Annotated in this window: 55 protein-coding genes (1 of these 55 running past the window's edge); 21 read left to right on the top strand and 34 right to left on the bottom strand. The window is 38.5% G+C overall.

All coding sequences use genetic code 11. From position 1 onward, the window contains the following. Window positions 1-201: 201 nt before the first annotated feature. From EHQ24_RS15225 to EHQ24_RS15215, 3 genes are all read right to left on the bottom strand, one after another. Window positions 202-1,215, bottom strand: coding sequence for a DUF5018 domain-containing protein (locus tag EHQ24_RS15225; protein ID WP_135602401.1), 1,014 nt, complete (start codon window positions 1,213-1,215; stop codon window positions 202-204). Window positions 1,216-1,455: 240 nt separating this feature from the next. Next, a complete protein-coding gene (locus EHQ24_RS15220) occupies window positions 1,456-1,896 on the bottom strand; it encodes a MarR family winged helix-turn-helix transcriptional regulator (protein WP_135602400.1) in 441 nt (146 codons plus the stop codon). Continuing rightward, the gene (locus tag EHQ24_RS15215; protein WP_135602399.1) at window positions 1,883-2,368 is read right to left on the bottom strand and encodes a glutathione peroxidase; all 486 of its coding nucleotides are present in this window, start codon (window positions 2,366-2,368) and stop codon (window positions 1,883-1,885) included. Before EHQ24_RS15215 ends, EHQ24_RS15220 begins: the two co-directional genes overlap by 14 nt. Before the next feature lie 329 nt (window positions 2,369-2,697). Between EHQ24_RS15215 and EHQ24_RS15210 the strand changes: the two genes are divergently transcribed. Next, window positions 2,698-3,987: an ammonium transporter gene (locus EHQ24_RS15210; RefSeq protein ID WP_135602398.1), complete on the top strand. Its 1,290-nt coding sequence runs from the start codon at window positions 2,698-2,700 to the stop codon at window positions 3,985-3,987. A gap of 5 nt (window positions 3,988-3,992) precedes the next feature. Next, complete coding sequence (locus EHQ24_RS15205; protein ID WP_100734139.1) at window positions 3,993-4,340, top strand: P-II family nitrogen regulator; 348 nt, start codon at window positions 3,993-3,995, stop codon at window positions 4,338-4,340. A gap of 46 nt (window positions 4,341-4,386) precedes the next feature. On the opposite strand, the gene EHQ24_RS15200 is transcribed toward EHQ24_RS15205, so the two are convergent. The 3 genes from EHQ24_RS15200 to lepB all read right to left on the bottom strand — a co-directional run bounded on the left by EHQ24_RS15200 (window position 4,387) and on the right by lepB (window position 7,619). After that, the gene (locus EHQ24_RS15200) at window positions 4,387-6,081 is read right to left on the bottom strand and encodes a thiamine pyrophosphate-binding protein (RefSeq protein WP_135602397.1); all 1,695 of its coding nucleotides are present in this window, start codon (window positions 6,079-6,081) and stop codon (window positions 4,387-4,389) included. 271 nt (window positions 6,082-6,352) lie between these two features. Beyond that, window positions 6,353-6,580, bottom strand: coding sequence for an AtpZ/AtpI family protein (locus EHQ24_RS15195; RefSeq protein WP_135602495.1), 228 nt, complete (start codon window positions 6,578-6,580; stop codon window positions 6,353-6,355). A gap of 1 nt (window position 6,581) precedes the next feature. Further along, on the bottom strand, window positions 6,582-7,619 hold the full coding sequence (gene lepB / locus EHQ24_RS15190; protein WP_208725790.1) for a signal peptidase I: 1,038 nt from the start codon (window positions 7,617-7,619) through the stop codon (window positions 6,582-6,584). Window positions 7,620-7,731: 112 nt separating this feature from the next. Between lepB and EHQ24_RS15185 the strand changes: the two genes are divergently transcribed. Both EHQ24_RS15185 and EHQ24_RS15180 read left to right on the top strand, forming a co-directional pair. After that, window positions 7,732-8,523 (top strand): aldolase, encoded by a 792-nt coding sequence (locus EHQ24_RS15185; protein WP_135602395.1) that lies wholly within the window; start codon window positions 7,732-7,734, stop codon window positions 8,521-8,523. Next, window positions 8,524-10,338 carry a DUF2079 domain-containing protein gene (locus EHQ24_RS15180; RefSeq protein ID WP_135602394.1) on the top strand — a complete coding sequence of 605 codons (1,815 nt, stop codon included), beginning with the start codon at window positions 8,524-8,526 and terminating at the stop codon, window positions 10,336-10,338. Window positions 10,339-10,684: 346 nt separating this feature from the next. Here EHQ24_RS15180 and EHQ24_RS15175 read toward each other — a convergent pair whose 3' ends face one another. The 5 genes from EHQ24_RS15175 to EHQ24_RS15155 form a co-directional block, all read right to left on the bottom strand. Further along, window positions 10,685-11,134, bottom strand: coding sequence for a TFIIB-type zinc ribbon-containing protein (locus EHQ24_RS15175; protein WP_167483083.1), 450 nt, complete (start codon window positions 11,132-11,134; stop codon window positions 10,685-10,687). Window positions 11,135-11,334: 200 nt separating this feature from the next. After that, a complete protein-coding gene (locus EHQ24_RS15170; RefSeq protein WP_135602392.1) occupies window positions 11,335-11,853 on the bottom strand; it encodes a hypothetical protein in 519 nt (172 codons plus the stop codon). An 87-nt stretch (window positions 11,854-11,940) separates the two neighbouring features. Then, complete coding sequence (locus tag EHQ24_RS15165; protein WP_135602391.1) at window positions 11,941-12,963, bottom strand: MBL fold metallo-hydrolase; 1,023 nt, start codon at window positions 12,961-12,963, stop codon at window positions 11,941-11,943. Window positions 12,964-12,972: 9 nt separating this feature from the next. Then, window positions 12,973-14,151 (bottom strand): MaoC family dehydratase, encoded by a 1,179-nt coding sequence (locus EHQ24_RS15160; protein ID WP_135602390.1) that lies wholly within the window; start codon window positions 14,149-14,151, stop codon window positions 12,973-12,975. A gap of 71 nt (window positions 14,152-14,222) precedes the next feature. Then, window positions 14,223-14,405 (bottom strand): hypothetical protein, encoded by a 183-nt coding sequence (locus EHQ24_RS15155; RefSeq protein ID WP_135587207.1) that lies wholly within the window; start codon window positions 14,403-14,405, stop codon window positions 14,223-14,225. 84 nt (window positions 14,406-14,489) lie between these two features. Here EHQ24_RS15155 and EHQ24_RS15150 point away from each other — a divergent pair, with 84 nt between their 5' ends. The 3 genes from EHQ24_RS15150 to EHQ24_RS15140 all read left to right on the top strand — a co-directional run bounded on the left by EHQ24_RS15150 (window position 14,490) and on the right by EHQ24_RS15140 (window position 19,249). Next, a complete protein-coding gene (locus EHQ24_RS15150) occupies window positions 14,490-16,094 on the top strand; it encodes an NADP-dependent glyceraldehyde-3-phosphate dehydrogenase (protein ID WP_135602389.1) in 1,605 nt (534 codons plus the stop codon). A 73-nt stretch (window positions 16,095-16,167) separates the two neighbouring features. Next, complete coding sequence (locus tag EHQ24_RS15145) at window positions 16,168-17,478, top strand: DUF1554 domain-containing protein (protein ID WP_135602388.1); 1,311 nt, start codon at window positions 16,168-16,170, stop codon at window positions 17,476-17,478. Window positions 17,479-17,977: 499 nt separating this feature from the next. Continuing rightward, window positions 17,978-19,249: an esterase/lipase family protein gene (locus tag EHQ24_RS15140; RefSeq protein WP_135602387.1), complete on the top strand. Its 1,272-nt coding sequence runs from the start codon at window positions 17,978-17,980 to the stop codon at window positions 19,247-19,249. 8 nt (window positions 19,250-19,257) lie between these two features. Here the strand turns inward: EHQ24_RS15140 and EHQ24_RS15135 are convergent, their stop codons facing one another. After that, window positions 19,258-20,199: a histone deacetylase family protein gene (locus tag EHQ24_RS15135; protein ID WP_135602386.1), complete on the bottom strand. Its 942-nt coding sequence runs from the start codon at window positions 20,197-20,199 to the stop codon at window positions 19,258-19,260. A gap of 39 nt (window positions 20,200-20,238) precedes the next feature. After that, the gene (locus EHQ24_RS15130; RefSeq protein ID WP_135602385.1) at window positions 20,239-20,802 is read right to left on the bottom strand and encodes a hypothetical protein; all 564 of its coding nucleotides are present in this window, start codon (window positions 20,800-20,802) and stop codon (window positions 20,239-20,241) included. Window positions 20,803-20,888: 86 nt separating this feature from the next. Between EHQ24_RS15130 and EHQ24_RS15125 the strand changes: the two genes are divergently transcribed. Beyond that, window positions 20,889-21,848 carry a putative glycoside hydrolase gene (locus EHQ24_RS15125; RefSeq protein ID WP_135602494.1) on the top strand — a complete coding sequence of 320 codons (960 nt, stop codon included), beginning with the start codon at window positions 20,889-20,891 and terminating at the stop codon, window positions 21,846-21,848. Between the two features lie 45 nt (window positions 21,849-21,893). Here the strand turns inward: EHQ24_RS15125 and EHQ24_RS15120 are convergent, their stop codons facing one another. After that, entirely contained in the window at window positions 21,894-22,913 is a 1,020-nt protein-coding gene (locus EHQ24_RS15120; RefSeq protein ID WP_135602384.1) for a lipase secretion chaperone, read from the bottom strand. 94 nt (window positions 22,914-23,007) lie between these two features. Continuing rightward, window positions 23,008-23,919, bottom strand: coding sequence for an esterase/lipase family protein (locus EHQ24_RS15115; RefSeq protein WP_135602383.1), 912 nt, complete (start codon window positions 23,917-23,919; stop codon window positions 23,008-23,010). 230 nt (window positions 23,920-24,149) lie between these two features. Here EHQ24_RS15115 and EHQ24_RS15110 point away from each other — a divergent pair, with 230 nt between their 5' ends. Then, window positions 24,150-25,010: a heparin lyase I family protein gene (locus EHQ24_RS15110; protein WP_244310445.1), complete on the top strand. Its 861-nt coding sequence runs from the start codon at window positions 24,150-24,152 to the stop codon at window positions 25,008-25,010. Window positions 25,011-25,032: 22 nt separating this feature from the next. Here EHQ24_RS15110 and radA read toward each other — a convergent pair whose 3' ends face one another. Beyond that, window positions 25,033-26,400 carry a DNA repair protein RadA gene (gene radA / locus EHQ24_RS15105; protein ID WP_135602381.1) on the bottom strand — a complete coding sequence of 456 codons (1,368 nt, stop codon included), beginning with the start codon at window positions 26,398-26,400 and terminating at the stop codon, window positions 25,033-25,035. After that, on the bottom strand, window positions 26,400-27,038 hold the full coding sequence (locus EHQ24_RS15100; RefSeq protein ID WP_135602380.1) for a ribonuclease D: 639 nt from the start codon (window positions 27,036-27,038) through the stop codon (window positions 26,400-26,402). The genes radA and EHQ24_RS15100 overlap by 1 nt, the downstream gene beginning before the upstream one ends. 54 nt (window positions 27,039-27,092) lie before the next feature. On the opposite strand from EHQ24_RS15100, the gene EHQ24_RS15095 reads away from it, so the two are divergent. From EHQ24_RS15095 to EHQ24_RS15080, 4 genes are all read left to right on the top strand, one after another. Continuing rightward, window positions 27,093-28,979 (top strand): glycoside hydrolase family 36 protein, encoded by a 1,887-nt coding sequence (locus EHQ24_RS15095; protein WP_135602379.1) that lies wholly within the window; start codon window positions 27,093-27,095, stop codon window positions 28,977-28,979. 70 nt (window positions 28,980-29,049) lie between these two features. Beyond that, window positions 29,050-29,514, top strand: a complete 465-nt coding sequence (locus EHQ24_RS15090) for a putative lipoprotein (protein ID WP_244310444.1) — start codon at window positions 29,050-29,052, stop codon at window positions 29,512-29,514. Window positions 29,515-29,735: 221 nt separating this feature from the next. Then, the gene (locus EHQ24_RS15085) at window positions 29,736-31,355 is read left to right on the top strand and encodes a hypothetical protein (RefSeq protein WP_244310443.1); all 1,620 of its coding nucleotides are present in this window, start codon (window positions 29,736-29,738) and stop codon (window positions 31,353-31,355) included. Next, window positions 31,352-32,974, top strand: coding sequence for a dolichyl-phosphate-mannose--protein mannosyltransferase (locus EHQ24_RS15080; RefSeq protein ID WP_135602377.1), 1,623 nt, complete (start codon window positions 31,352-31,354; stop codon window positions 32,972-32,974). The genes EHQ24_RS15085 and EHQ24_RS15080 overlap by 4 nt, the downstream gene beginning before the upstream one ends. Here the strand turns inward: EHQ24_RS15080 and EHQ24_RS15075 are convergent. Genes EHQ24_RS15075 through EHQ24_RS15065 form a run of 3 tightly spaced genes read right to left on the bottom strand, consistent with a single transcriptional unit; the run spans window position 32,931 to window position 35,788 of the window. After that, window positions 32,931-34,046 (bottom strand): SpoIIE family protein phosphatase, encoded by a 1,116-nt coding sequence (locus tag EHQ24_RS15075; protein WP_135602376.1) that lies wholly within the window; start codon window positions 34,044-34,046, stop codon window positions 32,931-32,933. The genes EHQ24_RS15080 and EHQ24_RS15075 overlap by 44 nt on opposite strands. A 27-nt stretch (window positions 34,047-34,073) precedes the next feature. Continuing rightward, entirely contained in the window at window positions 34,074-34,889 is an 816-nt protein-coding gene (locus tag EHQ24_RS15070; protein WP_135602375.1) for a hypothetical protein, read from the bottom strand. Next, window positions 34,889-35,788, bottom strand: a complete 900-nt coding sequence (locus tag EHQ24_RS15065; protein ID WP_135602374.1) for a histone deacetylase family protein — start codon at window positions 35,786-35,788, stop codon at window positions 34,889-34,891. The genes EHQ24_RS15070 and EHQ24_RS15065 overlap by 1 nt, the downstream gene beginning before the upstream one ends. Window positions 35,789-35,879: 91 nt before the next feature. Between EHQ24_RS15065 and pyk the strand changes: the two genes are divergently transcribed. Beyond that, the gene (gene pyk, locus EHQ24_RS15060; RefSeq protein ID WP_135602373.1) at window positions 35,880-37,316 is read left to right on the top strand and encodes a pyruvate kinase; all 1,437 of its coding nucleotides are present in this window, start codon (window positions 35,880-35,882) and stop codon (window positions 37,314-37,316) included. Here the strand turns inward: pyk and EHQ24_RS15055 are convergent. The 7 genes from EHQ24_RS15055 to EHQ24_RS15025 form a co-directional block, all read right to left on the bottom strand. After that, window positions 37,309-38,559, bottom strand: coding sequence for a BaiN/RdsA family NAD(P)/FAD-dependent oxidoreductase (locus EHQ24_RS15055; protein WP_135602372.1), 1,251 nt, complete (start codon window positions 38,557-38,559; stop codon window positions 37,309-37,311). The two genes, pyk and EHQ24_RS15055, sit on opposite strands and share 8 nt — an antisense overlap. Before the next feature lie 3 nt (window positions 38,560-38,562). After that, window positions 38,563-38,985 carry a VOC family protein gene (locus EHQ24_RS15050; protein ID WP_135602371.1) on the bottom strand — a complete coding sequence of 141 codons (423 nt, stop codon included), beginning with the start codon at window positions 38,983-38,985 and terminating at the stop codon, window positions 38,563-38,565. Window positions 38,986-38,993: 8 nt separating this feature from the next. After that, on the bottom strand, window positions 38,994-40,178 hold the full coding sequence (locus tag EHQ24_RS15045) for a sterol desaturase family protein (protein ID WP_135602370.1): 1,185 nt from the start codon (window positions 40,176-40,178) through the stop codon (window positions 38,994-38,996). A 66-nt stretch (window positions 40,179-40,244) separates the two neighbouring features. Then, entirely contained in the window at window positions 40,245-40,856 is a 612-nt protein-coding gene (locus EHQ24_RS15040) for an ABC-type transport auxiliary lipoprotein, LBF_0736 family (RefSeq protein ID WP_135602369.1), read from the bottom strand. Window positions 40,857-40,861: 5 nt separating this feature from the next. After that, window positions 40,862-41,809: an MlaD family protein gene (locus tag EHQ24_RS15035; RefSeq protein WP_135602368.1), complete on the bottom strand. Its 948-nt coding sequence runs from the start codon at window positions 41,807-41,809 to the stop codon at window positions 40,862-40,864. Next, complete coding sequence (locus EHQ24_RS15030) at window positions 41,806-42,573, bottom strand: ABC transporter ATP-binding protein (RefSeq protein ID WP_135602367.1); 768 nt, start codon at window positions 42,571-42,573, stop codon at window positions 41,806-41,808. Before EHQ24_RS15030 ends, EHQ24_RS15035 begins: the two co-directional genes overlap by 4 nt. After that, on the bottom strand, window positions 42,570-43,694 hold the full coding sequence (locus tag EHQ24_RS15025) for an ABC transporter permease (RefSeq protein WP_135602366.1): 1,125 nt from the start codon (window positions 43,692-43,694) through the stop codon (window positions 42,570-42,572). The genes EHQ24_RS15030 and EHQ24_RS15025 overlap by 4 nt, the downstream gene beginning before the upstream one ends. Window positions 43,695-43,781: 87 nt before the next feature. Between EHQ24_RS15025 and EHQ24_RS15020 the strand changes: the two genes are divergently transcribed. The 5 genes from EHQ24_RS15020 (at window position 43,782) to fliE (ending at window position 47,633) form a co-directional block, all read left to right on the top strand. Continuing rightward, complete coding sequence (locus EHQ24_RS15020; RefSeq protein ID WP_135602365.1) at window positions 43,782-44,870, top strand: helix-turn-helix domain-containing protein; 1,089 nt, start codon at window positions 43,782-43,784, stop codon at window positions 44,868-44,870. A 114-nt stretch (window positions 44,871-44,984) separates the two neighbouring features. Then, entirely contained in the window at window positions 44,985-45,848 is an 864-nt protein-coding gene (locus tag EHQ24_RS15015) for a sterol desaturase family protein (RefSeq protein ID WP_135602364.1), read from the top strand. A 414-nt stretch (window positions 45,849-46,262) separates the two neighbouring features. Beyond that, the gene (gene flgB, locus EHQ24_RS15010) at window positions 46,263-46,694 is read left to right on the top strand and encodes a flagellar basal body rod protein FlgB (RefSeq protein WP_135586647.1); all 432 of its coding nucleotides are present in this window, start codon (window positions 46,263-46,265) and stop codon (window positions 46,692-46,694) included. Window positions 46,695-46,704: 10 nt separating this feature from the next. Next, a complete protein-coding gene (gene flgC, locus EHQ24_RS15005; RefSeq protein WP_002975027.1) occupies window positions 46,705-47,166 on the top strand; it encodes a flagellar basal body rod protein FlgC in 462 nt (153 codons plus the stop codon). A 101-nt stretch (window positions 47,167-47,267) separates the two neighbouring features. Further along, on the top strand, window positions 47,268-47,633 hold the full coding sequence (gene fliE / locus EHQ24_RS15000; protein ID WP_135586645.1) for a flagellar hook-basal body complex protein FliE: 366 nt from the start codon (window positions 47,268-47,270) through the stop codon (window positions 47,631-47,633). A 71-nt stretch (window positions 47,634-47,704) separates the two neighbouring features. Here the strand turns inward: fliE and EHQ24_RS14995 are convergent, their stop codons facing one another. The 5 genes from EHQ24_RS14995 to EHQ24_RS14975 are packed head-to-tail and all read right to left on the bottom strand — an operon-like array spanning window position 47,705 to window position 53,266. Further along, window positions 47,705-48,178: a hypothetical protein gene (locus EHQ24_RS14995; protein WP_135602363.1), complete on the bottom strand. Its 474-nt coding sequence runs from the start codon at window positions 48,176-48,178 to the stop codon at window positions 47,705-47,707. Between the two features lie 28 nt (window positions 48,179-48,206). Continuing rightward, the gene (locus tag EHQ24_RS14990; protein WP_135602362.1) at window positions 48,207-49,139 is read right to left on the bottom strand and encodes an MBL fold metallo-hydrolase; all 933 of its coding nucleotides are present in this window, start codon (window positions 49,137-49,139) and stop codon (window positions 48,207-48,209) included. 60 nt (window positions 49,140-49,199) lie between these two features. Beyond that, window positions 49,200-50,804, bottom strand: coding sequence for a glycerol-3-phosphate dehydrogenase/oxidase (locus EHQ24_RS14985; RefSeq protein ID WP_135602361.1), 1,605 nt, complete (start codon window positions 50,802-50,804; stop codon window positions 49,200-49,202). Next, the gene (locus EHQ24_RS14980) at window positions 50,801-51,652 is read right to left on the bottom strand and encodes an aminoglycoside phosphotransferase family protein (protein WP_135602360.1); all 852 of its coding nucleotides are present in this window, start codon (window positions 51,650-51,652) and stop codon (window positions 50,801-50,803) included. The genes EHQ24_RS14985 and EHQ24_RS14980 overlap by 4 nt, the downstream gene beginning before the upstream one ends. A 15-nt stretch (window positions 51,653-51,667) precedes the next feature. Next, a complete protein-coding gene (locus tag EHQ24_RS14975) occupies window positions 51,668-53,266 on the bottom strand; it encodes a xylulokinase (protein WP_135602359.1) in 1,599 nt (532 codons plus the stop codon). Between the two features lie 243 nt (window positions 53,267-53,509). On the opposite strand from EHQ24_RS14975, the gene EHQ24_RS14970 reads away from it, so the two are divergent. Beyond that, window positions 53,510-54,715 (top strand): MFS transporter, encoded by a 1,206-nt coding sequence (locus EHQ24_RS14970; RefSeq protein WP_135602358.1) that lies wholly within the window; start codon window positions 53,510-53,512, stop codon window positions 54,713-54,715. Here EHQ24_RS14970 and EHQ24_RS14965 read toward each other — a convergent pair. Together EHQ24_RS14965 and EHQ24_RS14960 are read right to left on the bottom strand one after the other, a co-directional pair. After that, entirely contained in the window at window positions 54,712-55,347 is a 636-nt protein-coding gene (locus EHQ24_RS14965; RefSeq protein WP_135602357.1) for a hypothetical protein, read from the bottom strand. The genes EHQ24_RS14970 and EHQ24_RS14965 overlap by 4 nt on opposite strands. Window positions 55,348-55,394: 47 nt before the next feature. Further along, window positions 55,395-56,048 (bottom strand): TetR/AcrR family transcriptional regulator, encoded by a 654-nt coding sequence (locus EHQ24_RS14960; protein WP_100743356.1) that lies wholly within the window; start codon window positions 56,046-56,048, stop codon window positions 55,395-55,397. Between the two features lie 165 nt (window positions 56,049-56,213). Between EHQ24_RS14960 and EHQ24_RS14955 the strand changes: the two genes are divergently transcribed. Continuing rightward, window positions 56,214-56,319: the beginning of an aspartate aminotransferase family protein gene (locus EHQ24_RS14955; RefSeq protein ID WP_135602356.1), read on the top strand. It continues 1,364 nt past the right edge of the window; 106 of the gene's 1,470 nt are visible here — the first part of the coding sequence; its start codon is at window positions 56,214-56,216; the stop codon falls past the right edge of the window.

Below are 56,319 nucleotides of genomic sequence, written 5' to 3'. Positions count from 1 at the left end.
GATTGGGGGTGCGTGGGGGGGGGTAGAATGGTATACATCCCCGCCCGTATCGAACTGGGTGGGGTTAACCACCCGCCACCCAATGACTTCCATATATCACATGTTTGTTGATTTGTGAAGGAAGAATTGCAAGTTTGCAAATTTTATAGAATAAAGTTCATCTTTTCACCAATCCTAAAAGGGAAATCGAACTTACGATTATTATGGAGAAAGTTTATATTTGGTATTCAGATAAAAGAAAACTTTTTCCACATCTGTTTCAGAAAGATTAGTATTGAAATAGAGAAGTTCTGCAATGTCAGCATCAAGATTTCCATTCCCTAATAAAACACGATCCATATTCGATCCGCCAGCATAAGAATAGGTACCATCCAAAGCTGACTGCCCGGCAAATTTACCATACCTATATTCGCGAACATTAGAAGTCAAAGTCTGTACGGTACCAATGGAAATAAATTGGAGCATTGGCAAGGGAATTGATGACGGTGAAACACAGGTAGTAGCATTTCGACAAACTGCATATTCACCTAACACATTTGAAATGCCTATTTCTCTACCTAACGTATAACATAACCGAATAAGAGTGATTGCTGATCCAATAGAAACCAAACGCTTTACGAAGAAAAAACTTCCGCTATCAGAAACATATAGCCCAACCCCACCACTTGGCAATTCCATTTGTGATGTTAGTGCACTTCTGAATGCTACTGCAGGGTAACCGTTCACCTGATTCTTTCGATAGATAGGCCAAATATTTATAGTCGGTTGCGATATATGATTCCCATATCCACTGACATCCGACCAGCTCGTAACCGGATCTCCATCATTTAACGTTAGCTGGTCTGCTTTGAACCAAAGCCGAAGGGAACCAGAACCCAAAACGCGAGGAGCTACCATTTGTACAGTGTATTCATTTGTGCTACCATCCGTTCCAGTCACAACGTATTTCAATGGAGAATTATAGTCATTGGAACTCACTCCACTCGTTTGTGGAACGTCATTCACTGAAACAGAAACACCATTAGTCTTAAAATTAGCAACATAAGAAGAGATTGTAACGATTGATTCGGAAGTGATTACAATTTGGTTTCCATTGATGATCCCAGTTAATCCCAAACTAGGAATCGAATATTCTAAGATTTCTTTGCCGGCTGGGAAGATGTATACTTTTCCGCAAGTGGTACTGTTATCCGAAGTTGCCCATTTGAACAGCAATGTGTCTATAAATTTTTGCCCATTCGGATCGCAGGGATTTCCGGAAAAAGGGTTTTTACAGGAAAATATAAGCAGCAAGATAAAAAAGCAAAGTGAAGAAAACATTCTCTGCATGTGTGATGAACCTTCGCTTTTTCAGGTAAGAATAGAAATGAACCTAAACGATGTTAGATCCTTTTCAGGTGTGCATCTAACGTCAAGAAGAAAGCAAAAAATTATTGATAGAAATTTCGTTTTATCTCAGCTTTGAGCAAGTTCGTCTAAAATTGCTTTTAGTTGGATTGCTTGGTTCTCTTCAATCCCAGACAAACAAAAAATTTGTTCTGGTATGGCTTTTGCCTTTTCGCGTAATTGTTTTCCATTCTTTGTGAGAGACACAACAACGACTCGTTCATCTTCCTGACTTCTCATTCGCTCTACAAATCCACTCTGTTCCAATCTCTTTAATAAAGGTGTCAAAGTTCCTGAATCTAACTGCAAACGATCCCCAAGTCTACTCACTGAGGCTTCTTCCTCTTCCCAAAGCACCAACATTACTAAGTATTGTGGATAAGTCAGTCCCATAGCGGCAAGTAACGGACGATAGATCTTCATCATCCGGTGCATCGACGAATATAAGGAAAAACAAATTTGGTTCTTCAAAAGAAGAACCTCATCTGTAGGATTCTTAACCTTGGACAAGTTTTTCAATGTCCTTTTCGATCGCTTCTGGTTTTGTAATGGGTGCATAACGTTTCACAACGTTTCCATTTTTATCGATTAAAAATTTTGTGAAATTCCACTTGATGTCAAGGGAACCGAAAATCCCTGGAGCTTGTTTTTTTAAATGTTTGTAAAGTGGATCAGTATTTGGTCCGTTCACTTCTAGTTTAGAAAAGATAGGAAAAGTTGTTAAGAATGTTCTTTCGCAAAATAATTTAATCTCTGCATCTGTTCCCGGTTCTTGTTCACCAAACTGATTGCACGGGAAAGCCAATACTTCCAAACCCTTTCCTTTCCAACGGTCATAAGTTTCCTGGAGCCCTTTGTATTGTGGAGTAAAACCACATTCACTGGCTGTGTTGACAATGAGTAACACTTTGTCTTTAAACTGCTCCAACGGAACTTCCTCGGAACCTCGTTTTACTTTAATTTTGTAAAATTCTTCTGACATATTTGGTCTCCCTATTTGCATTTTAGATTGTGCACAATCTAATTTTGTTCAATCTTTTTATTTAGATTTCAGCTAGTTTTTGAGGTTTTTCAGCCGCGAGGTCGTGAATCTAACTATCCCCGCCCTGATTTGGGTCGGGAACTAGACCCGCCTCCCAATACCATCGCCTTACCACAACCTCACGAATCTGACCACCAGCTTCCTGATTCCCCAATATTTTTTACAAAAAAGTTCCTAGTTTCGCAGAATTGACTCGCTTTCAAAAGAGAAACCAATCGTAATGATACGAATTTTATTTCACATCTCAAAAAAGATATTTGGAGCAAACAATGAATATACAATTGGTCTTACGGCCTTTGTTGGTATGTGCACTTTTCCTCTTGCCAGGATTTTTGGCTGCTGAAGGAGAACTACCATCCCCCCCTACCATCGATAAGTCAGATACGGCTTGGATGTTAGTTTCTTCTGCATTTGTGTTTTTTATGATCCCAGGACTCGCCTTGTTCTACGGTGGTATCGTTCGTTCCAAAAATGTTTTATCAACTATGATGCATAGCTTTGTTGCTATCATCGTGATGACATTACAATGGACTATTTTTGGATATAGTTTTGCTTTTTCTGGCGAGAATCCTTATATCGGAAATTTCGATTTAGCATTCCTGAATGGCATAAATCTCGATTCCGTAAAGGGTACGATCCCAACTTACGTACACTTTCTCTTCCAAGGAATGTTTGCCATCATCACACCAGCGCTGATCTCTGGGGCAATCGCAGAAAGAATCAAACTCTCCGCCTATGTTGTTTTCATACTCGTATGGTCAACGTTAGTTTATGACCCAGTTGCACATTGGGTTTGGGCCGATTCAGGTTGGTTGTTAAAAATGAATGCTCTTGATTTTGCAGGAGGAACAGTAGTCCATTTGATTTCAGGGATTGCGGGTCTTGCTGCTGCCATTGTCATTGGTAAACGTAAAGGTGATGCAGGATTATTAACCCATCCAAATAACATGACTTATACATTACTTGGCTCTGGTCTTTTGTGGTTTGGATGGTTCGGTTTCAATGCAGGGTCTGGTCTCGCAGTCAACGGACTTGCAGCAAGAGCCTTTTTAGTGACGCTCATTGCGCCAGCCGCAGCTGGAGCTAGTTGGTTACTCATTGAATGGTTACATACAAAAAAAGCGACAGCACTTGGCGCAGCTTCTGGAATTGTAGCGGGCCTTGTCGTCATTACACCTGCTTCCGGTTATGTGGGAGTTCAAGGAGCAATGATTATGGGATTTTTAGTATCCCCCATTTGTTATATGGCAATTTTGCTTAAGGGTAAACTTGGGTATGACGATACTCTTGATGCCTTTGGAATCCATGGTGCAGGCGGGGCCTTTGGTGCAGTCCTTACAGGAATCTTTGCTTTAGAACTCGCAGAAGGAATGACCTTAGGAAATCAAATAACGGCTCAAATACTGAGTGTTGTTGCTACTGCTGTTTATTCTTTTGTAGTTTCCTATATACTTGCACTCGTAATCGAAAAAACAATTGGATTTAGAATTGAAGAAGATAAAGAAATCACTGGACTCGACCAAGAGATCCATGGTGAAAAAGGATATGATATCAGGTAATCAATATGAAATTAGTCATTGCAATCATCCAACCACATAAGTTAGAAGAAGTAAAAAATGAACTTACTAAAAATGAAATCTATCGTTTAACAGTCAGTGACGTACAGGGTTATGGCCAACAAAAGGGAAAAACCGAAGTATTCCGTGGACATGAATACCAAGTAAACCTCCTTAGAAAGGTAAGATTAGAAATCGCAGTCAACGATGAATTTGTAAAACCCACCGTAGATGCCATTTTAAAGGCCGCTAAAACTGGCCCTGAAGGTAAAATCGGCGATGGAAAAATTTTCGTGATGCCACTAGAAGAAGTGATTCGTATTCGTAGCGGAGAACGAGGTAGTAAAGCCATCTAACAAAATTTTGGTGATCCGAGGGAGTTTTTCCCTCGGAGTTTCGTCCTTAGGTTACAATCTTTTCGAGGATATACTCTTGGTTGGATTTCCCACCAGGAACAAATGGATACACTCCCCAACCAGATGGAACTCTCACCTCAATCAAAGCCGGCCCTTTTGTTTCCAAAACTTTTTCTAAATCATTAACTCCTAAATTCCAATCCCATTCAAAGTATCCAATTCCAAAAGATTGGCATAACAAAGAAAAGTCGGGATGAAAATGAAATTTCGATCCAGAATACAGACTTCCGTAAAACAAATCTTGTTGTTGTTTGACGAGTCCCAAATGTTCATTATTGATTAAGATAATTTTTACATTTAGGTTCTGTTCCTTTAGAGTAGACAACTCTTGTAAGTTCATCATAATCGATCCGTCACCAGTAAAACAAAACACTTGAGCATCTTTATGACTTAAAGCCACACCAATGGCAGTGGGAAGACCAAATCCCATCGTACCTTGTCCACCGGAAGTGATCCAGGACATTGGACTAAGAAAAGGAAAATATTGGGCTACCCACATCTGGTGTTGGCCTACATCTGTAAGTACAAAATGTTCGCCTCCTGGCAAAACCGAAGCAAAATCCAAAAGAATCGATTTCATTGGATGATCTTCCCGTATTTGTTTCCAAGTTTCGATCTGTAACAAAGAATCTTTATTCTCAATTGAAAATTCTTCTTCTAATAGAAAGTGAAGAACTTCTGTAATGTCTTTTTGTAAACTCAAAGTCACTGCTTTATTTTTGCCAATTTCCCGAGCATCGATATCAATATGTATGACTTTCGCCTGGTTACAAAACTTTTGAATGTCACCTGTTGCGCGGTCATCAAAACGAACACCGATTGCAATGAGCAAATCACAACCACCAAGCGCTTCATTGGCAACTACAGTTCCATGCATACCCATCATTCCTAAATTCATCGGATCTTCTTTTTCGAAAATCCCAAGACCCATAAGAGTGGTTACAGCAGGGATTTGGAAACGGGATACAAACTCTCGTAACCTTAAGTATTCTTTTTTGGCCCCTCCACCTATGTAAAGTAAGGGAAACTTAGACTCATCGAGTAAAATTTTAAATTCCTTTAAAAAGATATGAATACTTTCAAAGGATTTATCGTTTTCTATTGGTAAAAGATCAATGTTTGAATTTGATTTTATATAAGAATCTAAACCAAAGGTTTCCTTAGGTAAGGAAATTGTTTTTGTTTGGATGTCTTTTGGTAGATCAATCCAAACTGGGCCCATTTTTCTTTCTCCGCATAACTGATATGCATCCTCTAAGGTTTCTATAATTTGGTTTGGCTCTTGGATCAAATAAACTCTTTTAACAATAGAAGATACAATCTTTGCTGTTGGTAATTCCTGAAACGCATCAGTTCCCATTAATGCTAATGGAACTTGACCAGAGAATACAAGTAAAGGAACCGAATCCCTTTGTGCATCGGCAACAGCTGTCATCAGATTGGCAACCCCTGGCCCAGAGGAAACAAATACGGCACTCACCTCTCCCGTGCTCCTTGCTCTCCCTTGTGCGATAAATCCGGCTCCTTGTTCATGCCTTGCTAATACATGTTCGATGGATGACTGCGCCAAACTTTCGTATAACGGCAATATGGTTCCACCTGGAACTCCTGGAATCCAAGTAATTCCCTTTGATTCTAAAAAACGAATGATATATTGACTTACGGTGATATGTTCCGACATAAAGATCCTCTCTCTTGTTGGTTTCCCCGTCGACTTTTGCTTTCTGTCGACCGAGGAAACAATTGAGAATTTATGACAGAAAGCTACGTATGTATGAGGAGACTACAACGACGACTAGGACGAGAGTAGAGAGGACATAGGAAGACAATCCAAGAACGGGCATGGAATCCATGATTTCGCTTTTTGAAGTTGTCTGTTTACCCATGACACTTAAAAGTTTTTTGCAAAGAAGGATGGCGTCAAGAATTTAATTGGAGCCAGTTTCCGAATTTTATTCGTTTTCTTTGGCTCGTTTGATGAGGGAATAAAAAGCTAAGATAAAACCAAAAAAGAATCCTATCAGAAGCCAGAGTGGTTCTGTTTTTAAATATTCGTCTAAGTAATATCCGCCCACCACAAAAAGCGCGATAGAAGATACAAATTCAAAACCGGCGCCAGCCATTGCCATAGAGGACTTCTCCGGTTTTTTATTGGATGGTTTTTCAGATTCACCTACCATTTTACTGGAGAATCCGCCCAATACGCTCCCACCTAACACTCAGTCTCCACAAACGATAACGAAGAGTTCTTTCAATCCATCCCAATCTGGACTCATCGTCTCTATAACGAGAATTATGTGAGGAAAAAACTTCTGTATAGTGACAACGTCTGTCAAGTGCATCACCTTCAAAACGTTCTGCGATCTCTGGTCCTTTTTCAGCAAGTTCCTGACCATCTTTGTATTCACAAGTGGAGTCTTTCCAATCGATAGAAAAATATATGATGAGTGCCTTACCTAAGATGTCTTCTCTTTTCACAAATCCCCATGCGCGAGAATCGTGAGAGTCATCTCTGTTGTCTCCCATAACCATATATTGGCCCTCGGGGATTTGACAACCGTGCAAAAAATCACAATATTCAAAAATATGAGCACGTCGATCGTCCTCAAAACCTTCGAGAATTAGATGTTCAAAACCTGGTTTCACTTCTTGAAAGAGAGCCCTTTGTGTGGCTTCTAAATTGTCCAAATCAGAAAGTTCTTTACCAATAGGAACTTCTTTCGGTTGGTAAGATTGAAATTCTTCCGAACCTTTTTCTTTATACTCGATGAGTGCAAAGTGTACTCTTCCCCTATCTTTGGTATCGATGTATTTACGAGTGATTCGAATTGTATCACCTGGTAATCCTACTACACGTTTGACAAAACGTTTTGCAAAAATTCCAGTCCTTGATTCTTCCTGGGCAAGTGCTGTTGCCGGCGGAATAAAAGTAACAATATCACCACGTTTTGGATCATCAATTCGAAAGAGTTCCTTTTCTGTAAAAGGCATTCGAAAAGAATAACGCATTTTATTCACAAACAAAAAGTCCCCAATTTTGAGTGTGGGGATCATCGAACCAGAAGGAATATTATTAGCATCTAATATAGATGATTTGAAAGCAAATACAAGAACGACAATGATCCCGAAGGAAATTCCAGAAGCGGCTGCTCCCTCTTTGGGTGGTTCTTTGGAATCTTGTTTAGATTTGGATTGGAAGATGGAGGAGAATATTCCCATAGGTTCGAAGCTAGGGAATTGGAATTTTCTGTCAAGAAAGGGGGAAAAAAAGCGCAAAAGACTTGTACTATTTTCGGGAATCGACGATACCATACATGGAGATCTTCTACTTATGGAAACATCAATCCACGTTTTACGAAAAACCTTACTGGAGATGAAAGAAAACTACTCTTTTGTCTGCATCAAAACAGGTACGGAAACCGAGGACATGGGAGAAGAAGAAATCTCCCTCCTAAAAACGATCACTGCAGGAATTTTGCCCCTCTATGTCAAAATCGGTGGGCCAGAAGCCAGAAACGATATCCGCATCTGCCAAAGGATCGGTGTTTCCGGGATTTCCGCACCAATGGTGGAATCAGAATACGCCTTAAAAAACTTCATCCAAACCATGAAGAACCTTCTGACACCTACTGAATACGAATCCTACAACAAATCAATCAATATGGAAACCATCACTGGATACAGAAATTTGATGGATATCTTTGATTCTGTTCCCTTCCAAGCATTAGAGCAAGTAACAGCCGCTAGATCCGACTTAAGTGCTTCTATGGATAAAAAACCGGATGACAAAGAAGTCACAAGAGTTTCTAAAAAAATCATCTCGGAAGCAAAAAGCAGGGGGAAAAAAACTTCTGTCGGTGGAACCATCACCAAAACAAATTTTGAATTAATCGCAAACGAAATCCAACCTGACTTTATCAATTCACGCCATGTGATGGTGGATACAAAAAAGGCTATGTCCATTGGTGCTACAGATGTGGCTGAATGTATGTTGTTATTTGAAATGGATTTATTTGAATTTTTCTCTAAAACATTTCCAGACAAAGGTTATTATTACCGCAACCGAGTGGAAATCAATCGGGAACGGATTGGCGAAAGAAAGGTCTTGTACTTTATTCGTTAAGTGGTTTATTTATTTTTTTTACTTAGCCTAGTTTCTCCTTTTCTCTTTATTTCTCCTAAAAACTTTCATGCCCCCTTTCAAAAGGGGGTATTTCTTTTTTTATTATTCTTATCCATATTCAGTTTCTGGATGGAAAAAAAATCCAAACCAAAACTAGACTCCTTGGCAACTAACTTTGGTTTGTTAAATGACAAACAAATCATTATTCTCCCCTATTTGCTTTTTATCAGCTGTATTTTCTTTTTAATGGCAAGTAGCAATCATGCCTTCCATTTAACAAAGTCTCTGGCAGATGTTTATTTATTTCAAGATGCGGATTATATTGGCATTTCGGATATCCTCCTCTCTATTTATCACGGTGACGGATTTACTAGTAGTTACTATTCAGAATCAGGAGAAGGAAGTTACCTTCATCATCACTTTGCACCGGGAATGGCAGTTCTATCTCCGTTAGTTAGTTTGATTCCAAATAGATGGGGGCTCGCTGCAGGAGTATTTTTTGTTTACCAATTGGGAACCGTTCTTTGGCTGCTATGGGCTTATCAAATTACAAAAAAGAACTCAAAAGAATTTGGAATTAAATTTTTAGTTTTCTGGATACTTGTTACAAATCAATTGTATCTCTATCGCATTGGATCCAGCTTTCATTTCGAAGTTCTGGTTTTGATTTTTGGACTTTTCTTTTTTTATGTTTGGGAAAAACGTGAGAAGGAACAAAATCTCCGTTCGCGAAGCATTTGGATTTATTATAGTATTTTATCATTTGCCACAATTCTTTACCTTTCCATCAAGGAAGATATTGGGATTTACCTAGTTCTGTTCTTTCTGCCAACCGGATTAAAACTTTTATACAATCATTGGAATCAATACAAAGAGAACCGACATTCGACTGAACTTACCAGTGTTCCTTCTCAAGAAAGAACTGTCATCCCGTCACTAACACTTGTTTTTTTTATTTCATTAGTTTGGATGGGTTTTGTATTTTACATATATCCAATGTTTGGAGATAATTCGGAATCCATAACTTGGACAAATGTTCTCACACAGGAATACCATTCCGCATTCAAACAAGTAACCGGTTACAGAAAATCATTCCAAATTTTTCTAGAGCTAATCATGAGCGGGGGACTCGGAATCTTTCAGATGGTTCCCGAAGTCTCGGGAATCGGACTAATATACGCTACACATATATTTTCCTCAAGGCCATGGCACCATGAAGTTTATACGTATTACAGTTATTCTCTAATGCCTTTTATCCTCTATACTGGAATTTTATGGATCCAATCCGAGAAAAAAATATCCCTATCTTTTGCCTTTTTGATTCTCACTTGTCTTTTTTGGAAGAACTCACTCGATCAAAATTTTCCATTGGATACAAACATCAAAAGTCCATGGAATCAACCCAACTTAGAAGAAATTCGAGAAGATTTAAAAAAAACAAATACATTAATTCTTTCGAATCCATTAAAGGATATATCTGAAAATACAAATCTGAATTCGAATATAATGTCAAATTCAGATAATGATAAAAATCAAAAAATCGAAAAAGGTGTTTTTATATTTTCTCAATACAACCTTTCTTTTCAGATTACAGACCAGGTGAAAACTTATCCTCTGGAACAAATCAAAAATGCATCTTCGATTTGCAAAAAAACATACTTTTGTTATGTTGTACTTTCCCCAGAGTTCACAGATGAAATTTTGTGGCCGAAATCTCGAATTTTGGAATATAAAAAAGAATTAGAAAACCAAAACGGAAGTTTGGTTTGGAAAGGGAGACAAATTGAAATTTGGAAATTAAAAGCAATGAACTAGGGCGTAAGTGCAAAAAGCAGGTAACGTCAGTTATATTGAGACACTTCACTTACATTGAAAATTCAAAGGTCAATTCAAATAATTTCCAACATAGAGATTCCTGCTACTTTTTCATTTTCAAGAATGTCAATATAAGCTCCCCATCGCATATAAAAAATACTTATATCTTTATTTTTCATATATTTTATCTGGGCGTTTTCTGGAGATAAGAAAGAAATGCAAGAATCTTTACTGAGGTATTGAACGTTTGTGAATGGATCAAAAATTGGTTCGGAACTATGACACGTATTAGTCAAAAGTAGAATGAGAAATATTTTTATTATTTTTTTCATCTCCGCTGGTATAGTTACTCTTTTTTGAAAATTGTTTTAAAAAAAGTTACTATATCAAAAGCATTAAACACACTTGTATGCATCACGCTATCGTAGTGATGGATTTTTGAAAATTTAATAGCCTCTTCGTTAATTTTATTTATAGTTTTAGCTTCTTTTAATTTTGCATCCAACTTCGTTATATTTAAGATATAGTTTATTTCAGAATTAGAAATTCTATTTTTGCTATTGGTTATCAAATTTCGGGTTTCTAATGAGTTGAGTTTTAAATCTTCAATTTCATTGTAATCAAGCCAAAGAATCTTGCAATTAGAACAAATGTCAATTTCGACAGAATTGTAATTTTTAGAAAACCTGTGTAATCGCATTTTATCTTTACATTTAGGGCATTCTAGTTTTGATTTTGAAACTTTCGAAGTATTTTTTTCACTCTGCCAAGTAGAACCGTTAAATAGCAGTTCCAATGTATTTTCAGAATAGTAATGTCCAAAACAATTATTGCAGATTATCAATTTCCCATAATTTGTTTTTATGGGGTTTAGCTCTACATTACATTTTTGACATTTTTCCATAGGATTTAACAAATTACGCATACTGAACAAACACAGACAAGGCTCCCTGACCTAAAGTCATGATAACGAAAGTTAAACGAAATACTATCGTTTTAGGAATTAAGTCTATCGCATATATTTTTTGAAAGATTTAAGAAAGTAGTTTTATGTGTCTCTATTTTATAATCGCTGGCAATTATTTCAAACATATCATCATGAAAAAAGAAGAAATAGTGGTTATAATTTTCCCATCTTTTTTCGCTAAATTCCGGATGAATTTTGTGGATTTTTTTTAACTCCTGTATCCAGCTAGAGTTTTCGATAATATGCGCAGAATAGGAATCTAAACCTGCTTTGGATAATGGTGAGCCTGAAGCCACTTCATCATTGAACATTCCGAATTTGTATGCAAGTGTTCCGATGAATTCAACTAATGCTAGATTGTAAAGCGTATCAGAAGAGTTATCAATAATATTTACGTAAGTTCCATCCCAAGCAGGGTCTGGTTCGTTTATGTAGTAGATTAAGAAAGTTTTATTACCATTGGAATATACTTGCGGGATAGGAGCGCCGAAATCCCATTCGGGCTTCCAATCAATAACTCTAGCGAATTCTGTTAGTTTAGGTATCATTTTCTTTTCTTGTCTTTTCTGGCGTATGGCTAAAATAAAATATTTCCATTTAAATCAGAAAAAATTATAAGATATCGTTCGGTATACCTAACTTACGATATGAAAAACTTCGTATCCATTTTCTCTTTTTTCGATACGAATTTGTCCCTCTAAAACTAATTTCTGAATGATGCTGTACACTAGCCCTAAAGCAGTCGGTAAGTGACCACCATTATGGACTTTTTTTCCAATGGCAGCTTCCATAAGCACCTTTAGATCCGATTCCCCTTCTCTAAGCCTTCGAAGCACACCTTTTTCAAGGATACTCAAAGTTTTTTTCACAAGAGTGATGGTTTTTTTTGGATCTTCAATTTCGCTACCATGGGCAGGTAACATTCGTTTGATGGGTTCTTCCAAAAGTTTGGCTAGGGTAAAATAATAATCACCCAAACTGCCATCCATTTCAGAATAAATGGCGGTAAGATTGGCAATGATCAAATCTCCCGAAAAATAAATTCCCGTCGAAGGATCTACAGGTGTGATATGATACAAATTGTGACCGGGTGTGTGTAAAAAACGAAATAATCTGCCACCTAACTCTAAACTATCATTATGATCAATTTTTACATCAATTCGTAAAACAGGATCCCCTTTTTTGGTTTCCCCAAATTTACTAAAAAATTGACGCCAACCTTTGCGTGATTCTTCCAAAATCCGATCGAGTTCTTCTTTATCACCAAATGCTTTGTGAAATAGATCTTCTGTTGCCTCTTCAAAAAGCACCATCGACTCTAAATAATTCCCAACCCCATCGGCCATCGAACGATATCCGTAGTAGGTCACATTTTTTGCATAGGATTTAAGAACTAAAGAAGAAGAGATATGATCTAGATGATTGTGCGTATAAATGATATGTCGAATGTCATTTAAAGAAAATCCCTTGGTTTTCAAGGAAGCCTGTAACATGGGAATGGATTCAATATAACCAGAATCGATTAAAGTTAAACCATCGTTTCCTTGGTAAAGATAGATATTGTTAGGAGCGTAGAAAGGTTGGGGTAGGATAATTTTAAAGACACCATCCCCGATGTCTTCCATCTCAGGAATTCGTTTGGGGATGGTAACTTTCATAGGTTCACCTTATGGTTGTTTTTTGATGATCAATCTTCTTTCAATTTCGAAGATTTTCTCTGGGATTTTTTCTTTTCCCAATTTCTTTTTATCGTTTTCTTTGAGGAAAAGATCAGCACCAAATTTATCTAAAGCATCATTTGCTTTGATGTTTTTGAGTCCGATGAATTGGATTTGAACTTCACCCGCTGGGATTCCGTATTCTGTTCCTTTATCTTCCGTAGTCAAAATTCTAGAAATACAAGTGACTGTATCACCAGAAAAAGCTGGTTGTGTGTGGTATCCTTCTGTGAATCCAAGTTCCCAAATTGCGTTTTCAGAAATATCACGGGAGGCCATACCAGCTAACCAACCAAATACGAGTCCACCATAAACCACTGGTTCTCCACCCATAGGGCCAGAGATTCCTGCAGAATATAATTTATCGTAATGAAGTGGATGTGTATTTCCTACTCGGAAAGTCCATTGGTAATGTTCATCAGTGATGGTTCTTCCATTTTGATGCACATAAATTTGACCTGGTTTGAAGTTTTCAAAGTAAGTATGTCCCCAAGTTACATCTTTCATCTCTGTTGGGAATTTGAGAGTTGGAAGTTTGAGGGCGGGAGTTTTTGACTCAGGAAAGAATGCGGAAGAATCGCCTGGTTTTGGATTGCCTTTTGGCTTTCCATTGGATTGGTAGATCATGATTTTACGTTCGTATTGCAAAACCACTTCATTCTTTTGATTGAGACAAAGTGTTCTTACGTGAACGATTCCTGGTTTCTCAGGGCCTTTGTCATCCACTGCTAAAATTTTAGTTCGGGAAGAAAGAGTGTCTCCAGGATAAACAGGTAATAAAAATTGTGCGTTGTAATATCCGAGGTTTGCAAGCGCCTTCTCACTGTTATTCTGAACACCAATGGAAAGTGCTAAGTTGAACACCATCAGTGGATGAACGAGTAAGTCAGCAAATCCGTGAGCTTTTGCATACTCTGCAGAAAGATAAAGTGGATTTGCATCCATAAACACAGTGGCAAATTCTTGGGCAAAACTTCTGTCCACAGTGAATTGACGAGGGTGAACATAGATATCACCTACATTGAATTCTTCGAGGTATCGTCCATAAATGTTCTTTTTGACATCAGAGAGAGAGGCAGGTGTGCTGGGAGCTAACTCACCAAAGGGGGACATAGGTTTTTCGGCCATGGGAATTCCTTTTTCGAATGGGATAGGACTAATTTTCCAAGAGAGGTCCAACGGAAAACGATTTTTCCAAGTCAGCCGACGGCTCGTTTGGCGTATTCCTCCTTCCAAGCGCTATGCCAATGATACCATTCTTCGCGAATCGCTCGGTACCGAACTAGGTCACTTTGCACTTCCGACATGAGTGATTCCAATTCTTCCACACGACGGAAAAGTCGTAAGGTCAAAGTCTCCCACTCTTCTTTGTTCTGGTCCATCCATGGTTCCATATTTTTTATATCGGCTGATCTTTTCCGTAAAATGTTGCTTTTTTAGTCGGGTCACCATTCGATTCATGGATCATGAGCTTTGTTTTTCCGTCAGAAGATTCCATTCCAGAAAAGTACCGCATTGCGCCCATCCACCAAAAAGAATACCTACTCGGCGGAGAAATTCGGATCTGGGAAGGTGGATCCCAAATCGTACAATCTCCCATCTTTCTGAACAAAAATGGAAAATTGGAACAAGTAGTTTTAGGATCCTATCCAAGTTTTGACGAAAAACAAAGTTTACTCGCACTGGATGCTGCGGTAAAAGCCTATAACCACGGAACAGGCGTTTGGCCCATCGCAACTCCCAAAGAACGAATCGAAGCGGTTCGAAAGTTCATCTCTCTGATGAAAGGAAAAAGAGACCAAATTGTTTTACTTCTGATGTGGGAGATTGGCAAAACAGAAAAAGATGCCATAAAAGAATTTGATAGAACCATCGAATATTTAGAAGATACTATTGAATCATTACAAGAACTCGAAACAAGTTCAGCGAACTATATCAAAGAAGGTGGACTCATTGCACAAATCAAACGTTCTCCTTATGGTGTTGTACTTTGTATGGGGCCATTCAATTATCCTTTGAATGAAACATTTTGTACACTCATCCCAGCCATCCTTATGGGAAATACCGTTGTTTTCAAACCGGCAAAGTATGGCGTGTTGTTACTGCAACCTCTCCTCGAATGTTTTAAGGAAGCGTTTCCTCCAGGTGTGATCAACACAGTTTATGGGGATGGTGCCAAAGTGATTTCTCCCATTATGGAATCTGGGAAAATCGATGTGTTTGCATTTATTGGATCGAGTCATACAGCAAATCTCATCACAAAAAAACATCCCAAACTCAACCGCCTAAGATCTGTTCTAGGACTTAACGCCAAAAACCCAGCGATAGTTTTACCTGATACAGATTTAAAAACAATGGTTCCTGAAATTCTAGCCGGATCACTTGCTTACAATGGGCAAAGATGTACAGCGCTCAAAATTCTTTTTGTTCACAAAGATATTTTAGATGAATTTACAAAACTTTATTTGGAAGAATTTTCCAAATGGAAAGCGGGAATGCCTTGGGATCAGGATGTCAACTTCACACCTCTCCCCGAGGAAGGAAAAACCAAATGGTTAAAAGAACTACTGGATGATGCTATCACTCATGGTGCCAAAATTCTCAATCCAGGTGGCGGCGAAATCAATGAATCTTTTATGTTTCCAGCAATTCTTTTCCCCGTTTCACCAAACGCACGTTTGTATCATGAAGAACAATTTGGGCCACTCGTTCCGATTGTTCCTTTTTCTTCTGTAGAAGAACCGTTAAATTATATCTTTGAATCCAACATGGGCCAACAAGCAAGTATCTTTGGAAAGGATCCAAAAACTATCGGCAAACTGATCGATGTATTGGTAAACCAGGTGGCCCGAGTCAATTGGAACACACAGTGCCAACGAGGGCCGGATTCCTTTCCATTTTCTGGGCGTAAAGATTCTGCTGACGGAACGCTCTCCGTTTCTGATGCTCTGCGTGTATTTTCCATTCGCACTGTTGTGAGTTTCAAAGACAATGAGATGGGACGTAATCTTCTAGGAGATGTACTGAAAGAGCATACATCCAATTACTTAAGCCAAGAATTTCACTTGTAACTCGCTTTCCTTCTCCGATAATTGAAAAAGGTAAATGACTTACTTGTTTTTAATATTGCGGGGGGTTGGAAACATGCGTTGGAATTTATTCGTTTCCTTCCTTTTCTCAGGTTGGGTGTTTTCTTGTAACCAGGTCAACCCTCGCGACGAACTTCTTTTTACTCTCGTGAGTGGTTTGAATCCAGTCACCACATCCACTGCGGTCTCTGTAACGTCTTCTGCAAAAATCAATGTTTCCGGTACCAGTGTGTTACTCAAATATGGAACACCTCAAAATTTCGGAATTTCTCTTGTCAAACAACCCTCTGCCAATGTAACGATTTCCCTCACTTTTACTTCTTCCAAATTACAGGTAAATGCCTCCAACTCTCCACTAACAAACGTTCTAACATTTAATTCAGGAAATTATAATGTCACACAAACCGTTAGTTTATCATCTGCGACTCAGATTTTAGAATCATCAACACTCAGTATTACTTCAAATAGTGCAGATACTTATTATGACAATGTATCGGGAAATATCACAATCAATCATAGAAATAGTATCATTGCTTACACTGGTAATTCGTTTATTTTCAAAGAAAATGTAGCAGCCCCAAATCTCACTCCCACCATTCAATTTTCGTTTACTTCTTGTTCGGTGACACCAACTCTTCCTACTGGCCTCAGTTTGAATACCAGCACTTGCATAATTTCAGGAACTCCAACGACCGCTCAAGCAGGATCGACTTATACTGTTACCGCGACCAATGGAACCGATTCTGCTAATCAAAACCTAACAATACAAGTTGAACCAACGGTATATAAAGTCTTTGTTACAGCCGCAACTTTCAATGGAAATTTACAAGGTGCAGCAGCCAATGGACCTGCTGGCGCCGACTTAAAATGCAATGCCGATGCAAACAAACCTGCAACAGGAACTTATAAAGCCATGTTAACAACAGATAATGGAGCAAGAAGGCCTTGCTCCTCTGACAATTGCGGTGGTGGTGTTTCAGAAAACACGGATTGGGTTTTTCAATCTGGTAGGATTTACATTCGTGCGAGTGATTCAGCAAGTTTACTCAGTCCCAATTCTGCAGGAATTTTACCAGCAGATGGTTCTGGTAATTTTACAACCAATCCTTACTATCTAAACCATTCCTTTGATTCAGGAACCACCAAAGAATATTGGACTGGATTTGCCCAATCCACTAATTTCTGGCAAACGGCAACGGCGCAACCTGAAAATAGTTGCAGTGGTTGGACGACGAATGCAACCACATCACCCACTAGTAATGGTGGGCGGGTTGGTTCATCAAGCAGCACAAATTATGCCGCACTTCGGAATGGGAGTGGTAGAAGTTGTTCCACCTCCTACTACCTTCTTTGTGTAGAACAATAAAAATTCTAATTCAATATTCAATAACCTTACTTTCAATGATTGGTTCTCGGCAGGCAACATCGTTCATTTAGTAAAAAACATAAATTCAATTTCTAAGTTTCGCCTGTTTCCTTAAACAGCGAATCACCTTCTTCCTAGAATAGATTGATACAGTGGTTTCATTCTTATAGTCGATTTCGAAACCAACTGGCATACCAATTCTAGCAACTTTCTAAATCGAGTGACTTACTCTTTTTCGCGGTCGTGCTGATCCATTTATTTACAAGACTATGCCACTCGTATTCTAGATCCAACCGCTTTCCAATTCAATTGACTTCCCTTTCACAACGGTTGTCTTTTCTCACTCGCTTTCCAAAGTGACTGACTTTCCAAATGCACTCACTGTCAATCGAAAGCTAGTTTCCTTTGACACGCGGGCGACTTCGAAACCCACTGGAAAAGGTAACTCACTTACTTTTTTCACTCGCTTTCCAGAGAAACTAAGTTACAATCTTTCTCCGTGATCCAAATCCTCATCAACTCCCTGGCTGGAAAAACAGTTTCGCTTACCCAAAAAACAACCGATTCGCTGCTGAAAGGTGTACAATTCCTAGTAAAAGGAAGCCTAACGAGTGCAGGCGGAGGACTGGATTTACTCTCCAATGCATTTTTTTACAAACCAGAATGGAGAGAGGCCTTACAGAAAGCCGGCGTCCAAGTCAAAGAAACTGGTCACAAATCAAATGAAAACTTACAAAAGACGATAGAACAAACGAACCAGGCTTTTGAAAAAGCTATCTTCAAAGTCGAACTCACCGCCAAACAAAGTGATGATATGGTATTTGATAATCGTATGGTATCAAGTATCCTGGGAAGTTCTCACAATCAAAAATTCAAACTCACAAAGATTGATATGAGTTTTAGAACGATTGGAAAAGACATCACCGCAAAAGAAACCATTGCAGAATTTAAAGAATCAAAAAAATCAAAATCAGTTCTTTTCCTTCCTGGATTATTTACAGATGAGACAGTTTGGCAGGAACAAACTGTGGAATATAAGGAAAGGAAAATTACCTCACCTGGACTTGCTACAGAATTACAAGAGGTAGGATACTTTCCATTTTATTTGAGATACAATCACGGACTTCCCATCCATGAAAATGGGAAAAAACTAATGCACCTACTGGATGTATTTTTTAATGAAGATCCAAATATCAAACCTGATATCATTTGTTATAGTTTGGGTTGCCTCATCTTTCGTTCTTGTCTTTACCATGCAAAACTTGAAAACAAAGAATGGCTCCATAAGTTTGGAAAAATCATACTCATTGCAGCACCAAACAAAGGTTCTTATCTAGAAAAAATTGGATTTTGGTTGGGATTCTTATTTGAAAAAAGTCCCAATGTAGCTCTTAAAATTATTGGAATGATTGGGAACCTGCGTAGCGACGCAATCAAAGACTTATCTTTTGGACTCATCCGAAAAGAAGAAAAAGGTTGGATGGAAACTATTTCTGGATACTTCGGAGAAACATATTTTGGTGAATTGGATGAAATGGATGTTTACCAAGCCTATGCACTTATGGAAGGAGCTGAGAATCCTTTGCAAAACTTTCTTGGGGATGGGATTGTAGAGAAAAAAAGTCTTACCTACTTAACGGACAAGGTTTTTAATCAAAAAACAAATCCGGCTTTACGAACACTGGAACTAAACAAACAAAATCATTTTTCTATCATCAGTGCCAGACCACTAATGCATTGGGTGAAAGAAGTTTTTGGAGTGGCTTCCTAACTTTAAGTTTAAGTTACCAAGGTTTCCAGATGAGCCTTTACAGATTCTGCTAGGGCTTGGAAATCATAACCACCTTCCAAAAAGGAAACGATTTTACCGCCAGCGTATGTATTAGCGATTTGTTTCACTTCCTTTGTAAAAATTTCATAAGAGGAAGTGGATAAATTCATACCACCTAACGGGTCTTTCTTGTGGGCATCGAAACCAGCAGAAATCAAAACAAACTCTGGTTGGAATTTTTCCATCTCACGATGGATGGAAGAAAAATGGCTCAAATATTCAGACTCACCAGCCCCTCTTGCCAATGGAATATTAAGAGTGGATCCAAGCCCATTTCCCCTTCCTCGTTCCGACAAAGCACCTGTTCCCGGATAAAAAGGATACTGGTGGAGTGATACAAAATAAACAGAATCATCATCGTAAAACTGGTGTTGTGTGCCATTCCCATGGTGTACGTCCCAATCTAGAATCAAAATCCGTTTGATACCTTTGGACTGAAGGTATTTTGCAGTGATGGCAATGTTATTGAAAATACAAAATCCCATCGCGTGATCCGACTCAGCGTGATGACCTGGAGGTCGAACGAGCGCCATTCCATTTGCCAAATTACCAGAAAGAACTTCATCGGCAAGGTATAACCCAGCACCAACAGCAAGACTCGCTGCATAAAAGGAACGTGGAGAAAAAACCGTGTCTCCATCCAAATACCCATTCCCTTTTTCCTCACAAGCTATCCCCACCGAACGAACATAAGCTGGATCATGGATTGATGAAATAATGGAAAGTGGAGCTTCTTTAAAATCTTTTTTCCATAAAAAGTTTTCTGAAGGTAAATCGGATATATGATCGAGAATGGATTCTAGTCTGCCATGAGTTTCCGGATGGCCGGCACCAGTATTGTGTTTTAAAAATTCATCATGAAATGTAATCCCTGTTTTTAATGAACCCACTTGTCCTCCATCTTACTCTTTCTCATTTACCTGAATCTTTTATTGAAACAACATAAACCTTTCAATGTACACAATCATTTCCACAATTTCTGCAATGATACGATCGATTTGTTTTGTGATTTGAATTTTTTCTTCCGGAGTAATGATTTTATCCATTCCTGCATTTCCATAAATCGCATAAAATGTTTTGATATCGTTTGAAAAAGAAGTATTAAACCACTCTTTGAATAATCTTTGTTTCATTTTGTATTCCGGTCGAATGGAACCTGTGAGTTCCCAAACCGATCCATCCGTAAACCGCAATCTTATTTCGAATAAACCCCTATCCTTTCGAATGTAAGTTTCTTCATCGAGAGGGGAAAAATCAATTTTTCGAAGCATCACAAGAACCAGTAAAATATTTTCCAGATGTTCTATAAGATTCTTTTTCTCAGATCCACTAATTTTAGAATCATCTCCCAAATGTTCTAAATACGATTCACCCATAGTCTGGAAGAGACGGGAAACTTCCACCATTCGGTCTTTAAAACTTTTTGAATCTGATAGTTCCTCTGGAAATCGACCGTAAGATTTTAAATTGAAGTCATTGGAAATTTCTAACATGCCCAAATTTTCTTATGACCAGTCATTTTCGTCAATCGATTCGATTTGAATTTTCCGAACACAGTCAAAATCTTGTCATTACTACCATGAAACAACTCACTGTCTCCATCCTACTTCTATTCTTTTTCTCCTGCCAATCGACATCCAATATCGAAAAAAGGCAAAATGCAGATTCTTCTGGAATCACACCCGATTTTATCGAAGGTCTTTATATCAATACCAAAACCATTCGTGATAAAAAACGTTGGAGTTTGCTTTTTCAAGTCATGAAGGACGCAGGAATGAATACGGCAGTAGTCGATATCCAACCGCACCCACCCACTCCAGAACAAGTGGCAGAAGCCAAAGCACTCGGTTTTTATATGGTTGCAAGAGTTGTGAACTTTGAAGGTGGACTGACAGAAAAAGCACCTAACGCTAACTTGATGGTTACCATTCAGAAGTCGATTCGCAAGGCTTGTGAATTAGGATTCCCCGAAATTCAATTGGATTATATCCGATATGCTGATGGCGGAACCAACTTCAGTATGAGTTATGAAAAACGTTACGAGTCTATTCTCGGAATCATCAAAGACCATAAAGAAAAAACCAAAGACAGTTGTTCCAAGGACACTCGTTGGACTGCTGATGTATTTGGAAGAGTTCCCTTCATCGAAAACGATGTGATTGGACAAAAAGTGGAACCTTTTAGTGAAGAACTGAATGGACTTTATCCTATGTTGTATCCATCACATTTTTATGGACTAACCAAACGTGTGGCCGATCCGTATGGAACCATCAAAGATGGGCTAGACCTTACAGTCAAAAGGGCCAAACAAGGAACAAAAGCCATCGCTTGGGTACAAGGATTCAACATGATGGTTGGCCCAAGTAAACTAAGTTATACCGACTATATCAAAGTGCAAATGCAAGGAGCAAAAGATTCACTAGGACATGGATTTATTGTTTGGAATGCAGGAAATGAATACATCGACACAATGACTGCATACGAAAAATACAAATCCGAACCCACGCCCGAACGCCAAAAGGTAAGTAAAAACGATTAATTCAAATCGATTTGTTGATTAGATAGTTAGTTATAAAAGCGGGATTTATTTTCCCGCTTCCTCTATATTTTTCCTTCTGATATAAGCATCCGCTTCTTCTTCAGAACCAAGATATTGAATCCGTATTTCTTTGAGTTTCTTTTCCTTTTCAGAAGCTGAAAGACTTGCATTCTCTCGCAAAAATTCCTTTTCTTTCGATTCATACTTAGAAATCGACTCTTGGAATTTAGATTCCTTTGCTCTTTCCTCAGCCAAATTGGCAGCACGTTCTTTTCCAAAGTATTTGGTTTCAATACGATTTAGATATTTTTCTTTTTCTTTTGGATCAGAAATCGCGTTATACTCTTTATCACGAAGACTCATTTCCATTTGATAATGATCAAATTTATCTTCTCTAGAAACGAGAGAATCGTAATACGTTCCGTATGTTTTTTTCTTTAGGTCTTCGAACTGTTTCACACGTTGTTCTGCGGGTAAGTTTGCCGATTGTTTGATAAAATTTTGACTGCCTTCTAAAAAAGAAACTTGTGATTCTTCCATTCCAAAAATCAAATCTGCTTTATCATTTAAAACATCTCTTCGTTTGGCTTTGATTTTTTCATATAGTTCAACGAAGGATAGGTCTGTTGGTTGTTCCCATTTTCTATACTCTTCTTCATAACGAAAATACGATAAAAACAAATCTTTCACTTTTTCTTTGTCTGGTGATTCATATTCGGCTTCAATATAAGCAATGATGGTTGCATTACATTGGTCTGGCGTATATTCTGCTTTGCATTTACGACGGAGTGCCCAAACCTCCCAAACAAAATTGATTTTTCCTGATTTCAATTCATCTAACAATTCTAAATAAGGTTTCGCCCGATCTTCACGAAATGGAGAGATGGCTTCGTCCCAAAACCCTTCCCCGGTTCCGAGAGGAGAGATTCTCTCCATTGCCATTTGTTCTTCTGGACTCAATGTTTTTTTTGTCTGTGAGGAAGAGTCTTGTTTTAAGAAGTAAAGAATACCCAAGAGAAAAATAAAAACGATAACTATGATGATAATAATTTTTTTAAAATCCATTCTGAATGTATAAAAACCTAATGTGGAATCAAGATTTGAAATTGTTTAGGAATAAAAAAAGCCGGATGTATATCCGGCTTTTGTAAGCGGGTTTTTATAAACCAGCTTTTGCGTTTTTAGCAATGTTTAAGTAATGACCTTGCACATCATAGTAGTTTTGTCCGCTCCAAGCCAAGTTTGTAGCTTGTAAGTGGTCAATTCCTGTTGCAAACCAATAAGAAGAAGGTGTTCCTTTCCAAGTTCCCCATTTTTGAGAGTTCAATGGAACCACACCATCGTTACCTCCGCCTAAACCATAAAACAATCCACCTGCCCAAGTGATTGGGTGAGTGAGTGCCATGATTGGGTGTTGGATTAGATCTGCCCAAGCCATTTCACTTCCGTATGAGTAGTATTTGATTCCTGATTTGTTAGGTGAGTTTGCATTAAATGTCTTCACATAACTTACAGTCAGTGAATTTCCCATAGCGATTACGTCTTGTGGACGACCGTCACGGTAAACTAATTTTGCAAGTAAACTAAGTGCGGAATTTGCGAATGGTTGTAACCAACCAGGAATCACTCCAAGAACGATATCAGCCATAGGTGCTCCTTGGTGAAGAGAGTTGATGGTAGTAACCGTTTGTGTTTTTCCGTTAAATCCAAGATTGGATACCATATAACGAATAACAAGTCCACCTTGGCTATGGCCCATCAAATGAACCTTAGAACAACCGTTTGCTGTCATCCAAGTTGTTACAGAAGATTGGATCTGGCTTGCGCGAGTAGGAATGGAATTTGTAGCCGAACTTCCAGGAGTGGTGACTTTTGCACCTTGGCTACGAAGATAACCGTCAAGGCCTCCCCAATACTTTACTAGTCCGCCAGCGAGACCTTGGGTATCATCAAAACCAAGGATTCCATGAACCAGTGCGATGCACTGACCATCAAGAGGACCGGCAAACAGACCGGAGGTGGGGACGGAGAGAAGGGTCGCTAAAAACCCGATCAAGAATTTCTTTTTCATATTTCACCTGAACTTTCTATGTTTTTTTACAATATAAGTTCATATTAGTGACACCAGTCAATAACTTATGGCAATTTTAGGTCAAATGTTTCGGAACAATGTTCTTGGTTAACACTGCATGTTCTCCCTTCTTGGATAAGATTTTTAGTACTTACCGCAAAGAAATGGGGCAAACAAAATGGACGACTGTTCCGACAAACTTAGTTCGTCTATAGACTTTGATGGGAAAAATGAATAACCAATCGCAACGCTTCTTTCTTTTGGGAATTTGTTTGGGACTAACCACACAACTTGTCCAGTGCCAAAAAAATGCAGAAGACAAAACAACGGAGATTTTAGCAGGAACCTTACTGGCTTACCAAGCAGCCACGACCATCTCTTGCACGAGCGAACAATTGACGAAAACCCAACAAGGAAGGATCTTTCAAACTAGCTTTGAGTCGGTTTCCGAATTTTCTTCCTTCTATATTGTTCCCTCACCTTACCAATCGGTAGCCACTCATGGACAAAGTACGGAACAAAAACGTACAGGCACATATTCCCATAAAGCATCTATCTTGTCAGTAGGTCCCAGTTGTTTTTATCCACAAAATTGTAACCATAGAGGGTATCCTACTATCCAGCTCAACAAACTTCCGTCAGGTGGATTTAAAACACCAGTCCTAGTTGAGTTTTATGCCTATTTGGATATGAGCCTACCGAATAGTGCCGACTGGTTCAGTTTTGCGACTTTTTCAGCAGATCCCAGCGACCAATGGAGGCGAGTGGTTCTTGTGAATATAGATTCAAAGAATTATGCTTATTTAATGCATGTTCCTTACCACAATCAAAGCCAACATACATTTCAAAACACAAATACAAGTTTTCCACAAAGGCAGTGGACAAAACTCACAACCTGCCTTGACTTTTCTCCTTCGGGAGGAATGGCAAAAGTGTGGATGGATGGAACTTTGATTTCAACCGCCAATGTTTCTGGAGGCTGCGGTGTATTAGAACAAGCTCACTTTGGACTCTATGCTTCACCAACGGTCAGTGCTGGAACCATTTACAACGATGATTTAAGAATAGAAGAAATTACAGTTTGTCCTTAAAAAGGAAGACTAATCTCTAAATCTAAAAACCTAACTCTTGTAAGTGTTTGACTGGAACGAGTTCCAAAGAAGAAAAAAGACCTTCTACTTCTTTGAAGTTTCCTTGCGGAATGTACACCTTCGAAATTCCAATGCCTGCCAGTTCTTTGAGTCGGAGGCTGATTTGCCCCACACTTCTCACTTCTCCTGAAAGTCCCACCTCTCCGAGAAATCCAATTTCTCTCGAAACTGGTTTGTCTTTAAACGAAGAGGCTATGGATGCAGCAATGGCCAAGTCGAGACTTGGTTCGTCGATGCTAAGCCCACCGGCAAGATTGCTGAAGATGTCCGATTCAGAAAGAGGGAATCCTAAATACTTCTCTAGCACCGCAGAAAGTAAAATCACACGGCGGTTGTCTAACCCTTCTGCCATACGACGCGCTTGTCCATAAGATGTTTTTGTAACAAGGGCTTGTACTTCTACACTGATTGCACGAGAGCCTTCCATCACGGAAGACAAAACACTACCAGATCTTTCTTCTGACTCGGGAGAGATGAACAAACGATGGCGGTCGAGGACTTGTTTGAGTCCGCCCGATACCATTTCAAAAATGGCAGTGTCACCTACGGCACCAAATCTATTTTTGACGGCACGTAGGATACGGTAATAGTTAAACCGATCTCCTTCAAAATACAAAACGGTATCGACTAAATGTTCCAAAACTTTTGGGCCAGCAATTTGGCCTTCTTTGGTGATATGCCCAATGAGAAAAATAGGAACTGACGTACGTTTGGCGGTTTCCAAAAAAATTTGAGAGGACTCGCGTAATTGTGTGATGGTTCCCGCTTGGTTGACTAAACTTTCTTTTAAGATGGTTTGGATGGAATCGACAAAAACAACTTTTGGTTTTAAGTCAGAAATCATTTGCGAAATATTTTCCGCATACACTTCTGAGGATAACAAAATGTTTTCGGAAGTGACACCCATCCGTTTGGCACGAAGTCCAATTTGGGAAGCAGATTCCTCCCCTGAAATGTATAAAACAGAACCTTCGTTTGCAATGTTTTTCGCAATTTCCAAAACTAGTGTGGATTTTCCAACCCCAGGTTCTCCACCAACTAACACCAAACTGCCTGGAACAATCCCACCACCAAGAACCAAATCCAATTCGCTAAATCCTGTTGTTGTGCGAAAGTGAGCATCGCTCACCACGGAACCAATGGATTTAGGATCTGTGTATTTTCTATCTTTCGGTTTTTGAAAGTTGGGAGAATCAAATCTACCCGAAGAAGTGTTTGCCACTTCTTCGATTTGGTTCCATTCCCCGCAAGTGGGACATTTTCCAGCCCAACGACTGAAACTATCCCCGCAGGACTTACATTGGTATTGGGGGAGTTGTTTTTTTGCCATCAGTGTTCAAAAAGATTTGATACTTCCAAAAGATCCAGTTCGACTTGGGTTTCTAAAAAGGCAAAACAACGTTCGGCAAGAGCAAACCTGTTTTCGCGAATCATCATCTCAGTGAGGATGGACTCAAGGGCAATTAAAAACCGAACATCTGTCGATGCATAATCCACTTGGTCTTTGGTAAGGATCTTTTTTCCCCAATCCGAACTTTGATTTTTTTTATCGATGTTTTCTTCAAAAAATTCGCGGATTAATTCCTTTAACCCGTGTTTATCGGTGTAAGTTCGAGCAAGTTTGCTTCCAATTTTTGTACAAAACACATTTTTTACTTTGATCCCGAGTCTTGCGCGAAGGAAGGTCATGTCCATCCTTGCAAAATGGAAAATCTTTGTGATATCTTTGGATTCAAATAATTTTTGGATATTCGGAGCTTCTGTTTGTCCTGGTAGAATTTGCACAAGAGCGACTTTATTTTTAGAATCGGAAATTTGTACAACACAGAGTCTGTCCCTTCTGGGATTGAGTCCCATCATTTCACAATCCACAGACAACCGGTCATCCTTCTTAAAGGCTTCAAAAAATTCTTCGTTCAGATCTCCTTGTAAGACGACTGGTTTTATAGTTGAACGTTTTTGGGTCATAATGGCTTACTATGGAAACTACCCTAACAAAATCATCAAATAGATTTTTCCAAGATGAAAATTCAATACAGAGTTCATAATTCCGTCACTATTTCTAACTTCCTTCCTGTAAAGGCAGGTGTTTACCAATCCGAATGTAAAAAATTCGAACTTTTACTTCCACAGGCCACTGATACCAAAACAGGTACAATCCTTAGTCCCAAACTCATTTGGCGGGAATCCACAAGGCCCGAAGTGGGATTTTCTGTAGACCATTTGGAATTGGAATTGTCCATCCTTCCGGAAGGTGACGGATACAACCTCTTCCAACATGGATACCAGTCTTGGTCCATTTCGAGAAAGGTGGAAAGTACCTCCGTTGACAAACCTCCGTTTTTATCTTTTTTACAATACTCTCAAGAGAATATTTATTCTAAACATGAATCGAAAGTGGGAAAGTTTATCTCAGAATATCTCACTCTAGTTTTTAATAGAGAATCAGGAAATGGAGTTTTGTATGCTCCGATCGAACAAGGAGAATTCGGAACCAAATTCGAAGTGGTCTTGGGAGAGAATGGAGTTGTAACATCTGTTAAAGTCATTTACGATATACATTGTTTGCCTGACCTCAGGCCCAATGCAAAACTCAGCATCGCAAAAATCAAAATCCTTCCATTCAAAGGAAATCCAGAAATCAAACTGGCCAAATACTTTGAAGAACTGGGAAAAAAAGAAGGCCCGAGCAATTTACCAAAAAAAGTTCCAACAGGTTGGTGTTCTTGGTATTATTATTACACAAAAATTGACCAAAAAACAATTTTAGACAACTTAACAAAAGTTAGAGAGCTAAACTTACCTTTTGAGTTCTTTCAGATTGATGATGGATACCAAAAAGAAATTGGAGATTGGCTTGTTCCCAACGAAAAATTTCCAGGTGGAATGAGAATCCTTGCTGACGAAATCAAACGTGTGGGATTAAAACCTGGGATCTGGCTTGCCCCTTTTCTCGTGCGAAAAAAATCAGAATTCTTTCGTAAATACCCAGAGGCCATCCTCAAAGACCAAAACGGAAAACCTGTTCCTGCCATCTACCAACCTCTTTGGGGAAAAGGTTATACCTATGCACTGGATATTACCCATCCTACCGCCCTTGCTTATTTAGAAAAAGTTTTTTCAACCATTGTGAAAGAATGGGGATACCCTTACCTAAAATTGGATTTTTTATATGCGGGTCTCCTTCCTGGTGATGTATATAACAAAAGTTTATCGCCACAAGCACGATATAGAAATGCATTAGAACTGATTCGTAAAACGGTCGGTAAAAACACATTTTTACTTGGATGTGGGGCACCCATGTTGCCATCGGTCGGAATTTTTGATGGAATGCGAATTTCTTGTGACGTTGCCCCTTTTTGGTATCCAGAAAAACTTCGTGTTTTCCTAAAAGATAGAAATGCCCTTTGTACAAGAACGGCTCTGATCAATGACATCACTCGTTCATCAATGCACAGACATCTTTGGCTGAATGATCCCGATTGTTTACTTGTTCGCAAAAAAAGAAATAAAATGAACGAAGCACAAACCAAAATGATGGCCTCCGTCATGGCAGTGTCAGGTGGAATGTTACTCGTTTCTGATGACCTCACTAAATTAGAAATGGATCGTTTGGATCTCTTAAAAAAGGCCTTCCAGTTGAATCGGGAATGTCAGGCATATACTCCGATTCCTATCGGGATTTTCGAGGAAGAGTTTCCAAATGCGATGTACAATCCAGCCGGTTACCTTGGAATTTGGAATCCAACGGAAGAAGAAAAAACCATTCGAGTCGCTGTTCCCCAAGGTTTAAAAACCAAGGAACCCTTTTTGGATTTCTGGACAGGCACAATGGTAAACCTTAGGATCATTGGCGGTCATTTTGAAGTTACATTACCGGCTTTTGAATCTGTAGTTGTTGCCGTTTGATTTTAGAAAATTAATTGACGGGTAAAAAAATGGACTTAGAATCTTTGCAATTCGTCGTAAGAGGTTTTTTATGCGTATGATCAAACATTTGAGTCTAGTTTCCGTAATTGCGGTTCTAATTTCATTTAACAACTGTGCTATTTTAGATTCTGCTTCTACAAGTGTAAGCCGATTAGGGATTTCTGTCTCTGATTCTACATCTGCATTCGTGAAATCAGTTTCCAAAAGTATCTCTTCCATTTCTGATGGTGAAAAAGAAAAAGCAATGAACGAGTACAAAGAGGACATCATTGCAAGCGTAGCTTTACAAATTCGTTATGAGAACCAAAAACAAGAATTGGAAAACCAACTTGCTGCAATAGCAAAATCACACGGTGTGGTGGCTTGGAGAACAAACAGTGTTACTTACATAGCCATTGGTCAAGGTTTGAAACAAGCAAACCTTTCACCATCTGAAATGAAACTGGTAACAGAAGACGTGGCAAAACAAAATGCCGTTGTCGCCAAACTAATCCTAGACGGGTACAACCTATAATTCAGTTCATCTTAGGGCGGCGAAACACCGCCCTTTCCTTATTTTTCTTTGTTTTCTTTTTTCCTTCTTTTTTTCCAATCCATTCTGTATCCAAAGAAAACCGGTATGGTTTTTTATATATCGATTCGAATTCAGGTCAATCCAGCGGGGGACATTCTGCACTTCGATTTGGTGATCGGGTATATCATCTCCAATATTCATTTGAAGACAAAATCTTTCATTTGGTTCGGGAACCTTGGGAAGATTTTCGATTCCAATATGGTGTGGTTCAAAATAGGAACATTGAACTTTACGAATGGGAGTTATCTGAAACCGCAAAACGTTTATTACGTCAAAAATGGAATGAATTATATTTAGTTCAGGAAACCCATATCCAAAACAAAAAAAAATTAGAACGAGATTTAGAGTTTTCTGAATTTCAAACAAAAGGAAAAAACAGTTCCTTACCCATTCCGGGATTTGGTTATTTTACGAATATCTCTGATCCCGATTCTCCCATTCCTAATTTATTTTCTTTAACCAAGAATGAAAAAGAATTTATAGAGAAATTCATCACAGAAAATGAAAAAAAAAATGGTGAAGAACTTCTCACAGCCAATACAACTTCTTTACCAAAAACAGATTCTCCTTACCAACTGATTCATACCATCCAAACCAAAACCGATTCATTAGCAAGGGCAGAGAAAAAAAACTTTGTTCGTATGTATTTACTTAATCCAGTTCTTACCTATGAACCTGCTTTTTTACAATTGAATGGACCAGAATTCCAGTTAAGTGAAGATGAAATAAACATCTGGAAAGGATATACAAAAGAGCTAACAAAGAATCTGCGATCCTGTATTTTTAGTCAAGATTGCAACGATTGGGAAGAGATGATTTTACTCATTCGTATCCTTTATTTACAGAAATCGATAGAGGCAAAAACCATTGTATTTCCAAAAAAAAATTTAGACGGATTCCAATACCTTCCTCTTACGGATTTACCAGAATCAGTGAAAACAACCAAACAAAAAGAATACGCAAATTTGTTTGCATCTAGAAAACAAGTTTTTGCTTCCGGTTTTGATCCCATCCATTTTTTTAATTGGGAATCCTTCCTTGTCCGTTATCAAGGATATTTGGAATCTGGTGTGCCATCAGAGGGACTTGAATTCAATTGGGAAGGATACAATCCTTACAGAAACCAATCACAAACCAAACAATATTCAGATCTCAAAGAAAACGTTGAAAAAGAAAAAGATTATGAATCCTACACAGAAGGAATTAGAAAATTATATTCTTACCATCTGACTCACCAAAATTGTACATCTGAACTTTTCCGTTACATGAATGAAATGTTCCCCGATGGTAAAATTGGAAATGAAATGATTTGGAATCCACTTTCAAGTAAGATGTTGAGTTTGAATTTTGTACCAGCAATTGCTGCAAAAAAATTAGAATTTAATTCGGGCACCAAACATACGAAAGTATTTTTGTCTTACCGAAATTTAAAACGAAACAAACTGACAAACTTTACGGAAAAACATTTTACAGAACGTTTTGTCCCCACATCAAAGGTTTATAAGTCCAATCCACTCGACCCTCCGTTTTTGTTTTTTACCGAAGAAACAATTTGGAATCGGCCAATCTTTGGTTTGGCCAATACAGTTTATGGAATGGGATACACGGGGATGGGGATTTTGACTTCTCCCTTTGACAAAGGACAAAGATTTTCCAAAGGAACTGAGTCCGTATTTTATAGCCTTCCCGAACTTGCATTTTTTAATATCCGAAAAGGACATTTCCCTTTTATAGCAGCAGAAGATATCCCCGAAGAATACTACGAACAAAAAACACCATGAAAATAACCTTCTTATACCTTTCTTATATTTTCCTACTGGGAGCTCAATTTTTGCCTACAAAACTTTGGTTTTTCCCGGGCGAAAGGATTACATACATTTCTTTATCTATTTTTTTCATTTTAGTCCAATCCATTTTTTTAATGGGGATATCGAAAAACAGTCATTTGGCGGAAAAATTAAAAAAACACATTCCCTCCAATTGGATCATTGGTTTTGTATTTTTTATTTTTTTGGTTTTATTTCCCATTCGGAATATGGATTGGGGTGATGGCCTTCTCCTTCTTGAAACCAACCTTTTAGAAACCAAACTTTTTGGCTTTCAGTTCACATTGGATGAAATTTGGGAAACAATCCTTCATAGTCAAGTTTCCAATTTTCTATCCTATTTGGGTTTTTCCGATGACCCAAGAATTTCTTATACATTTTTATCCCAACTCGCGGGGATCGGAATGATTTTTGGTTTTCTCTGGACTGCAAAAGAAAAAAACAAATCCAACTCTTTTTCCATTCTCGTCTTACTTGCATCAGGTGGAATATTACTCACATTTGGATATGCCGAAAACTATACATTGGTCACTGGTTGCCATTTATTACTTTATATTTTTGTTTCTAAATATGTAAAAAACCCAAATGACACCGACCTTTTGTTATACGGATCGACTGCTCTCGTTGCCCTTTCCATGTTATTCCATTTGGTATCCGGATATTTGGTTCTTTTATTAATTTATTTATGGTATTTTCATTCACCAAAAGAAAAGAAATTAAAACATTTATTCATTTGTGGGCTGATAGGTTTTGGAATCCTCCTGCCTTGGTTCAGTTACTTTCTTTTTTTCCACGATCCTTCGATTGATAGAAATAGTACACATTTAATCCATCCGCCTTTTTATCCCAAAAACCGATTGTTATCTTCCAATCATTTGAAAGAAATTCTATCTGTTTTGTATTGGAATGCTTCGATCGCTACGTTATTTTTACTATATCAGTTTTTCTTTTCTAAAAATGAATGGAAGGTTTTTGTAAAGAGGCCAGAAACAAAGGTAATTTTAGTTTCCATCCTAGCATTTTTTCTACATGGATTTTTCCACAATCCTCAATTGGGTTTCCCTGCGGATTGGGATTTGATGGGATTTTATTGGTTACCCATTACATTCCTTGCCCATCAGTTTTGGATCGAGTCAAAGGAAATATCTATTGAATGGATTCCAAATTTTTTATTTGGAACTACCATTGTAATTTTTTCCGGATTCACCTTAAACCAACCAAACCCAAACAGGGAACAACTTTGGGAAACCACAAAACAGACAATTCAAAGTTATGTGACTGAAAACAAAACATACATAAACAATCTTCCCAAAGAGGATAAAAAGTTTTTTGCAAAAGGAGATTTTTTATTTTATAAAGGCGAAGTGATTACAAATAAACTTTGTGATTTCCCAGAAAAACAAGAGATCATTCGAAAAATGAAACTACACAGAGTCGATTGGAAAAAAGGATTCGAAGATGGAAGTTTCAAATCCAAAGATTCACTCGGTTTATTTTTAAAAGAAGCTACAAAAACAAATATCGAATATATTAAATCTCTAGAAGCAAATAAGATATGTCATCCGATGCTTTAGAAGATGTTTCTAAATATTGAATATAGTTTGTAATTTCTGTTTTCATACTTTCAATCCGGTTTTCACCACCTGGAAGTTGGATTAACGTTTGAACCAAAGGATGAGTGCTCGAAGCAAGTAGTCCATCCGAATACAAAAATAGTATGTCTCCTGGTTCCACAGAAACTTCATTTTCAGCAAATTCCATTTCTTTCAAAATTCCTAAAATTTGGCCTGACTGGTCTTGTAAAATTAAGGGAGCACGGTTTCCTTTTTGAAAAACTAAAGGAAAAGGATGACCTCCCCTAGCGTAAGTAATTTTTTTCTTAGAATGATCAACAATGATACTAATGGCTGTCATACTATGTGTACCGATTTCAGTACAAAGCTCTCGATTCAAACGAGAAAGTAACTCAGAAGGTGCAATGGTTGTTGTTCGTGTGAGTTCTTTATGAATGGCTGTCATAAGAATGGCAATGAGACCAGAAGTGACACCGTGACCTTCAATATCGCCCATCAAAATCAAAGTTCGATCTTCTTCCAATGGCAAAACTTGAAAAAAATCACCGGAAACAAAACTCACAGGTTTGATTTCTGAAAAAATTTTATGACCCAAGTTCTGTGGTAAATTCATAGTTCTTGTTTGAATTTTTGCAGCGAGCCTTAGGTCACGTTTGATGGATTCATCCATCGATTCTTTATCTTTTAAAAAATTATAATATTCAAAGGCACGGGAAATCGCGGCTTCAATGGATTTTGTATGGAACGGTTTTAAGATAAAGTCAGAAGCTCGGTGGTACAAAGAAGAAACTACAGTTTGAATGTCATGTTCTCCAGTCATCATAAGCACTTGCGTTTTAGAATCATGTGCTTTGATTTTTGGTAATAAATCTAAACCCGTAGTCTGCGGCATATTGACGTCTAAAAAAACAATTGGATTTCTTTCCCCTTCAAAGTATTCCAAACCCTGGAGTGGATTTGTAAAATACCGCACAAAATATCCTAAGCCATTGATGATGAGTTCTAAGGTTTCACAGATTTCAGTATCATCATCTATGATGAGAATCTCGGGTTTAAATGAATGTTCGGACATCTACTAGATTATCGGCAAACCAGAGGTTTACTTTGAGACCAAAGTGAATTTTAGTTTTTCTTTCACTTCGTCCACGCGCTTAAAATACGCCTCATGGAAAACTTTTTTCTCCAAATAGGCATCGGTGCAGGAAATCATTTCTCCATACTTCCACTCATAAGGTTCTCCATTTTCATAACGAACTCTGTTCTGATGGATTTGAGAAGATAAATTCCGTAAATTGGTACCACGAAAATTTCTGACAAGCGCTCGGAACGTTCCTTCCTTTTCAGGATCAATAAAACGAAATTTACGAGAAAATAAAACTGCATCATGAAAATACTCAGGAACATTAAAAGCACCTGATGTTCCCAATTTTTTAGAAAGGACACGAATGAAATCGGTGAATTCGTTTAGGACATTAAGACCAGGATATTCTTGACCAAAATAAAGTTCCTTTTTGATATCTCCCGGTTCAAAATTAATATTTTGAGTGAGAAGCCAATCGATATAAATCATAGGGAACTGTTCATCATCCCCTTTCATTTGGAATTGAGAAACTTTCAAACGTGTATGAACTAAGATTTTTCTATTTTCAGTTTTAATATAAATGCGATTGTCGAAATTATTCAGAATTTCTAATTCAATGATTGGATTGGGAAAACCACGTTTTTCGACAGCGGATATTAACCCAGCACCAACTAACAACTGCTCCACCTCATAATGAGTGAACCGGTTGAATAACCTGGGTTCCATATTGAGTGAAGTATTGAGTTCTTTGGAAACATCAACTAAAGACAACTCATCCAAGTTTAACCAGTCAGATTCGTTTTTCTTTTTGTCTGTAGATGAAAAAACACCCATTACTTTTCACCAAATGCAGTGATGGTATTAAAATGAATTTCTACGGTATCACGAAAATCGCGCGCATATCCACCTGCTAGAGTCACAACACAAGGAACATTGAGAGACTCTGCAAACTTTCGAACCATCAAATCTCTTTCTTTTAAACCTTTCATAGAAATTTTTAATTCACCAAGAGAATCATCTTCATAAGGATCAGCACCTGCAACATAATAAATTATATTTGCATCAAAATCTTTTCTGATCTGGTTTAAGGAAGTTTCTAATGTAGATAAATATTCATCATCTTTGGTGTTTGCTTCTAAGTTCACATCTAAGTTAGATTCTTCTTTCTTAGGGTAAAGATTTCCTTGGTGCATCGAAAATGTGAAAACTTTGTCATCATACTGAAAAATATAGGAATTCCCATTTCCTTGGTGCAAATCCAAGTCAATGATGAGAGCATTTATGTTGGGTGATGTTTCTTTTTGTTTTCTGATCGCAATCGCAACATCGTTCAAGTAACAAAAACCTTCGGCTCTGTCGGGAAAACTGTGATGATAACCACCGCCCATATTCAAAGCAAATTGAAAGTTTTTTGAAAGTTCTGCTGCCATAATCGTTCCGCCGACACCATACATAAAACTTTCCACAATACTACGATTAAGCGGAAGTTCAGAATACATAGTGCGAGATGTATGTTCATAACTGAAAAGATCATCTAAGTATTCTTTGGTATGAACGAGTTCTAAATCTGCATCTTCTGCTTTTTTGGGTAACAAAATGTCCCAGGATGCATAAACGGGATCCCTTTTGACACGATTGTAAAGATGAGAATACTTGTGTGCCGGGAACACATGACCAGGTAATTCGAGATTGTACGAAGAATGGTAAATGAGAGCGAGTGCATTAGATGCCATTAAATTGATATTTTTGCGAAAAATGACACAAGTCAATTCAATCCGTACAATTTACTTGCAGGAAAAAACAAAAAAGCTAAGAATAGGGCCTATGCCGGAAGACGACAAAATCCCAAACAAACGCACGAAAATTATCTGTACCATTGGCCCCGCATCTGCTAACCGTGAAACGATTCTAAAACTGATTTATTCAGGAATGGATTTGGCTAGGATGAATTTTTCCCATTCCACCCACGACTACCACAAAGAAATTTTTGAACTCTTACGTGAATGTGAACAGGAATCCGGCAAGTCCATTGGAATCCTTGCTGACTTACAAGGCCCGAAAATTAGAACGGGAAAATTAGGGACTGGACCCTTAGAGCTAAAAACCGGGGACCAAATCGCCATCAATAACAAGTCCGACTTTCTCGGAACAACAGAGGAAATCGGTTGTACCTACCAATACATTTTAAATGACATCGATGTAGGGCACAAACTTCTCATTGACGACGGCAAACTTTCGTTTGTTGTAAAATCCAAAACAAAGGAAAAAGCTATTTTAGAAACTGTCATTGGTGGGACATTAAAAGACAACAAAGGTATCAATTTACCTGGGACACCAATCTCCGCACCCGCTCTTTCTGAAAAAGACATAGAAGACTTACAATTTGCCTTATCACTCGGTGTTGATTACATCGCTCTATCTTTTGTTAGACGAGCGAGCGACTTAGAGATGGCAAGACAATTTATGAAGGACAGTTATGCTGGTCTTATTGCCAAAATAGAACGGCCAGAGGCCATTCAGAATATCGAAGAAATCATTGATAATTGTGATGGGATCATGATTGCTCGCGGAGATTTGGGTGTGGAATTAGACACTCAATACGTTCCTATCATCCAAAAAGAGATGATCACTAAGTTAAACCAACAAGGGAAACCTGTCATCACCGCCACACAGATGTTAGAGACAATGATTGACAACCCTCGTCCGACAAGGGCCGAAGCCAGTGATGTTGCCAATGCGGTGATGGATGGAACAGATGCCGTTATGTTGTCTGGTGAAACAGCTTCTGGAAAATATCCAATTGAAACTGTAAGAACCATGACAAGTATCATCCAAGCAGCAGAGGAATCGGAAATTTACTTATCACACTTACGTAGTATGGATCGTTCTGAATTTGAAGTGGAACGAACGGCTCTTGGCAGTGCTGCCGAAGCGATTTCCCGGTCTATCAACGCAAAAGCCATCATCAACTTTACAAGATCAGGATATTCTTCTCTTCTATCTTCAGAGTTTCGTCCGATGAAACCAATTTATTCTTTCACACCATTTCTTGGAACGGCAAGAAAGATGCAATTGTACTGGGGTGTCGAAGCATACGTAATGCCAATGATGGATAAGTTTCCTGATATGATTGCTTTTATGAGTAAAACATTAAAGTCAGAAGGTAAATTAAAGTCAGGAGATACCGTTGTGATTCTTTCGGGAGCACCGGGATCTGTCGCACAAACTGTAGATTTTATCCAAATCCACAAACTCAAATAACAATTGTTTTTCGAATGCCTCGGGCTGCGATGGTTGCCGTAGTCCAGGCATTTTGAAAATTAAATCCACCTGTAATTCCATCCACATCAATCACTTCGCCTGTAAAATACAAACCAGGGCAATGTTTACTTTCCATGGTTTGGAATTGGATGTCTTTTCGTGAAACACCACCTGCTGTCACAAACTCTTCTTTAAAAACACCTTTGGCGACCATCTGTAGTTTCATTTGTGTAAGGTTTAGACTTAAATCCCTTATTTCAGACTTTGAAAGATCAGAATAACGTTTGTTAGACTGAATTTTTGATTCTTTTAAAATCCATTCCCAAAACCGCGAAGGCAGTTTCCATTCGGGATCAGAAGACAATTTGTCCGCAGGAGTTTTTTCTTTTTTAGATAAATGACTTTCTTCGATGTTTTGTGTTTTCTCTCCACCAGTCCAGTTGATGGACAAATCTACTTTGTAATCCGCTTCAAATAAAGTACGCGCTTCCCATGCCGACAAACGTAATGCCGCAGGGCCACTCAGTCCCCAATGAGTGATGAGCATTGGGCCTTTCTGTGTTTTTCCTTTTGGTAAAACTTTGATTTCCACATGAGGAACCACAAGTCCAGTCAGTTCCATCAGGTCTGTGTTTTCTAAAGTTAAAGTAAATAAGGAAGGAACAGGAGGTATGATTTTATGACCCAACTTTTCCAAAATACTCCAAATCTTACGATTGGATCCAGTGGCAAGGACTACGATATCGAAGGATTCTTCGACTCCACCTTCCCATAAAACGCGGAACCCACCTGTTTGATTGGATTGTAAATTTGAATAAATACCAACTAACCCTTGTTCAAAGTGAATAGGAATCTTTTTGGATTTTAATTCGTTTAAAAAACATTGGATGATGGTATCGGAACTATCGGTTGTAGGGAACATTCTCCCATCATCTTCTGCTTTGAGTGCCACTCCTCTTTTTCGAAACCATTCAATGGTGTCACTGGGTCCAAAACTTTCAAAAGCCCAACGTAATTCTTTGTTTCCTCTGGGATATCGTTCTGAAAGAAGTTCGGGATCAAAAAGATTATGTGTGACATTACACCTGCCTCCACCAGAGATCCGAAGTTTCGAAAGTGGTTCTTTTGACTTTTCAAAAATCTGAATCTCACATAATCCTTGTAATGTGTCGTAAATTTGAAGTGCCGTAAAACAACCAGAAGCACCAGCTCCAATGATGGCAATTTTGGGTTTCTTTCGCAAGTCCTACCACTCACCTATACTTGGCATTGAAACCCAAGGTTCTAATAATGGTAATGGTTTTCCCTTTTGTAAAAGTTCGATAGAAATGAGATCAGGGGAACGAAGGAAAGCCATACGACCATCGCGAGGTGGACGATTGATTGTAACACCCATCTTTTGGATTCGTTCACAGGTCTCATAAATATTATCTACTTCATAAGCCAAGTGACCAAAATTTCTTCCTGTCGTATAAGGTTCCGTTTGGTCCCAATTGTAAGTGAGTTCAATTTCCGGCGCATCCACTTCTCCTGTGGATAAAAACACCAATGTGAACTTACCTTCTGGATGTTCGTTCCTTCTAGTAATTTTGAGCCCAAGGATTTCCACAAAAAAATGGAGAGCCTTGTCTAGGTCTTTCACTCGGATCATTGTATGTAAATATTTCATAATATCTACTATAAGAAAAAATAGACCAAAAGCACAAACCAAGAAATATATTTAGGGATCTCAAAACGAAGCCAATTCCGTTCTCCTTCCAGAAGTCTACCCAAAGAAACAAAGGATAAAACGAGTAGGAACAAAACAGAAACAACTTCTCCCAAAGAAAACAGGTGCATCCGTTTTAAAAAATACAAAGTAAATCCCGTTGGGATGAGAAAAGAAACTAGTAGGAAAATTCTATAGCTGAGACTTCCCGCCTTATTTCTGTATTGCGGCGCCATTGACTTAATCTCAATATCCCACCGATGGTGGTTTAACCAGATTTTTGGATCTCTCACTCCGCGATCCATTATGGATTGCAGGTCATCGGGCCTGACAGAAGGGTAGGAAAAAAAGGACAGAACCCCTTGCCTTTTCAATTTTGTATTCCAAAGATCAGAAAACAAATCGCGAAACACATGGATCTCAGCAGTCACAGGATCGTAAGTATGCAACTGAGAAACAAGTCCATACCTTGGCTCTTTTTTTTCTTCACAAAAGGTTCCAAAGATACGATCCCAAAATATAAACACACCTCCATAATTTTTATCTATGTATTCAGGATTCATCGCATGATGGACTCTGTGGTGAGAAGGAGTTACAAATATGAATTCATACCACTTACCAAGTTTTCCAATGGCACGGGTATGAACCCAAAACTGGTAAGTGCGATTCAGTGCATCAATGATCAAATATGATTCCACAGGAAATCCGAGGAGTGCTAACGGTAAATAAAAAAGCCCAATACCAATATTCCGAACAAAGGATTGTCTTAGGGCCACCGACAAATTAAACTCTTCACTCGAATGGTGTACGACATGAGAGGCCCACAAAACTTTGATTTCATGGCTGTACCGATGTGCCCAATAAAATAAAAAATCGAGTAATACAAATAAAACGATCCAATGTAAGGCAGAGGATGGTGATAAAAATATCTTTGTTAGAAAGGAAACACCCCAGGAGAGTTTGTATAATTCACTATAAACAAAAACCAAACCAAGTAAAATCAAACCATCAAAAATCCGACTAAGAACACCTAAACTAAGATCGGCGAGGGAATCTTCATAAAAATAATAATCCTTTTTTTTAAAACGATTATAAAGAATCTCGAGTAACATTAGAAGAATGTAAAAAGGTGCGATGGATTCAATCAGTCTCATAGTTCATCCTTTAAGTTCTAACGATTCATTCGGATTTCAGTCGAAAAGCAACCTCGTTTCTAAAAACTATTTTAGTTTTTGGCTCAAATCCAAATTCAATTCATTGAATGTATTGGTGAGTCCCAAATTCCATCCAAGAACCAAAGCCTCTGGTTCTTTTTTTTCGATAGCTTGGATTTGTTTGTACGTTTTGCGAAAAACAGGTGTAGAAACAGAATCCTTATCCTCATAAACAACCATTTCAAATTCAATTACCGCTTTTGGCTCTTTGGTTCGAAAATCACCATACATTTGTGTGAGATTCAGTTCGATAAAATGGGTGACCGCCACTCTGGTATTGATGTTTGCATCCCATTCAAAATTACCTGATTTTAATAACGAACGGACAAACTCGTCTTTGAAGTTGTGTGCGGGAGGAATAAAAAATCCATTATAATAATCGGATTCGTACACCGCGTTTTCTTTACGGTATACAAACTCTTTTCCTTCGAACCTTTGTGAAATAAAAACCTTTCGGACTACAAAAGTTCTAGGTTTGGGAACAGAGAACAAGGGTTTGGCGTCCCCCGTTTCAATTAAGTAAAACCTTTTTTCGGGAAATGTTTTACTAACACCAAAACATTGGCTAAGAAAAAAAACAAGGCCAGTCAAAAGTATGAAACGAATTGGTGTTTTCATGATTGTTATTTCCAGAGTTTAGACTTGTTTGGTGCTTCTCCAAAGAGAAACTGAGATGGATATTTTTTCGCATTGGCTGTAACTTCTTTTAAATCTTCGGAAGCAATTCGTAAATTTTCAATGGAAGTGGTGATATCTCCTTGGTTCGAAGCAAGAAGTGTATCGAGTCTTTTTAAAGTTGTTTGTAACTGAGTGATAGAAGTATCCAATTTTTTTGGCAAACCTTGTGTTTCGGGACTTGCAATGAGGGCTTTTACCTCAGCATTTGTTTTTCTTAAATCTACAAGTAATCCTGTCGATTCCCGCGCCAAATCTCCAAGTTTTGCTTCTTGGATGGTTTCGTTTAAGTTACGGATGAGTTCTCCCACTCCCAAAAGGATTTTATCCACATCGGCCTTTTCTACTTTATCAAAAAACTTATCCACAGAAGCAGTAAATCTAGAGATGGTGCTTGGTGCAGAAGGAATATAAATTGTTTTTGGTTCCCATTCAATGGACAAAGGCGGGTTTTTTTCAGGGTTTAAATAATCCACTTCTAAATAAGCAGTTCCGGTTAATCCTTGTGAGGCGAGACGAACCCGTAAACCACTTTGGATCATCCTTTGTACGGTTTTTTTTAAATCATTCCCATAAACACCTTTCACAAAATCAGGAACCGACATTTTGATGAGAACGTATCTCCCATAACGAAGTTCTGTATCTTCGGTAAGTTTTTCTGAATATTCGTTTTGAACAAAGGTAATTTCTTGGACAGTTCCTACTTTGACCCCACGGTGTTTGACGGGAGATCCAATGTCTAACCCTTGCACTGATTCATCAAAATAAGTTTCTAAACTGACAGACCTTTGGAAGATATTTCCAGCTGTAAAGACGATGAGAAACAATATGAGCGTAAAAAAACTCACTAAAACAAAAATCCCAACTTTAAAATAAATTTTATTGGATTGGTTCATAACGGGGAATTCTCCTGCGGAATACGATTAAAGAATTGTTTTACAAATGGGTTTTTAGATTTTTCTTTCAGGTCTTTTGGTTTCCCTTCAGCGATGATTCCTTTTGTGGCTTTATCCAAAACAATAACACGATCGGCCATTGTAAATACAGAAGGTAATTCATGTGTAACGATCACAAAGGTAACACCTAAAGTTCTCGACAAACGAATGATTAGGTGGTCAAGTTCTACACTAGTAATGGGATCAAGACCAGCACTGGGTTCATCCAAAAACAAAATTTCTGGATCCATCGCCATAGCACGGGCAATGGCAGCACGTTTTTTCATCCCACCTGAAAGTTCAGCAGGATAAAGGTGAGCAAAAGGAAAAAGGCCTACCATTTTTAATTTGGTTAAGGCAATTTCGTTCATGATGGCGATGGGAAGTTCGGTGAATTCTTCCAAGGGCAATCGAACATTTTCAAGTAAAGTCATCGAACCAAAAAGTGCACTTTGTTGGTACATCACTCCGATGCGGTTCCAAATTTGAATTCTTTTTTTTCCTTCTGCAATTACGATATCATCTTCATCGATCCATATACGGCCGCTAAATGGAAATGTTAATCCAATCATGTTTTTTAGAACTGTTGATTTACCACATCCAGAACCACCGAGGATTCCAAATATTTCACCACGGTTGACCTCAAAAGAAATGTTTTCCATAACCACTGTTTGGCCATATCCCGTTGTTAGATGTTCTACTCGAATGATTGGTTTATCTTTCATATTTTTAGGTAAAAATATAAGACGGAAAAAATTCCATCCAGTATGGACACAAGAATGATAGATCCGACTACAGCGGACGTGGTTGATTCCCCAACAGCACCTGCCCCCGATGCTGTTTTTAAACCTCGGTAACAACCGATAGAAGCAATGATCATTCCAAAAAAATAAGACTTCAACAGTCCACCTAAGATATCGGAAAGTCCCACTGCGAGATTCACTTGGTTGATAAAAGTGACTAGGGGAAATCCAAAACTGATCAATACAACCGCTCCACCGATTAGTCCAAAAAAATTAAAAACAATTGTAAGCAGTGGAGTCATAACGAGAGAGGCCACCAAACGCGGGATAATGAGAAATTGGACGGGAGGAAGGCCCATGGTTGTGAGTGCATCGATCTCTTCAGAAACCTTCATGGTTCCAAGTTCGGCAGCAAAGGCAGATCCCGATCTTCCTGATAAAATAAAAGCGGTCATCAGAGGCCCTAGTTCACGGAACAAAGAAAGACCCACAAGGTTTGCTACAAAAATCTCGGCACCAAAACGACGCATGGGAATGGCGGACTGAAATGACATGATCAGACCAAGTAAAAATCCAATCATGGCAATGATGGGGAAGGCATTCACTCCCATGGATTCAGCCACTCGGAATGTATCCTTCCATCGAATTTTGGAAGGATGTAAAAAAGAACGCCAGAAGGAAACGGTAAGTTCTCCGGTAAATGTAATTAGATATTTAAACTCTAACAACGAGTCGATGGTAAGTTTCCCGATTTTTTCGGATCTTCGAAGGGAGTTAGCAAGAGTGTCTTTATTCCTTTTGCTATCATCTTCAGAAATGTCCAATCGATATTTGAATTTATCATTTAATCCAAGTAATACGAACTGAATTCTATTTTTTTCGCATTCTAAACGAATTAACTTTAAAAATGAGATCCCTGAAGAATCCGATTCCTCTAGTCCACTTGCAAGAACGGTTACTTTTCGAGGTGGGCTTTTCTTTAAAATTTCAGAAAAGGTTGTCCAATCTTTACCAATTTCTCGGGAGGTGAGAGTTTCTGGGAGGTGGATTTCTAAGGTGCTACCTTCCCACAAAAAGGAGGATTGTCGATGAATGGTATCCACGTTTCAAACGTAATTCTAATTCTGAACGAACCCGAGGCAAGTGATTTTATTTTACAATCCAATCGATCGAATAAAAGATGAACAAGAATGTGGAATCTCACAAGTAGTTTGATTGGATTTTCTGCTGGGCTTTCTCTCCTCTTTGCTTGGGGAGAATTCATCAGAAAAAATACGACAAGCCAAACGCAAGTCCAGGGTTTATTATTTCTCTTTGCTGCTATGTTCCAGGCCCATACTTTTTTTACCTCCACGGGCCTTTACAAATTCTACCCACATTTTTATTTGATCCATTTGCCCTTCACAGCTTGTATCGGAGTACTTCTCAAACGTTATTTTTCTGAGCTCTGGGATGAAAGTCCGGGTAAAAACAAGTTTTCGTTTTGGGAACTATTACCTGCAGGAATTGTTATCGTCCTGATGATGCCGTTTTATTTTTCATCCGCAGAAAATAAAATTGCGATCCATTCAAAATATTTGGCTGAAGGGGTTCCTTTCCTATTTCAAATAACAATCCTTATTGCAGTTTCACCCATATTTTATGCGGCTTTTTACGTCTTCACACAGATGGCAAAATACATAAGGTATGAAAGATTTAAAAATTCAGCTCATCTTCGTTTGGTGGCAATTGTTGTAGGAATTGGAACTTTTTCAAGTTTAGTCGGCATTTATACTTTGTTTTTCCATCAGAGGCATGGATTGGAATTAGTATCCACTCTCATCGCCTTACTTCTCATTGGTGTTTATTTACTCAGACAAAAAAGTCCAGAACTTTGGGGAGAAGTGCAGAGGATTGTCATCGAAGAAAAAAAATACCAAACCTCCCAACTGAGTGGATTCGACCTGGAAACTTTGCAAAGTCGGCTCAATCACTTAATGGAAGAAAAAAAAATCTACCGAGATGAAAATATCAGCTTAGAAAAGTTAGCCAAAGAGATGGATCTTTCGGAACACCAACTCTCAGAATATTTGAACCTACACCAAAAGAAAAATTTTTTTCAGTTTGTGAACCATTACCGCATCCGAGAAACAAAAGAGCTTTTTTCACTACATCCTGAGAGGAATATTCTCACGATCGCCTTTGATGTTGGTTTTCCATCCAAATCCACCTTTTATGATGCCTTCAAACGTGAAGTAGGGATAAGTCCTAGCGAATTCAGAAAGTCATTAAAAGTTTGATCCGAATGGGTCCACTCGGAATCTTTTTTTATTCCGGCTTTACCAATCCGGTCGATCTACCTTTCTGTTTTTGTTACAATGGAACCAATCTCAAAACAAAACTAGGAGAGATTTATGTTTGGTGGACCAGTTCAGTGTGAATTAGTTTTAGATTGTGTGACCAAAATTGGTTTTGCACAAGGTGTTTTGAATTTTATACGTTACTATCCCATTGCAGGATTAGCATTTCTTATATTTTATATTTGGCGAAAGGATTATTTTGAATCTTATCGCATCCAAAAAGTATATCCAAAACTAGAAAAGGTTTGGAAAGAATTTCGCCAATCAGCAGTTACATTGGTAGTTTTTACTTTAGTGGCTGTGACTAATATCACTATGATGAAAGCAAAAATTGTTCCGAGTGCTGTATACTTCGGACCTGTTTCCGATTGGTCTGAGATTGGATACATTTTCCTTAGTTTCCTTCTGATCACAATTTGGCATGAAACTTGGTTCTATTGGATGCATAGATTTGCTCACTTAAAAAAAGTTTATCCTCATGTGCACTCAGAACATCATCAATCTGTGAACCCATCCCCACTGGCTGCCTACAGATTTCAAGCCACAGAAGCATTTCTTGAAGCGATCTACATTGTTCCCTTTGTGATGTTTGTTCCCATTCATTTCTATGTATTAATCTTTCATACTTTCTATGCCATGGTATTAAACATATGGTGGCACTTGGGATATGAATTTTTTCCCAAAGGTTGGGCCTCACATCCAATCACGAAGTGGATCAACACATCCACTCACCACAACCAACACCACCAAAAATTCCAAGGCAACTACTCTCTCTACTTTAATGTTTGGGACAGGTTGATGGGAACTAATTTTCCCAATTACGAAACCTACTTCGACCAAGTGACCGAAGAAAGGGATAGGAAACTGAAAGAACAAAAACCAAAGGAGAAAGCAGGAGCTGAAGTTTTAGTATCTTAAAAATCATTGGATTCATTGGCATCTGAATTTTCAAAAGAAAGAGTTTTAGCCAAAGGAAATGAGTTTCGATTGGCACTCGGTGAAAAAGGAAAGTGACTTACTTTTGAGCATGGCTTTCCATCGATTGTGAATTTCAAAAGTAAGCGACTTACCCAATCCCTCCAAGAACTCGGATTTTAGTTCCATAGCCTGCGGCAGGGATCGAGCGGAAATCCCTCCCCTGATTCAACTTACGGTTTTGCTTATACAAGAAAACCTTGGGGAGGATTGCAGGGAGAGCCCGACCCTTCATACTTCTCTGTTTGGTTTTAGAAAGCATTGGGGCCGCCCCAAAAAAAATCATTAACAAGCGACATAAAATGCTTTAGGGAGAAGAAAAACCGACCGAAGGGGAATGTAGAGAGGAAGAGAAATATGTTTGAAGCAACACATTTCATGAAAACTCAAGACCTTTTGGAACGTGGCCTCGGTGCCGCAAGCCAAAGGCGTAAAGTGATTACCGATAATATCGCCAATGCAGACGTTCCTAATTTCAAACGTTCGGAAGTGGTCTTTGAATCGATGCTGAAACGTGCCATCGAATCAGAAAAAATTGAAAAGGACAAAGCGGTTCCTACAAAAATCACGAACGATCGTCATATTGAATTTTTTAAACCGTTAGATTATCGGGACGCCAAACCCAAAACCAATTTGGACTATCTGACTACGATGCGACCCGATGGAAACAACGTAGACATTGAAAAAGAAGTGGTAGAAGCAAACCAAAACCAAATGAGTTACAGCCTTATGATTGATCGCTTAAACCAAAACAACCGCCTTCTCAACATTGTGATGAGAACCAACTAAGGAGTAAGTTATGGGAATGTTTGATTCGATTAATATATCTGCCACTGGCCTTTCTGCCCAAAGACTTAGAATGGACGTTATCTCGAATAACATTGCGAACTCGACCACAACGAGAAATACCAATGGAGATGGCCCCTTTAGACGTGACCGCGTCATCCTAACACCGATTAACCTAAGAACCAATTGGAAAAGCCCTGTGTATCCTTTTGGTGTCGCTCCCGGCGAAGGCAAAGGGGTAAAGGTGATGAAAATCGAAAAGGATATGAGTCCATTACGACTCACTTATGATCCAACTCATCCCGATGCCATCCAAACTGGCCCCAAAAAAGGATACGTCGAACTTCCGAACATCAACATTGTCACGGAGATGACAGATATGATTTCCGCTTCTCGGTCCTATGAGGCCAATGTCCAACTCATCAATGGATCCAAAGCCATGATGAATAAGGCGATGGAGATCGGTCGGGCGTAAACCCGGCCAAATCCGTCGTAATTTTTCCTTTTTTTAATGTGACATAATTTTTTTCTTTAGGTTTTCTCAATTTGGACGATGTTTAGAATGAGGAAAGACCCATGTCCATTGATCGCATTTCAAACATCAGTTCCCAAACTTACAAACCACATTCCCTCCTCCCACAAGGTGACAAGGTAGGAATCTTTCGCTCGAACGAACGTCATTACGGGAAAACAAATGAAGCCAAATCTCCAGATGAAGTGGCTGGTACTTTTGGTGATGCTTTAAAGAAAGCCTTCGAACAAGTGAATGACCAACAAGTAGAAGCAGATGAACTTACACAAAAAATTGTTTTTGATCCAAACTCAGTGGAACTTCATGACGTGATGATTGCGGCAGAGAAGGCTCGGATCTCTTTGACATTTGCAAAAACAATGTCTGATGGTTTTGTCAGAGCTTATAGAGAACTCACAACTCTTAGATAAAACTTAAATCATTAAACCGATTTGTTTCAACGGATCAGTTACCTTTGAAACGAACTGGTTCCTTCAATGGACTATGGCCTAGGGCGACCAAACACGCGCTCTACGGCCTCATATTTAATTTCGATTTTATCATTAGGCCCCACTCGAACACCGCGTTTCATTTGGATTCCATCGATTCTTTCCTCATTTACGTAAACCACCCAACCTTCTGACCAAGAGTTTCTTTTCCCATTCACTTCCATAATTTCTTCGGTTCGGTTGGTAGAAATAAAACGCATGGATGGATCTTCTTTTTTGGACAACTCTGCAAGGATCAGAAGTAAGTCTTTCGATTCAAATAAAGAAGAAGGAATGAATTTTGTTTCTTCATACTCATCAGATATAAAATGAATTTGGATTTGAGGTTCCTGGGACGTTTTAGATTTAGAAGGTAAAGAACATTGAGAGAGTAAAAAAATTAGAAATAATACTTGGTTTAATAAAATGAATCGTAGTAAAAAAAAATTCCTCCAGCGATTCCTCGATTTATATAGATTCTGATTCATATGATTCAGTATATTTTTATGTTGGCATTTATACTTTTGGTTGTTTCTTTTCAAACGCATAGACTAACCCTTGCGCATTCAAATTCACATCCAGATGTAATAACTTCCAATCCGATTCTGTCAGAGTGATGGAATTTTTGTTTGCTAAAGTTTGGATCATTGTTTCCACCTTTGTCTCCATAAAAGACAAACGTTTTTCTTTTGGCACCGCATCCAACATCGCGATTGCTTCGCTGCATAAACCAAGGCCAATTTTTAAATCCTCTGCATTTTTCTTTAAATCACCAATGGGACCAAAATGAGTGAGATAAGCAACTTCGGCTCCGGTATCCAAAATCCGATCGAGTGAATGGATGGCTTCCACAGAATCAAAGTCAGTGGGTGTTGTCGTAGGGAAAATAAACCGTTTTTCATTTTCTAAATGTGGATAGGAAATTCCAAAGGAATCACCCGTATAAATTCCATTTGTTTGTTTATCATAAATACAGAAGTGGTGGTTGGCATGTCCCTTTGTGTAGATAAACTGAAAAGAATGGCCTTTCCAAGTGAGCCATTCCCCATCTTCCATCACACGAACTCTATCTTTTGGAACAGGTTTGATCTCTCCATACAAAGAATCAAAGTTTTCTTTTCCATAGACGGATGTGGCACTTTTAATGAGTAAACTTGGATCTATCAAGTGTTTGGCGGTTTTGGGATGAGCCAGTAGAATGGCATTCGGACAGGCTTTGAGTAAGGCCCAGGCCCCACCCGCATGGTCTAGGTGCACATGAGTCACAATGACATAGTCGAGGTTTTCTCTTTTGATTCCTTCCGACTCCATAGTCTTTAGAATCTTTGGAATGGCGTGGGTTGTATTGGTTTCGACAACAACCCCATGGCCCTCCTCTTCCAGAAGATAAGCCGATGCCACTTGTGGCATATTTGCATACTCGGTATCAATGGTGATCACTTTGCCCATAACATGATTGTATAAGGGTAAAGTGATCTTTGTCAGCCGAAAATTAAGAACAGGAAAGGATCACACAGGTAATTTTAAAGTTTTGTAAATGATCTCTGTTTCTTTCTTTTTTGTGTCTTCCGACCAGTTCCATTCCGAGGCAGCCGTATCAATGATGACCTTCATAATTTCATCCGAAAGAATTCCAAGTGTGCCAAGACCTGTCCTTCTTAAGAAAATATCGGATAACGATTTTGCCATTTCATAACGAATCACGTACACTACTTCTGCTAAAATTTCACCATCGGCATTTAGAACCGCTGCCAGATTTTTTGTTTTTCTAGCCAGTTCCAAAATGATTTCATATTGTAAACCATAATGACGGATCAAATAATCAATGGTATTTTCCGAGAAATCGGCGTTTTGTTTTTTTGCACCTTGGATGAAAATTTCTACATTCGGGATTTGTGAAGCATATAAGTGTTGTTTTGCGGAGATAGCTTCACCCGATTTTTTATCCAATTTCTTTTGGATTTGTTTGAAAATTGATTCTGCAAAATGTCTGCTCGTTGTATACTTTCCACCGGCAGCCGTAATCAGTCCTTGGATTCCATCCCGAACATGATCATAAAGTTCTGACCTTCTGGATGCGGAATAGGTATCATCGGAACTTTCAACCAAAGGGCGTAAACCCCCGTAAGCAAAAATTACATCATCCATTGTTAACTTCTCTTTGAGATGAGATGTTTCATTGATATAATCAATAAATTCGGTGATACTTTCTTTGGTGAGTTTCCAATCTTCCACATTTCCAAAATAAGATTTTTCAGTGGGCCCAATCATCGAATGTCCACGCCAAGGAGCGAAACTGAAATGGCCTTTATCACCCACATACAAAGTCATTAGGTTTGTTAACTTTTTAGTAATGATATAGATCCCTTCCGAACGTTTTTTCGGCATAGGTTGTTCTGTTTTACTAGATTTAGAAAGAATGTTATGTGTCCAAGGCCCTGACGCATTGATCGTTACCTTAGAACGAATTTGATGTTTTTGATTTGTCAAAACATCATGAACTAAAATCCCAACAACCGCTTTGTCTTCCCAAATCAAATTTTCAACCACTGTGTAATTGGCAATTTTTGCCCCGTAAGAAACAGCGGATTTTAAAAAACTCAGAGTTAATCTTTCTGGGCTCAAACAAATCGCATCATAAAAATAAGCAGCATCTTCAAAATCACCCAAGTTTTTTTGGTTGAGTTCTTTTCGTTTGAGATACTGATGATTGGGAATTTGTTTGGATTCATCCCAAGTCCACTTACTATCAAAAGAAAGCAGATCATAGACAAAAAGTCCAATCCTTGCAATGAGTCCTGGTTTTGGAAGTACCATAGGATAAGGATATACTAAATTTGGTGCAATATTTGAAAGAATCCTTCTTTCTTTTAAAGCCTCTCGAACTAAACCAATTTCAAATTGTTTGAGATAACGAAGGCCACCGTGAATCAACTTTCCTGTAGCTGCAGAAGTGGCCCCACCAAAGTCTTTTTTTTCCACCAAAGCCACCGTATAACCACGACTAGCCACTTCGTAAGCCAAAGTTGCTCCAGTGATTCCACCACCGATGATCGTGACATCAAACTCTTCACCCTTGTAAGTTTCAATAAAACGATCTAACTTTAAATTCATACTTCGCCACCATTAGCTAACAAACGAATGGCTTGTGACCTTAATCCATCCCTTTCACTTGCGATATCCCAAAGTCCCATCCGTAGAATGAGTGCAGGAAGTCTCCAAGCAGAAATTTCTGCATCCGTAATCCCGCTAAGTTTTTTATAGGCTTTCAAATACCCACCTAGGATGAACTTTCTGATGATTGTATAAAAAATAATTTTTAATTTTGGTGTTCCCGGCCAAAGTTCTCCATCGGTAAACAAAAGAAAGGTGAAGGCAACATCGGCGGCAGGACTTCCTTTGGCTGCTGTCATCCAATCAATGATGATTTCGTCTTTCCCTTCTACGATTACATTTTCTGGATGGAAATCCAAATGCAAAATGGAATTTCCATTGGGAAGAGTTGCGATATATGTTTTGGCTTTTTCTTTTTCTGTCGCGTTTAAAAATGAAAGTGGTGCAGATTCCAGACAATGGTTTAAGATTTCTTTTATGTCTTTAAAACGTTCTGATTTTAACTGATGAATTTCGTAGTGTAACTTTGCAAGTTTTCCTGCGATCTGGAAGAGCTCCAAGGGATTTTTGTCAGGAAGTTTTGTAAGTGAAATTCCATTCAACCTGTCAAAAATAATTCCAAACCTGTTCTCCACTTTGGCTTTTCCATAACAACGCATCTTCGTTGCACCTTGTTTATGGGCTTCGATGGTGTTTGTTACTTCTAAATCAATTTCCGATTCCTTTGCCTCAGGAAAAAAAAGTTTCAGAATTTGATTTTCCGGTAAAGCAAATAGATCTGCCGACCTTCCGATTGCAAAAGGTTTCCCCAAACTTGTTTTACTGTATTCTTTGTTTTGATAGTCCATTTCCTTTTCCCGAACCTATGTATTTAAAATTGCAAAATTGTTTTTATTATTTTGATAAAGTTTCTTAAAGACCTTAAAGTTTTTATCATAAATTTCTTTGTGTTTCGGATTAGGAGTCCATCTGTCTTGGATGGGAATCATTGACTTGATATCTTCAAATTTTTGAATTTTTCCAATTCCAAAAGCTACAATGGCAGCGGCTCCCATCGCACCAACGTTTTCGGGATGAACCACTCTTTCAATGGTTTTTCCCGTGATATCAGCTAACAACTGACAGATAAAGGCAGACCTTGCCACTCCTCCGACAAATCGAATGGTTTCTGATGTAGAAATCTTTTTATCAGAAAGTTCTAAAATCCAACGTTTATGAAAAAGAATGCCTTCCACTACCGCACGGATGAGAGTTCTTTTTCCAGTATGCAAACTGATGTTAAAGAATATCCCTCGTGCTTTTGGGTCTTCAAAAGGACAACGGTTTCCGTGAAGCCAAGGAGTAAAAATCACTCCCTGCGAACCAGGTTCCGTATCTTTAATCGAATCGAACATAAACTCGAATAAACTTTCATATACGGCATCGGGGCCATCTGTGATTTTCTTTTTTTCTAAGTACAAATCGATTTCATCTAAGGCCAAGTGGTCTCTCACCCATTGTAAACATTTCCCTGATGTTTCTTGTTCCCCAAAATAATTATAATAACCTTCTCTTGCACCAACAATGGAAGCAATCCTTGCTTCTATATCCACAGTTCTTTTTTTGGTAACGGTTCCGATCCAACCAGAAGTTCCTGCATAGATATGTGTGTCACCTTCACTTACGGCACCAGCTCCCACACCAATGAGTGAGGCATCTCCACCACCACCAAACACAGATATGTTTTCTTTTAAACCCAAATATGCTGCTGCTTCTTTTGTGAGTCCACCCACTCGATCAGAAGAATTCACAATCTTTGGTAAATGATCCAAACGAACACCGAATAACTTACACAAAAGAGGACTCCAATTTCCTTTCCCTACCCTTGAGTTATATAAAAAAGTAGCAAACGCAGAATCTCTTGTCATCACTGCTTCGTTCGTTGAGCGAGCGATTAAATATTCTTTTACGTCAAACCACCACTTTACTTTTGAAAATAATTCTGGTTCGTTTTTTTCGACCCATTTGTATTTCCAAATTGGATCTTTGACACTAGCAGCAACTGCCCCCGTAATCCAAAGAGATAACAAAAGTTTTATGGCATTGATGCCTTCAATTTTTATACCGTGAACAATTCCTTTTTGTATTTCTTTGGTGGCCCTTTGGTCCATATAACTCATCGCAGGGCGAACTACTTGAAAGTTTGCATCGGTGAGCACCAAACCTTGCATTTGCGAACAAAAGGAAATTCCTTGGATGGACTCTGGTTGGATTTTGGATTGGGTCAAAATCTGTGTTGTGGTTTCTTTCATAGAGAACCACCAATCTTCCGGATTTTGTTCGGCTCCCCCATTGTCCAGAAGTTGGATCGAATATTCCTTTGATGCTGAATGCACAAGCTCCAAAGCCTCTGACATCCGGAAGAGACAGGTTTTGACCCCCGTTGTGCCGATATCGTAAGTCAGTATATATCCAGATTCCATGTGATCTCCGTCCGTTCGCTTTTTCACGCATTCCTGCCTCTTTTTCCCCGCTCCAGAGTGCTATCCGAAAGGACTTTTCGTTTTTCTCCTGGAACTAGAAAAAAGTGAGTGATGACTCACAAAGATTTAGAATCATCGGCTCGGATGGCAAATCATTTTCCGTCGGGATTTCTCCATGAGAGAATTTATTCCGAACGGTTGTTTTGATACCAAATCCGTAGATCGTAGAAAAAGGGAGTCCCCATGAGCCAAAACACTCCAAAATTATATTCCTACCGCTGGGTCGTGTTATTTGCCTATATTGTCATCACTGCTACCATTTGTTTGCAATGGTTGACCTTTGCTCCCATTGCCCGAGACGCCAAAGAGTTTTATCAAGTAAGCCCTTTACAGATCGATTTGCTCTCACTCGTATTTCTCGGCGTTTTTGTCATCATTGCGATTCCTGCTTCTTACGTGATTGATACGTATGGGATCAAAAAAGGAGTTGGGTTTGGAGCCATACTAACAGGAGTTTGTGGATTACTCAAAGGAATTTATGCTGCCGACTATTCCATTGTATTAATCTGCCAAATTGGTTTGGCCGTAGCACAACCTTTTTTACTTAACGCCGTCACAAAGATAAGTGTATTGTGGTTCCCCATCCAAGAAAGAGCCACTGCCGTTGCCCTGGGAACTCTCGCTCAATTTCTCGGAATCATTCTTGTGATGATCCTGACACCCATCTTACTCCAATCAGGAAATTCCATTCCACAAGTCATGATGATTTACGGTTTTGTTTCTGTGGCTTCCGCCATTCTCTTTCTTCTGCTCATCAAAGAAAAACCTCCGACTTCTCCAAGCACTCACGGCGAAGACCATGAACTCCCGTTCTTGGAAGGACTTCGTTTTTTATGGAAACAGAAGGACATGAAAAAAATTCTATTTTTATTTCTCATTGGTCTTGGGGTCTTCAATGCAGTCAGCACTTGTATTGATCAAATTTGTGAAATCAAAGGACTGAATATCGACGAATCAGGACTTGTTGGTGGAGTGATGCTGATTTCAGGAATCATCGGTGGAATCATCATACCGCCGTTATCTGACAAATTACAAAAAAGAAAATTATTCCTTATCATTGCGATGGCTGGATTTCTCTTAGGACTTTGTTTATTCACCTTATTCCAAGGATTTATTTTCCTACTCACAGGTTCCGTGATCATTGGATTTTTTCTCCTCGGGATTGGAGCCCCTATCGGATTCCAATACTGTGCGGAGATCACATCCCCTGCACCAGAATCAACTTCGCAAGGATTGTTACTTCTAGTAGGACAAGTCTCTGGCATTTTATTTATCTTAGGACTAAACTTCTTCGGAATGATATCGTTTCTTTATATCCTACTCATTTTATCACTGATTAATTTTGTGATGGTATTTTGGTTAAAAGAATCACCGTTTATGGGAAGTTAACGAAAAAAATCTTTCTCAATTTTTTTATTTGTTTCTTTCATTAACAAATAAAAGAGATATGATTCCTTTTCCTTGTACGGTTCGACGAAAAGCGCATAAGGAGCGAGTGGTAGCCAATCAAAAAATTTAACAATTTTTGTATTCGTATATTCTTTTCTAACTACATTATTGATCGAATACTTAGTTGTTAGCGTGTAGGTAACGGATTTAGTGTTTGGTATTAGATAAATCGACAGGATAGAAAAAGCATATAATAGCCGATTTTCTTCTGCGGGGTTTTCAAAATTATATTCAAAGGTATAAACGTTGTTTGGATCAGAATTAAGGATACTTTCACATATTGACGTTTTATAAAAATTTTCTATAATTTCTTTTTGATTTAAATAACCTCCCTTTACTTCGGCTGGAAAAATAATTCCAGGTCCCAAATGGATTATATTATCATTGATTATGATTTTATGTTTATTGTAAAAATCTGGAATTCTATAGTTAGTGATATAAAAAGAATTCTGATTGATACCCGGATAATAATGATCAAAATCTGCACTGGATCTGCAAGAAATGATCACTGCCAGACTGAGCAAAATTGTGATAAACTTTCTTGATACATTTATAGAACTATTTTGTAACATCCAAATCACGGAGTAAGGAGAAGAAAAGGATTCTCAAAAAACTCTACTCACCCACCAAGCGCCCTACGGATCACGCGCATGACACCGGCCACAACGTCTTCATCCTTATCAAACACATCTTCGCCTAAATAGATCTTCATACGCTCTTTATAATATACGGTGGAGTAAGAAAACTGTAAGGTCATAAAAATATTATCGAGCAAAAAAGCTGAAAGGTTACTGTCGATATCGGAGGAGATGGTTCCTTCTTTTTTGGCAAGATTGATCATTTCAATATAACATTTTGCAGATAAAGATTCCAACTCACCAGAAAGACGTGTGATCAGTTCATAATTACTTTCCGTTGTCATTTCATTGTAGAGACGGATGATGTCTTGGTTGATCCGCGAGTGGGTTTGGATGATACGAATGATCTTTTCTATTTTGCCAAACAAATCCAGATCCAAGGAAAGGACAGATTCTAAGGTTTTTTCTAATTGGGTGATTCCATGATCCACCACCGTGAGGAAAAAATCCTCTTTGGTTTCGAAGTATTTATAGAGGGAACCAACACTGATCCCCGCTTTTTGGGCGATGGTATTTGTATTGGCGCTTGTAAACCCGCGGTTGGCAAATTCAGAAATGGCTGTGGATAAAATTCGATTCCGTTTTTCTTCGGAAATCCGTTCAAAACTATCATTAAAATGCTTTGTCTCTGCCATACCCATCTCCGTCCTATAAATGAAAAAAGGCTGGATTTCTCAAGGAAATTGATCGCAATTTTCCCAAGAATCCGCCATTCTCGAATAATTTTTTGAATTCCTACTTGACAATGAGTGAGTCATCACTCATTGTCAAGTAAAAAGACCCGGAAGAGGAAAGATAATATGGCCCAAGGCTTTTCCATGAACGAATACCCAGATGTAGACCAAGTTTACAAAGACTTAAGGAAACTCATTTCCCTTCCCATCCGCTCCATTCGTAAAGACGCAA

The sequence above is a fragment of the Leptospira noumeaensis genome (assembly GCF_004770765.1).
Lineage (GTDB): Bacteria > Spirochaetota > Leptospiria > Leptospirales > Leptospiraceae > Leptospira_A > Leptospira_A noumeaensis.
Note: the sequence above shows the minus strand (reverse complement) of the source record. Positions and strands in the feature narration are given on the sequence as shown.

What these genes read in the sequence shown, in the direction of transcription:
- EHQ24_RS15080 (WP_135602377.1), top strand. Translation starts at nt 31,352, where the DNA reads ATGAAAATAACCTTCTTATACCTTTCTTATATTTTCCTACTGGGAGCT.
- EHQ24_RS15125 (WP_135602494.1), top strand. Translation starts at nt 20,889, where the DNA reads ATGAAACAACTCACTGTCTCCATCCTACTTCTATTCTTTTTCTCCTGC.
- EHQ24_RS15205 (WP_100734139.1), top strand. Translation starts at nt 3,993, where the DNA reads ATGAAATTAGTCATTGCAATCATCCAACCACATAAGTTAGAAGAAGTA.
- EHQ24_RS15195 (WP_135602495.1), bottom strand. Translation starts at nt 6,580, where the DNA reads ATGGTAGGTGAATCTGAAAAACCATCCAATAAAAAACCGGAGAAGTCC.
- EHQ24_RS15165 (WP_135602391.1), bottom strand. Translation starts at nt 12,963, where the DNA reads ATGAAAGTTACCATCCCCAAACGAATTCCTGAGATGGAAGACATCGGG.
- EHQ24_RS15035 (WP_135602368.1), bottom strand. Translation starts at nt 41,809, where the DNA reads ATGAACCAATCCAATAAAATTTATTTTAAAGTTGGGATTTTTGTTTTA.
- EHQ24_RS15210 (WP_135602398.1), top strand. Translation starts at nt 2,698, where the DNA reads ATGAATATACAATTGGTCTTACGGCCTTTGTTGGTATGTGCACTTTTC.
- EHQ24_RS14980 (WP_135602360.1), bottom strand. Translation starts at nt 51,652, where the DNA reads ATGGACTATCAAAACAAAGAATACAGTAAAACAAGTTTGGGGAAACCT.
- EHQ24_RS15050 (WP_135602371.1), bottom strand. Translation starts at nt 38,985, where the DNA reads ATGAAATATTTACATACAATGATCCGAGTGAAAGACCTAGACAAGGCT.
- flgB (WP_135586647.1), top strand. Translation starts at nt 46,263, where the DNA reads ATGTTTGAAGCAACACATTTCATGAAAACTCAAGACCTTTTGGAACGT.
- EHQ24_RS15100 (WP_135602380.1), bottom strand. Translation starts at nt 27,038, where the DNA reads ATGACCCAAAAACGTTCAACTATAAAACCAGTCGTCTTACAAGGAGAT.
- EHQ24_RS15185 (WP_135602395.1), top strand. Translation starts at nt 7,732, where the DNA reads ATGGAAACATCAATCCACGTTTTACGAAAAACCTTACTGGAGATGAAA.
- EHQ24_RS14985 (WP_135602361.1), bottom strand. Translation starts at nt 50,804, where the DNA reads ATGAATTTAAAGTTAGATCGTTTTATTGAAACTTACAAGGGTGAAGAG.
- flgC (WP_002975027.1), top strand. Translation starts at nt 46,705, where the DNA reads ATGGGAATGTTTGATTCGATTAATATATCTGCCACTGGCCTTTCTGCC.
- EHQ24_RS15215 (WP_135602399.1), bottom strand. Translation starts at nt 2,368, where the DNA reads ATGTCAGAAGAATTTTACAAAATTAAAGTAAAACGAGGTTCCGAGGAA.
- EHQ24_RS15070 (WP_135602375.1), bottom strand. Translation starts at nt 34,889, where the DNA reads ATGGGTGTTTTTTCATCTACAGACAAAAAGAAAAACGAATCTGACTGG.
- EHQ24_RS15160 (WP_135602390.1), bottom strand. Translation starts at nt 14,151, where the DNA reads ATGGCCGAAAAACCTATGTCCCCCTTTGGTGAGTTAGCTCCCAGCACA.
- EHQ24_RS15095 (WP_135602379.1), top strand. Translation starts at nt 27,093, where the DNA reads ATGAAAATTCAATACAGAGTTCATAATTCCGTCACTATTTCTAACTTC.
- EHQ24_RS15150 (WP_135602389.1), top strand. Translation starts at nt 14,490, where the DNA reads ATGAGCTTTGTTTTTCCGTCAGAAGATTCCATTCCAGAAAAGTACCGC.
- EHQ24_RS15020 (WP_135602365.1), top strand. Translation starts at nt 43,782, where the DNA reads ATGTGGAATCTCACAAGTAGTTTGATTGGATTTTCTGCTGGGCTTTCT.
- pyk (WP_135602373.1), top strand. Translation starts at nt 35,880, where the DNA reads ATGCCGGAAGACGACAAAATCCCAAACAAACGCACGAAAATTATCTGT.
- EHQ24_RS14970 (WP_135602358.1), top strand. Translation starts at nt 53,510, where the DNA reads ATGAGCCAAAACACTCCAAAATTATATTCCTACCGCTGGGTCGTGTTA.
- fliE (WP_135586645.1), top strand. Translation starts at nt 47,268, where the DNA reads ATGTCCATTGATCGCATTTCAAACATCAGTTCCCAAACTTACAAACCA.
- EHQ24_RS15065 (WP_135602374.1), bottom strand. Translation starts at nt 35,788, where the DNA reads ATGGCATCTAATGCACTCGCTCTCATTTACCATTCTTCGTACAATCTC.
- radA (WP_135602381.1), bottom strand. Translation starts at nt 26,400, where the DNA reads ATGGCAAAAAAACAACTCCCCCAATACCAATGTAAGTCCTGCGGGGAT.
- EHQ24_RS14990 (WP_135602362.1), bottom strand. Translation starts at nt 49,139, where the DNA reads ATGGGCAAAGTGATCACCATTGATACCGAGTATGCAAATATGCCACAA.
- lepB (WP_208725790.1), bottom strand. Translation starts at nt 7,619, where the DNA reads ATGGGAATATTCTCCTCCATCTTCCAATCCAAATCTAAACAAGATTCC.
- EHQ24_RS15130 (WP_135602385.1), bottom strand. Translation starts at nt 20,802, where the DNA reads ATGTTAGAAATTTCCAATGACTTCAATTTAAAATCTTACGGTCGATTT.
- EHQ24_RS15120 (WP_135602384.1), bottom strand. Translation starts at nt 22,913, where the DNA reads ATGGATTTTAAAAAAATTATTATCATCATAGTTATCGTTTTTATTTTT.
- EHQ24_RS15155 (WP_135587207.1), bottom strand. Translation starts at nt 14,405, where the DNA reads ATGGACCAGAACAAAGAAGAGTGGGAGACTTTGACCTTACGACTTTTC.
- EHQ24_RS15075 (WP_135602376.1), bottom strand. Translation starts at nt 34,046, where the DNA reads ATGTCCGAACATTCATTTAAACCCGAGATTCTCATCATAGATGATGAT.
- EHQ24_RS15045 (WP_135602370.1), bottom strand. Translation starts at nt 40,178, where the DNA reads ATGAGACTGATTGAATCCATCGCACCTTTTTACATTCTTCTAATGTTA.
- EHQ24_RS15110 (WP_244310445.1), top strand. Translation starts at nt 24,150, where the DNA reads ATGAATAACCAATCGCAACGCTTCTTTCTTTTGGGAATTTGTTTGGGA.
- EHQ24_RS14965 (WP_135602357.1), bottom strand. Translation starts at nt 55,347, where the DNA reads ATGTTACAAAATAGTTCTATAAATGTATCAAGAAAGTTTATCACAATT.
- EHQ24_RS15040 (WP_135602369.1), bottom strand. Translation starts at nt 40,856, where the DNA reads ATGAAAACACCAATTCGTTTCATACTTTTGACTGGCCTTGTTTTTTTT.
- EHQ24_RS15170 (WP_135602392.1), bottom strand. Translation starts at nt 11,853, where the DNA reads ATGATACCTAAACTAACAGAATTCGCTAGAGTTATTGATTGGAAGCCC.
- EHQ24_RS15115 (WP_135602383.1), bottom strand. Translation starts at nt 23,919, where the DNA reads ATGAAAAAGAAATTCTTGATCGGGTTTTTAGCGACCCTTCTCTCCGTC.
- EHQ24_RS14975 (WP_135602359.1), bottom strand. Translation starts at nt 53,266, where the DNA reads ATGGAATCTGGATATATACTGACTTACGATATCGGCACAACGGGGGTC.
- EHQ24_RS14960 (WP_100743356.1), bottom strand. Translation starts at nt 56,048, where the DNA reads ATGGCAGAGACAAAGCATTTTAATGATAGTTTTGAACGGATTTCCGAA.
- EHQ24_RS15145 (WP_135602388.1), top strand. Translation starts at nt 16,168, where the DNA reads ATGCGTTGGAATTTATTCGTTTCCTTCCTTTTCTCAGGTTGGGTGTTT.
- EHQ24_RS15015 (WP_135602364.1), top strand. Translation starts at nt 44,985, where the DNA reads ATGTTTGGTGGACCAGTTCAGTGTGAATTAGTTTTAGATTGTGTGACC.
- EHQ24_RS15090 (WP_244310444.1), top strand. Translation starts at nt 29,050, where the DNA reads ATGCGTATGATCAAACATTTGAGTCTAGTTTCCGTAATTGCGGTTCTA.
- EHQ24_RS14995 (WP_135602363.1), bottom strand. Translation starts at nt 48,178, where the DNA reads ATGAATCAGAATCTATATAAATCGAGGAATCGCTGGAGGAATTTTTTT.
- EHQ24_RS15030 (WP_135602367.1), bottom strand. Translation starts at nt 42,573, where the DNA reads ATGAAAGATAAACCAATCATTCGAGTAGAACATCTAACAACGGGATAT.
- EHQ24_RS15200 (WP_135602397.1), bottom strand. Translation starts at nt 6,081, where the DNA reads ATGTCGGAACATATCACCGTAAGTCAATATATCATTCGTTTTTTAGAA.